Annotated in this window: 55 protein-coding genes and 2 tRNA genes (1 of these 57 running past the window's edge); 31 read left to right on the top strand and 26 right to left on the bottom strand. The window is 53.0% G+C overall.

All coding sequences use genetic code 11. The features are described from left to right. From OGX99_RS13170 to OGX99_RS13160, 3 genes are all read left to right on the top strand, one after another. A protein-coding gene (locus OGX99_RS13170) for a non-oxidative hydroxyarylic acid decarboxylases subunit C (RefSeq protein WP_187258912.1) crosses the window boundary here: on the top strand, positions 1-876 show its 3' portion. It extends 552 nt beyond the left edge of the window; only the last 876 of its 1428 coding nucleotides appear in the window; the start codon falls outside the window, past its left edge; it ends in the stop codon at positions 874-876. Positions 877-886: 10 nt separating this feature from the next. Further along, entirely contained in the window at positions 887-1123 is a 237-nt protein-coding gene (locus tag OGX99_RS13165) for a non-oxidative hydroxyarylic acid decarboxylases subunit D (protein WP_151218219.1), read from the top strand. Between the two features lie 241 nt (positions 1124-1364). Continuing rightward, entirely contained in the window at positions 1365-1517 is a 153-nt protein-coding gene (locus tag OGX99_RS13160; RefSeq protein ID WP_003034202.1) for a Hok/Gef family protein, read from the top strand. 109 nt (positions 1518-1626) lie between these two features. Here OGX99_RS13160 and mutS read toward each other — a convergent pair whose 3' ends face one another. Beyond that, positions 1627-4194 (bottom strand): DNA mismatch repair protein MutS, encoded by a 2568-nt coding sequence (gene mutS / locus OGX99_RS13155; RefSeq protein ID WP_210905311.1) that lies wholly within the window; start codon positions 4192-4194, stop codon positions 1627-1629. Positions 4195-4714: 520 nt separating this feature from the next. Here mutS and OGX99_RS13150 point away from each other — a divergent pair. The 3 genes from OGX99_RS13150 to OGX99_RS13140 are packed head-to-tail and all read left to right on the top strand — an operon-like array spanning position 4715 to position 7020. Then, positions 4715-5434: a nucleoside recognition domain-containing protein gene (locus OGX99_RS13150; protein ID WP_151218218.1), complete on the top strand. Its 720-nt coding sequence runs from the start codon at positions 4715-4717 to the stop codon at positions 5432-5434. Next, positions 5431-5895, top strand: a complete 465-nt coding sequence (locus OGX99_RS13145) for a YjiG family protein (protein ID WP_151218217.1) — start codon at positions 5431-5433, stop codon at positions 5893-5895. The genes OGX99_RS13150 and OGX99_RS13145 overlap by 4 nt, the downstream gene beginning before the upstream one ends. Before the next feature lie 12 nt (positions 5896-5907). Further along, complete coding sequence (locus OGX99_RS13140) at positions 5908-7020, top strand: M20 family metallopeptidase (RefSeq protein WP_151218216.1); 1113 nt, start codon at positions 5908-5910, stop codon at positions 7018-7020. Between the two features lie 80 nt (positions 7021-7100). Here OGX99_RS13140 and sitD read toward each other — a convergent pair whose 3' ends face one another. From sitD to OGX99_RS13110, 6 genes are all read right to left on the bottom strand, one after another. After that, the gene (gene sitD / locus OGX99_RS13135) at positions 7101-7952 is read right to left on the bottom strand and encodes an iron/manganese ABC transporter permease subunit SitD (RefSeq protein WP_252838660.1); all 852 of its coding nucleotides are present in this window, start codon (positions 7950-7952) and stop codon (positions 7101-7103) included. Beyond that, entirely contained in the window at positions 7949-8806 is an 858-nt protein-coding gene (sitC, locus tag OGX99_RS13130; protein ID WP_210905309.1) for a metal ABC transporter permease, read from the bottom strand. Before sitC ends, sitD begins: the two co-directional genes overlap by 4 nt. Before the next feature lie 2 nt (positions 8807-8808). Continuing rightward, on the bottom strand, positions 8809-9624 hold the full coding sequence (gene sitB / locus OGX99_RS13125; RefSeq protein WP_210905308.1) for a manganese/iron ABC transporter ATP-binding protein: 816 nt from the start codon (positions 9622-9624) through the stop codon (positions 8809-8811). Further along, positions 9621-10538: a metal ABC transporter substrate-binding protein gene (locus tag OGX99_RS13120; protein WP_151218214.1), complete on the bottom strand. Its 918-nt coding sequence runs from the start codon at positions 10536-10538 to the stop codon at positions 9621-9623. Before OGX99_RS13120 ends, sitB begins: the two co-directional genes overlap by 4 nt. 179 nt (positions 10539-10717) lie before the next feature. Further along, positions 10718-11491 carry an SGNH/GDSL hydrolase family protein gene (locus tag OGX99_RS13115; RefSeq protein ID WP_286543792.1) on the bottom strand — a complete coding sequence of 258 codons (774 nt, stop codon included), beginning with the start codon at positions 11489-11491 and terminating at the stop codon, positions 10718-10720. Positions 11492-11501: 10 nt separating this feature from the next. Next, entirely contained in the window at positions 11502-12542 is a 1041-nt protein-coding gene (locus tag OGX99_RS13110; RefSeq protein WP_286543977.1) for a porin, read from the bottom strand. A 407-nt stretch (positions 12543-12949) separates the two neighbouring features. Here OGX99_RS13110 and OGX99_RS13105 point away from each other — a divergent pair, with 407 nt between their 5' ends. Further along, positions 12950-14320: a class-II fumarase/aspartase family protein gene (locus OGX99_RS13105; protein WP_252838662.1), complete on the top strand. Its 1371-nt coding sequence runs from the start codon at positions 12950-12952 to the stop codon at positions 14318-14320. Between the two features lie 46 nt (positions 14321-14366). Here the strand turns inward: OGX99_RS13105 and OGX99_RS13100 are convergent, their stop codons facing one another. Beyond that, entirely contained in the window at positions 14367-15260 is an 894-nt protein-coding gene (locus OGX99_RS13100) for a MurR/RpiR family transcriptional regulator (protein WP_286543786.1), read from the bottom strand. A gap of 353 nt (positions 15261-15613) precedes the next feature. On the opposite strand from OGX99_RS13100, the gene dcuC reads away from it, so the two are divergent. The 3 genes from dcuC (at position 15614) to OGX99_RS13085 (ending at position 19156) form a co-directional block, all read left to right on the top strand. Continuing rightward, positions 15614-16981 carry a C4-dicarboxylate transporter DcuC gene (gene dcuC / locus OGX99_RS13095; protein WP_151218209.1) on the top strand — a complete coding sequence of 456 codons (1368 nt, stop codon included), beginning with the start codon at positions 15614-15616 and terminating at the stop codon, positions 16979-16981. Positions 16982-17032: 51 nt separating this feature from the next. Continuing rightward, positions 17033-18727, top strand: coding sequence for an NAD-dependent malic enzyme (locus tag OGX99_RS13090; protein WP_252838663.1), 1695 nt, complete (start codon positions 17033-17035; stop codon positions 18725-18727). An 84-nt stretch (positions 18728-18811) separates the two neighbouring features. Then, entirely contained in the window at positions 18812-19156 is a 345-nt protein-coding gene (locus OGX99_RS13085; RefSeq protein WP_286543976.1) for a nitrous oxide-stimulated promoter family protein, read from the top strand. A 39-nt stretch (positions 19157-19195) separates the two neighbouring features. Here OGX99_RS13085 and flhA read toward each other — a convergent pair whose 3' ends face one another. From flhA to hypA, 6 genes are all read right to left on the bottom strand, one after another. Further along, positions 19196-21274 (bottom strand): formate hydrogenlyase transcriptional activator FlhA, encoded by a 2079-nt coding sequence (gene flhA / locus OGX99_RS13080; protein ID WP_187253108.1) that lies wholly within the window; start codon positions 21272-21274, stop codon positions 19196-19198. A gap of 128 nt (positions 21275-21402) precedes the next feature. Continuing rightward, positions 21403-22413: a hydrogenase expression/formation protein HypE gene (gene hypE, locus OGX99_RS13075; RefSeq protein WP_151218208.1), complete on the bottom strand. Its 1011-nt coding sequence runs from the start codon at positions 22411-22413 to the stop codon at positions 21403-21405. Beyond that, positions 22410-23531, bottom strand: a complete 1122-nt coding sequence (gene hypD / locus OGX99_RS13070; RefSeq protein ID WP_151218207.1) for a hydrogenase formation protein HypD — start codon at positions 23529-23531, stop codon at positions 22410-22412. Before hypD ends, hypE begins: the two co-directional genes overlap by 4 nt. Next, on the bottom strand, positions 23531-23803 hold the full coding sequence (gene hypC, locus OGX99_RS13065) for a hydrogenase 3 maturation protein HypC (RefSeq protein WP_151218206.1): 273 nt from the start codon (positions 23801-23803) through the stop codon (positions 23531-23533). Before hypC ends, hypD begins: the two co-directional genes overlap by 1 nt. Further along, positions 23794-24666: a hydrogenase nickel incorporation protein HypB gene (gene hypB / locus OGX99_RS13060; protein ID WP_187253106.1), complete on the bottom strand. Its 873-nt coding sequence runs from the start codon at positions 24664-24666 to the stop codon at positions 23794-23796. The genes hypC and hypB overlap by 10 nt, the downstream gene beginning before the upstream one ends. A 72-nt stretch (positions 24667-24738) precedes the next feature. After that, positions 24739-25095, bottom strand: coding sequence for a hydrogenase maturation nickel metallochaperone HypA (gene hypA, locus OGX99_RS13055; RefSeq protein ID WP_042310587.1), 357 nt, complete (start codon positions 25093-25095; stop codon positions 24739-24741). Between the two features lie 198 nt (positions 25096-25293). On the opposite strand from hypA, the gene hycA reads away from it, so the two are divergent. From hycA to hycI, 9 genes are all read left to right on the top strand, one after another. Further along, a complete protein-coding gene (hycA, locus tag OGX99_RS13050) occupies positions 25294-25752 on the top strand; it encodes a formate hydrogenlyase regulator HycA (protein ID WP_151218204.1) in 459 nt (152 codons plus the stop codon). Positions 25753-25895: 143 nt separating this feature from the next. After that, the gene (gene hycB, locus OGX99_RS13045; protein WP_005130602.1) at positions 25896-26507 is read left to right on the top strand and encodes a formate hydrogenlyase subunit HycB; all 612 of its coding nucleotides are present in this window, start codon (positions 25896-25898) and stop codon (positions 26505-26507) included. Then, on the top strand, positions 26504-28330 hold the full coding sequence (gene hycC / locus OGX99_RS13040) for a formate hydrogenlyase subunit 3 (RefSeq protein WP_187258903.1): 1827 nt from the start codon (positions 26504-26506) through the stop codon (positions 28328-28330). Before hycB ends, hycC begins: the two co-directional genes overlap by 4 nt. A gap of 2 nt (positions 28331-28332) precedes the next feature. Beyond that, positions 28333-29256, top strand: coding sequence for a respiratory chain complex I subunit 1 family protein (locus OGX99_RS13035; protein ID WP_003825914.1), 924 nt, complete (start codon positions 28333-28335; stop codon positions 29254-29256). Positions 29257-29273: 17 nt separating this feature from the next. Further along, positions 29274-30983: a formate hydrogenlyase subunit HycE gene (hycE, locus tag OGX99_RS13030; protein WP_252838664.1), complete on the top strand. Its 1710-nt coding sequence runs from the start codon at positions 29274-29276 to the stop codon at positions 30981-30983. Positions 30984-30992: 9 nt separating this feature from the next. Continuing rightward, entirely contained in the window at positions 30993-31535 is a 543-nt protein-coding gene (gene hycF, locus OGX99_RS13025) for a formate hydrogenlyase subunit HycF (protein WP_003846595.1), read from the top strand. Then, positions 31535-32302 carry a formate hydrogenlyase subunit HycG gene (gene hycG / locus OGX99_RS13020; protein WP_286543776.1) on the top strand — a complete coding sequence of 256 codons (768 nt, stop codon included), beginning with the start codon at positions 31535-31537 and terminating at the stop codon, positions 32300-32302. The genes hycF and hycG overlap by 1 nt, the downstream gene beginning before the upstream one ends. After that, positions 32299-32709, top strand: a complete 411-nt coding sequence (locus tag OGX99_RS13015; RefSeq protein ID WP_005130585.1) for a formate hydrogenlyase maturation HycH family protein — start codon at positions 32299-32301, stop codon at positions 32707-32709. Before hycG ends, OGX99_RS13015 begins: the two co-directional genes overlap by 4 nt. Then, complete coding sequence (gene hycI / locus OGX99_RS13010) at positions 32702-33172, top strand: hydrogenase maturation peptidase HycI (protein ID WP_151224245.1); 471 nt, start codon at positions 32702-32704, stop codon at positions 33170-33172. Before OGX99_RS13015 ends, hycI begins: the two co-directional genes overlap by 8 nt. A gap of 55 nt (positions 33173-33227) precedes the next feature. Here the strand turns inward: hycI and OGX99_RS13005 are convergent, their stop codons facing one another. The 3 genes from OGX99_RS13005 to ascF form a co-directional block, all read right to left on the bottom strand. Then, positions 33228-33467 (bottom strand): SymE family type I addiction module toxin, encoded by a 240-nt coding sequence (locus tag OGX99_RS13005; protein ID WP_151218200.1) that lies wholly within the window; start codon positions 33465-33467, stop codon positions 33228-33230. A gap of 172 nt (positions 33468-33639) precedes the next feature. Continuing rightward, positions 33640-35064 carry a 6-phospho-beta-glucosidase gene (locus OGX99_RS13000; protein ID WP_151224243.1) on the bottom strand — a complete coding sequence of 475 codons (1425 nt, stop codon included), beginning with the start codon at positions 35062-35064 and terminating at the stop codon, positions 33640-33642. Between the two features lie 22 nt (positions 35065-35086). Further along, the gene (gene ascF, locus OGX99_RS12995; RefSeq protein ID WP_286543774.1) at positions 35087-36541 is read right to left on the bottom strand and encodes a PTS cellobiose/arbutin/salicin transporter subunit IIBC; all 1455 of its coding nucleotides are present in this window, start codon (positions 36539-36541) and stop codon (positions 35087-35089) included. A gap of 264 nt (positions 36542-36805) precedes the next feature. On the opposite strand from ascF, the gene OGX99_RS12990 reads away from it, so the two are divergent. The 3 genes from OGX99_RS12990 to hypF all read left to right on the top strand — a co-directional run bounded on the left by OGX99_RS12990 (position 36806) and on the right by hypF (position 40890). Then, positions 36806-37819: a LacI family DNA-binding transcriptional regulator gene (locus OGX99_RS12990; RefSeq protein WP_151224446.1), complete on the top strand. Its 1014-nt coding sequence runs from the start codon at positions 36806-36808 to the stop codon at positions 37817-37819. 145 nt (positions 37820-37964) lie between these two features. Next, positions 37965-38510 (top strand): electron transport protein HydN, encoded by a 546-nt coding sequence (hydN, locus tag OGX99_RS12985; protein WP_003037366.1) that lies wholly within the window; start codon positions 37965-37967, stop codon positions 38508-38510. A gap of 139 nt (positions 38511-38649) precedes the next feature. After that, the gene (hypF, locus tag OGX99_RS12980; protein WP_286543772.1) at positions 38650-40890 is read left to right on the top strand and encodes a carbamoyltransferase HypF; all 2241 of its coding nucleotides are present in this window, start codon (positions 38650-38652) and stop codon (positions 40888-40890) included. 110 nt (positions 40891-41000) lie between these two features. On the opposite strand, the gene norW is transcribed toward hypF, so the two are convergent. After that, positions 41001-42134: an NADH:flavorubredoxin reductase NorW gene (norW, locus tag OGX99_RS12975; RefSeq protein WP_286543770.1), complete on the bottom strand. Its 1134-nt coding sequence runs from the start codon at positions 42132-42134 to the stop codon at positions 41001-41003. Further along, positions 42131-43579, bottom strand: coding sequence for an anaerobic nitric oxide reductase flavorubredoxin (gene norV, locus OGX99_RS12970; RefSeq protein ID WP_278238630.1), 1449 nt, complete (start codon positions 43577-43579; stop codon positions 42131-42133). The genes norW and norV overlap by 4 nt, the downstream gene beginning before the upstream one ends. 187 nt (positions 43580-43766) lie before the next feature. Between norV and norR the strand changes: the two genes are divergently transcribed. Further along, positions 43767-45287: a nitric oxide reductase transcriptional regulator NorR gene (gene norR, locus OGX99_RS12965; RefSeq protein WP_151218194.1), complete on the top strand. Its 1521-nt coding sequence runs from the start codon at positions 43767-43769 to the stop codon at positions 45285-45287. Here the strand turns inward: norR and gutQ are convergent. From gutQ to srlA, 7 genes are all read right to left on the bottom strand, one after another. Then, on the bottom strand, positions 45284-46249 hold the full coding sequence (gene gutQ, locus OGX99_RS12960) for an arabinose-5-phosphate isomerase GutQ (RefSeq protein ID WP_187253100.1): 966 nt from the start codon (positions 46247-46249) through the stop codon (positions 45284-45286). The genes norR and gutQ overlap by 4 nt on opposite strands. Beyond that, the gene (gene srlR / locus OGX99_RS12955) at positions 46242-47015 is read right to left on the bottom strand and encodes a glucitol operon DNA-binding transcriptional repressor SrlR (protein WP_003037350.1); all 774 of its coding nucleotides are present in this window, start codon (positions 47013-47015) and stop codon (positions 46242-46244) included. The genes gutQ and srlR overlap by 8 nt, the downstream gene beginning before the upstream one ends. Positions 47016-47083: 68 nt before the next feature. Next, positions 47084-47443 (bottom strand): transcriptional regulator GutM, encoded by a 360-nt coding sequence (gene gutM / locus OGX99_RS12950; RefSeq protein WP_286543765.1) that lies wholly within the window; start codon positions 47441-47443, stop codon positions 47084-47086. A 55-nt stretch (positions 47444-47498) separates the two neighbouring features. Then, on the bottom strand, positions 47499-48278 hold the full coding sequence (gene srlD / locus OGX99_RS12945) for a sorbitol-6-phosphate dehydrogenase (protein WP_151218191.1): 780 nt from the start codon (positions 48276-48278) through the stop codon (positions 47499-47501). Positions 48279-48295: 17 nt separating this feature from the next. Continuing rightward, positions 48296-48658, bottom strand: a complete 363-nt coding sequence (gene srlB, locus OGX99_RS12940) for a PTS glucitol/sorbitol transporter subunit IIA (RefSeq protein WP_151224239.1) — start codon at positions 48656-48658, stop codon at positions 48296-48298. A 13-nt stretch (positions 48659-48671) separates the two neighbouring features. Continuing rightward, positions 48672-49643 (bottom strand): PTS glucitol/sorbitol transporter subunit IIB, encoded by a 972-nt coding sequence (gene srlE, locus OGX99_RS12935; protein WP_286538213.1) that lies wholly within the window; start codon positions 49641-49643, stop codon positions 48672-48674. Continuing rightward, complete coding sequence (srlA, locus tag OGX99_RS12930) at positions 49640-50203, bottom strand: PTS glucitol/sorbitol transporter subunit IIC (protein WP_003037339.1); 564 nt, start codon at positions 50201-50203, stop codon at positions 49640-49642. The genes srlE and srlA overlap by 4 nt, the downstream gene beginning before the upstream one ends. 265 nt (positions 50204-50468) lie before the next feature. Between srlA and mltB the strand changes: the two genes are divergently transcribed. From mltB to OGX99_RS12890, 8 genes are all read left to right on the top strand, one after another. After that, positions 50469-51548, top strand: a complete 1080-nt coding sequence (gene mltB / locus OGX99_RS12925) for a lytic murein transglycosylase B (RefSeq protein WP_032947148.1) — start codon at positions 50469-50471, stop codon at positions 51546-51548. A 192-nt stretch (positions 51549-51740) separates the two neighbouring features. Then, on the top strand, positions 51741-52238 hold the full coding sequence (gene pncC, locus OGX99_RS12920; protein WP_151218188.1) for a nicotinamide-nucleotide amidase: 498 nt from the start codon (positions 51741-51743) through the stop codon (positions 52236-52238). A gap of 92 nt (positions 52239-52330) precedes the next feature. Then, positions 52331-53395: a recombinase RecA gene (recA, locus tag OGX99_RS12915; RefSeq protein WP_003037330.1), complete on the top strand. Its 1065-nt coding sequence runs from the start codon at positions 52331-52333 to the stop codon at positions 53393-53395. 86 nt (positions 53396-53481) lie between these two features. Then, on the top strand, positions 53482-53982 hold the full coding sequence (gene recX / locus OGX99_RS12910; RefSeq protein WP_151218187.1) for a recombination regulator RecX: 501 nt from the start codon (positions 53482-53484) through the stop codon (positions 53980-53982). 128 nt (positions 53983-54110) lie between these two features. Continuing rightward, complete coding sequence (alaS, locus tag OGX99_RS12905) at positions 54111-56738, top strand: alanine--tRNA ligase (protein ID WP_286543762.1); 2628 nt, start codon at positions 54111-54113, stop codon at positions 56736-56738. A 237-nt stretch (positions 56739-56975) separates the two neighbouring features. After that, positions 56976-57161 (top strand): carbon storage regulator CsrA, encoded by a 186-nt coding sequence (gene csrA / locus OGX99_RS12900; protein WP_000906486.1) that lies wholly within the window; start codon positions 56976-56978, stop codon positions 57159-57161. 336 nt (positions 57162-57497) lie between these two features. Further along, a tRNA-Ser gene (locus tag OGX99_RS12895) sits at positions 57498-57590 on the top strand. A gap of 3 nt (positions 57591-57593) precedes the next feature. Then, positions 57594-57670 (top strand) — tRNA-Arg (locus tag OGX99_RS12890). The last annotated feature ends 1 nt before the right edge of the window (position 57671 follow it).

Genomic DNA, 57671 nt, shown 5'->3' with positions numbered 1-57671 from the left:
ATTGCGTTGCATCTGCATAAAGCTGAAGAGCGTGGTGAAGATCTGCCGATTGCCATCACGCTGGGTAACGATCCGATTATTACCCTGATGGGGGCTACGCCGCTGAAATACGATCAGTCGGAATACGAAATGGCGGGGGCGCTGCGCGAAAGCCCGTATCCGATCGCCACCGCACCGCTCACTGGCTTTGACGTGCCATGGGGTTCAGAAGTGATCCTCGAAGGGGTCATTGAAAGCCGTAAACGTGAAATCGAAGGTCCTTTTGGTGAGTTTACCGGCCACTATTCTGGTGGTCGTAACATGACCGTGGTGCGTATCGATAAAGTCTCTTATCGCAGTAAACCGATTTTTGAATCGCTGTATCTCGGGATGCCGTGGACGGAAATCGACTATCTGATGGGGCCAGCAACCTGCGTACCGCTTTATCAACAGCTGAAAGCTGAATTCCCGGAAGTACAGGCGGTGAATGCCATGTACACCCATGGTTTGCTGGCGATTATCTCCACCAAAAAACGCTACGGTGGCTTTGCCCGTGCAGTCGGGCTGCGGGCAATGACGACGCCGCATGGTCTGGGTTACGTGAAAATGGTGATTATGGTTGATGAGGATGTTGATCCGTTCAATCTGCCGCAGGTGATGTGGGCGCTGTCTTCGAAAGTTAATCCGGCGGGGGATCTGGTGCAATTGCCGAATATGTCGGTGCTGGAACTTGATCCGGGCTCCAGTCCGGCGGGGATTACCGACAAGTTAATCATAGATGCCACCACGCCGGTTGCGCCGGATAACCGTGGGCACTACAGCCAGCCGGTATGTGATTTACCGGAAACGAAAGCCTGGGCTGAAAAGCTGACCGCCATGCTGGCTAACCGTAAATAAGGAGTTGCAGATGATTTGTCCCCGTTGTGCCGATGAACATATTGAAGTGATGGCGAACTCGCCGGTGAAAGATGTCTGGACGGTATATCAGTGCCAGCATTGTCTGTACACCTGGCGTAATACCGAACCGCTTCGCCGCACCAGCCGCGAGCACTACCCGGAGGCGTTTCGGATGACGCAAAAAGATATCGATGACGCACCAATGGTGCCGAGTATTCCACCGCTGCTGGCGGAAGGTAAGCGCTAATACTGAAGGCCCGGGATTCCGGGTCTTTTTTTGCGCGCAGACTCGTAACGTATTGATAAATTAATTTGTTACAGCGGCATCGGGAATAGAATAGCGGCGGGTGCTTGAGGCTTTCTGAGCTTTGAGCATTGGCAAGGTCCCGGAAAGACAAAAGCCCCAGGAGATAGTTCTATCAACCTGAGGCTAGCGTACAAACCTGAACAATTTGGATGTTAGTCTCTTCTTTGCAGGGAGGCAAGACATGCTGACAAAATATGCCCTTGTGGCAATTGTAGTGCTGTGTTTTACGGCGCTGGGATTCACGTTAATGGTGCGAGATTCGTTGTGCGAGTTAAGTATTAAAGAACGTGGTATGGAGTTTAAAGCTGTTCTCGCTTACGAACCGAAGAAGTAGCTACAACGCGGGGGAAACCCCGCGTCTTGATGGTCCGGTACTGTCCTCTCGCACCCATTCCCGTGTAGCCCAATGCCCGATAAGCAAAGCGCCGTCGGACACTGCATTTTTACACCAGGCTCTTCAACCGATAGATCCACTCCAGCGCCTGGCGCGGCGTTAGTGAATCCGGGTCGAGGTTTTCCAGCGCTTCAACGGCGGGGGAGGTTTCTTCAGGCACTGAAAGCAGCGACATCTGCGTACCATCGACCTGGGTCGCGGCAACGTTCGGCGCAATGCTTTCCAGTTCGCGCAGTTTTTGCCGCGCGCGTTTAATAACTTCTTTCGGCACCCCTGCAAGGGCAGCTACTGCCAGACCATAGCTCTTGCTCGCCGCACCATCCTGAACGCTGTGCATGAAGGCGATGGTATCGCCGTGCTCTAACGCATCCAGATGCACATTAGCGACGCCTTCCATCTTTTCCGGTAACTGAGTCAGTTCGAAGTAGTGGGTGGCAAACAACGTTAATGCTTTGATTTTATTGGCCAGATTTTCCGCACACGCCCATGCCAGCGACAGGCCGTCGTAAGTGGAGGTTCCACGGCCAATCTCATCCATCAGCACCAGGCTGTTCTCGGTGGCGTTATGCAGAATGTTGGCAGTTTCGGTCATTTCTACCATGAAGGTGGAACGACCCGATGCCAAATCATCCGCTGCCCCCACGCGGGTAAAGATCCGATCGATAGGACCTATCTCCACTTTCTGCGCCGGAACATAGCTGCCGATGTAGGCCAGTAGCGCAATCAATGCAGTCTGGCGCATATAGGTACTTTTACCGCCCATATTCGGCCCGGTGATGATCAGCATCCGTCGCTGGGGCGAGAGGTTGAGCGGGTTGGCGATAAACGGCTCGGTCAGCACCTGCTCGACCACCGGATGACGCCCCTCGGTAATACGAATGCCGGGTTTATCGGTGAAGGTCGGACAGGTGTAATTCAGCGTATAAGCACGTTCCGCCAGGTTGACCAGTACGTCCAGCTCCGCCAGCGCGCTGGCGCTTTGCTGCAAATCCGCCAGGTGCGGGAGCAGCATGTCGAACAGCTCGTCATACAGCTGTTTTTCCAGCGCCAGCGCTTTGCCTTTTGACGTCAGAACTTTGTCTTCGTACTCTTTCAGTTCCGGAATAATGTAGCGTTCGGCGTTTTTCAACGTCTGGCGACGCACGTAGTTAATCGGAGCCAGATGACTCTGTCCACGGCTGATCTGAATGTAGTAGCCGTGTACGGCATTGAACCCGACCTTAAGCGTATCCAGGCCGGTGCGTTCGCGTTCGCGGATTTCCAGTCTGTCGAGGTAGTCGGTTGCGCCATCGGCCAGCGCTCGCCACTCGTCCAGCTCTTCATTGTAACCCGTGGCAATGACGCCACCGTCGCGAACCAGCACGGGTGGCGCTTCGACGACGGCGCGTTCAAGCAGTTCACGCAGTTCGGTAAATTCGCCCATTTTATCGCGCAGCATTTGCACGGGGGCACTGTCTACGCTTTCCAGTTGTGCACGCAGTTCCGGTAATTGCTGGAAGGCATGACGCATGCGGGCCAGATCGCGCGGACGCGCGGTACGTAAGGCCAGACGCGCCAGGATACGCTCCAGGTCGCCCACCTGTCGCAGCACGGGTTGCAATTCGCTGGTGGTATCCTGCAGCGCGCCGATGGTTTGTTGGCGCTCGGTGAGGATTTTAGTGTCGCGCACAGGCATATGCAGCCAGCGCTTGAGCATACGGCTGCCCATCGGCGTCACGGTGCAGTCGAGTACTGACGCCAGCGTGTTTTCAAAGCCACCTGCCAGGTTCTGCGTGATCTCCAGATTACGGCGCGTGGCGGCATCCATGATGATGCTGTCCTGCTGACGTTCCATGGTGATGGAACGAATATGTGGCAGCGAGGTACGTTGAGTATCTTTTACGTATTGCAGCAGACATCCGGCGGCGCATAATCCGCGTGGGGCATTTTCCACGCCAAAACCAATCAGATCTCGCGTGCCAAACTGTAGGTTTAACTGCTGGCGGGCGGTATCAATTTCAAATTCCCACAGCGGGCGACGACGCAGCCCGCGACGCCCCTCAATCAGCGAAGTTTCAGCGAAATCCTCGGCATACAGCAATTCAGCAGGGTTGGTGCGCTGAAGCTCTGCGGCCATGGTTTCGCGGTCGGCGGGTTCACTGACGCGAAAACGCCCTGAGCTGATATCCAGCGTAGCGTAACCGTAACCTTTACTGTCCTGCCAGATGGCGGCCAACAGGTTGTCCTGACGTTCCTGCAACAGCGCTTCATCACTGATGGTACCCGGCGTGACAATGCGTACCACTTTGCGCTCAACCGGACCTTTACTGGTTGCCGGATCGCCAATCTGCTCACAAATAGCGACAGATTCACCCTGATTGACCAGTTTGGCGAGGTAGTTTTCTACCGCATGGTGAGGAATGCCCGCCATCGGGATTGGCTCGCCCGCAGATGCGCCACGTTTGGTCAGGGAGATATCTAGCAGCTGAGACGCGCGTTTAGCGTCGTCATAAAACAGTTCGTAAAAGTCGCCCATGCGGTAAAACAGCAGTATTTCCGGATGCTGAGCCTTCAGCTTGAGATACTGCTGCATCATCGGCGTGTGGTTAGAGAAGTCCTTATCAAGTGACTCTTTCATATCTTCTTTGCTCTTTTTTTAATCTTTTTGGGTACCTGGGTAGTCTCATGCAAGCCCCTGGAAACTTGCATAAACCCACAAATTTGTCATTCGAAAGCCGCCTGACGGGCAGTAACGACGAGCTTTGGCTCGGCCAGAATAGTCTATCTTATCACCGACAACGACTGAGATTCACCCGTAGGTTTTGCCGCTACAAAAAATGACATTAAATACGCTTGGTATTTGTGGGAAGGAGTGGAGTTGTAAGAAAGTTTTACAGCGGCATAATTTATTATATCTGTAAATCTTTTTATTTATTTAATTTAAGGTGGCTCACCCTCCCTGTTGCATGTTTACTATTCATTACATAACTAATGATTAATTTAAATATTAACGAGATGGTTTTATTTAAAGGGCAAACTCTAATACGTCACATTTTTTAAAATTTCTGGAATGTACACGCCACAGAAATGATTTAAATCACTTTATTTATTCCTTGCGTATCCAAAATGATGCGGTGATTCTCTACATCAATAAGGAAATGGATATGAGTTTACCCTCTCAGGATAATAAGGTAGGGCCGGGAGCTTATTTTGCTCTGGCATTCGCTGCAGTATTTTTCTCCGGACTACTCGGCGGCAAAGAATGGTATGGCGTATTTGATTTCACCACCCTGAACGGTGCTTTCGGTAAAGTCGTCAGTAAAGCGAGTCTCGAGGGGGATACGCTGACGACAACGACCAGTGCGTTTCGTGGTACCGGCGGTCACGGTGCCATGGATGGTTTTCTCTTTGCACTGGGATTAATTCCTGCTGTCATGTTTGCCCTTGGCATGATCAACGTGCTTGAACACTATGGCGCTTTGCGTGCGGCACGTCGTTTATTAACTCCTCTGCTGCGTCCTCTGATGGGGATCCCCGGAAATACCGGCCTGGCGCTGATCGGCAGCCTGCAGAGCACTGACGTTGGCGCATCGTTAACGCGAAATCTGGCCGACGAAGGCGAAATTACGCAAAACGAAAAAGATATTTTCGCCATGTTCCAGTTCTCTGCTGGGGCAATGATCACCAACTTCTTTTCCTCCGGTGCCATTCTGTTCACGCTGATGGCGGTGGACGGTACTCCAGCCGTGCCAGCGTCTATTGGCGCGTGCGTGGCTGTGATGTTCATTATGAAAATTGTTGGCGCCAATGTAATGCGTCTGATCCTGACTTTTACCAGTAAGAAAACCCAGTCAACTGCTCCAGGAGAAGCATCATGAGCGCACCAACTTCTAATCCGGTTATTACTGATGTTTTTGTCGAAGGGGCCCGTAAAGGCTGGAATATTGCGACAACCAGCACTCTGCCAAACGTGGTGATGGCGTTTATCATCATCAAAGCGCTGGAGATTACCGGCGCGCTGAAAGGGCTTGGTATGGTGTTCGCACCGCTAATGGGTCTTTTTGGTCTTCCCGGCGAAGCCGCAGCGGTATTGATTGGCGGCTGGATGTCGATGGGCGGTGGGATTGGGGTAGCGATTGGTCTGTTTGATAAAGGCATTCTGACCGGCGAACATCTGGCTATTCTGGCACCGGCAATCTATCTGATGGGGTCGCAGGTACAGTATTTGGGCCGCATTCTCGGCGTTATTGGCACCAGCGCTAAACGTATTCCCCTGATGATAATTATCTCCGTTCTGAACGCTTTTTTAGCGATGCTGCTGATGCGCATTATTCTCTGATAAGGAATGACCATGGATTTGGAAAAATACATTAATGAACTGCAAACGCTGGTCAACGTTGACTGCGGAACGCAAACGGTCGCAGGCGTAGCCCATATCGCCGCGGTGATGCGTGATCTCTGGCAGCAGGAAGGCTGGCAAACGGAGCTTGTGGATTTGGGGAGTGAGGTCGGCCCGGCGTTGCTGGTAACTAATAAGCCTCATGCAACACAATACGATGTGCTGCTGGTCGGTCATCTGGATACCGTTTTTCCGCCAGGAACGGTGGCTGAACGCCCGATGAGCCGCGATGAACACCGTCTTTACGGCCCCGGCGTTTCTGACATGAAAAGCGGCCTGCTAAATATTCTCTGGGCTATGCGCTCGTTACCCGCGGAGCATCTGGCGCGTTTATCTATTGCGGTAGCAATGAACCCGGATGAAGAGACCGGCAGCGTTCACTCCAGCGAGTGGATTGCTGCGTTGGCGAAACGCGCACGTTGCGTGCTGGTCTGTGAGGCTGCCCGGGCAGATGGCTCTTTGGTGAAAGCGCGTAAAGGTGTGGGAGGCTATCAACTGACGTTTGACGGTGTGGCGTCTCATGCCGGCAATGAGCCGGAGAAAGGACGTTCTGCCATTACCGCTTTTGCTAATAGCGTACTGGCGATTAATGCATTGACCGACATGACGCGTGGCACCACGCTAAATGTGGGGGTGGTGCAGGGTGGCAGTGCGGCGAATGTGGTGGCAGCGAAACTCCGCGCAGAGTTGGACGTGCGCTTTTGGGACAATGAAGAATATGATCGTGTCCATCAGGCTTTACTGTCGCTCTGCCAGCAAGGTTTTCTTGAGGGCGTGACCACTACGCTTACCCGGGTCAGCCATAAGCCTGCGATGGCTGCGAACGAGGAGACGCAACAGCTGATGGCGCTGGTTGAACGAGCCGGACAGGAAGAAGGGATCGCCGTGACATGGCAGGCCGTTGGCGGCGGTAGCGATGCTAATCTCACTGCGTCACTGGGGATCCCGACGCTGGATGGTTTGGGACCAGTCGGCGCGGGTTTTCACGGTGTTGATGAATGGCTGAATATCTCCTCCATCGAACAGCGAATTCGTTTATTAAAACGTATCATCACGATGTTGTAATCTGCTGATAATATAGCCTCTGACCGGAGGCTATATTCATATCAAAATAAAAAATTAGCTGACATATTATAAAGTATTATTTATACATCACGTAGCTGAAGCTGATTTTCTAAACGCCGATCGCGCAGGGTTGCATAAATAAAAGTAATCACAAACAGCAGTGAAAATAATACGACGATGGTGGGAGCCGGTGCGCTGTCGATGAAAAATGACAGATATACCCCTATAAATGAAGTAACGATCGATATCGCCACCGCCAGCCACAAGGCGTTGGAAAATTTCCGCGTCAGTAAAATTGCAATCGCCCCAGGAGCAATCAGTAAAGAAATCGACAAAATAATCCCGACCGATTTTAGCGTGGCGACAATCGTCAGGGCGATCATACACAACAGGCCGTAATGCAGCAGAGTGGTGTTAAGCCCACTGGTCTTGGCCTGATGTGGGTCGAACGCATACAGCAGCAGATCTTTCCACTTCAGCCCAATGATTAGCGCGATCCCCAACGCAATCACCGTTGTTTGCATAATATCGCTCAGTGATATGCCGAGCATATCGCCGAACAGAATATGATCCAGATGCACTTCCGACTGAATGGAAACATACAGCACCAGTCCCGCACCAAACATCCCAGAGAAAACAATGCCCATGATGGTGTCGCGCTTAATGCGGCTGTTATCGTCGAGGTATCCGGTGGCTACCGCGCAGAACAGTCCAGCGACAAACGCGCCAATTGCCAGCGGGATGCCCGCGATGTAAGCCAGCACGATCCCCGGAAAAACCGCATGGCTCATGGCATCACCCATCAGCGCCCACCCCTTGAGCACTAAAAAAACCGATAACAACGCGCAGGGGATAGCCACAATAGTGGAGATGATCAGCGCATTGACCATAAAGCTAAACTGAAAGGGTTCCAGCAGCGTTGTTAAGATCATACCAGCTCCTTATTGATCCTGCGGGCGCGGCGGCGATTCGCCAGCAGACCGTGTTTGGGGGCGAAGACAAACGCCAGCAGGAACAGCAGTGTTTGCAATACGACGATAATTCCGCCGGTTGCACCATCCAGCCAGTAGCTCAGCCAGGCCCCGAAAAAGCTGGTCAGGCTACCGATAGCTACGGCAACCGCCAGCAGGCGAGGAAAACGATCGGTCAACAGCCAGGCGGTGGCTCCGGGCGTGACCACCAGGCAAATCACCAGAAATGCGCCGACGGTTTGCAGGGCGGCTACCGTTGAAACGGAGAGCAGTGTAAAAAACAGCAGCTTCAAACGCCCCGGATTCAGACCGATAGACCGGGCGTGGTTTTCATCAAAAAAGACCACCATCAAATCTTTCCACTTCAATAACAGGATGGTCAGCGATACCACACCGATGATCGCCAGCTGCAGAATATCTTCCGGCGCAATTGCCAGGATATTACCGAGAATAATGGTCTGGATGTTCACCGACATCGGATTGAGCGACACCATAAAAAGCCCGATACCGAAAAAAGACGAAAAAATCAGCCCGATAATCGCATCTTCCTTCAGGCGTGAACGCTGATTGAGAAACAGCATGCTGCCCGCTGCCAGCCCACCGGAAAGAAATGCGCCCAGTGCGAAGGGAAGCCCTAACATATAGGCTCCGGCTACACCCGGCACGATAGAGTGCGATAGCGCATCGCCAATCAGCGACCAGCCTTTGAGCATCAGATAGCAAGAGAGAAACGCGCACAGGCCGCCGACCATCGCCGAAACCCACATGGCGTTGAGCATATACTGGTAACCAAACGGCTCTGTCAGCCAGTTCATGATTATTCCCCCTCGCTTGCCGCGCGTCGCGAAATAAACGGACGTTCATCATCGGTAATCACGTGCTGTTCGCCGCCGCGCAGGGCAACGTGACGCAGGACACCGCTAAATGCCAGCTCGAGATTCTCGGGAGTAAAGGTGGTTTCGGTCGGGCCACTTGCCAGCACCGTGCCCTTAATCATCACCGTGTAATCACAAAACTCGGTGACGGAGCCCAGGTTATGGGTAGAGACCAGCATGGTCCGGCCTTCATCACGCAGTTCACGCAGCAGGTCGATGATCCGGGCCTCGGTTTTCACATCTACACCAGTAAACGGTTCATCCAGTAAAATGACCTGGCCGTCCTGTGCGATAGCGCGCGCCAGAAAGACGCGTTTTTTCTGCCCGCCAGAAAGTTCACCAATCTGGCGATGGCGATAGTCCAGCATGTCGACCCGCGCCAGCGCCGTATCTACGCAGTCGTGGTCGATCTGTTTTGGCCGACGCAGCCAGCCCATATGGCCAAATCGTCCCATCATCACCACATCTTCCACCAGCACCGGAAACGACCAGTCCACCTCCTCTGACTGGGGGACATAGGCGATCAGATTCTGTTTGAGCGCTTTATTAACCGGTTGTTGCAGAATAGAGATTTCCCCCCGCGCCAGACGGACAAACCCCATCAACGCTTTAAATAGCGTTGATTTTCCCGAACCGTTGACGCCGACCAGGGCGGCAATTGAGCCGCCCGGAACCTGAAAAGTGGCATCCCGCAGCGCAGTGTGCCCGTTGCGATACGTCACCGTAACCTGATTCACGGTAATCGCAGATTGACTCATTTTTGGCTCCTTAACCCGTCGTTGATGCCGCTGACGATGGTTTGTGTCGTCACGCGCAGTAAATCCAGATAGGTCGGTACCGGACCATCGGCAGCGCTGAGCGAATCGACATACAGCACGCCGCCGTAATGCGCGCCAGACTCACGAGCGACCTGACGTGCAGGCTTGTCGGACACGGTGCTTTCGCTAAATACGGTGGGGATTTGATGCTCTTTGATCGCGTCGATCACTTTGCGTACCTGTTTGGGCGTGCCTTGCTGATCGGCATTGATTGGCCACAGATACAGCTCTTTCAGGCCGTTATCACGTGCCAGGTAAGAGAATGCGCCTTCGCTGGTGACCAGCCAGCGTTTATCGGCAGGGAGCTTTATCAGTTCATCATGCAGCGGCGCCAGAGTCTGCTGGATTTTCGCTTTATAATTCTCCGCATTTTTCTGGTAGGTGGCAGCATTGTCTGGATCGTATTTCATCAGCGCATCGCGAATGTTATCCACGTAAATGAGCGCGTTCTCCGCTGACATCCAGGCATGCGGGTTCGGTTTGCCGTTGTACGGCCCTTCGCTGATACCCATTGGCTGCACGCCATTTGAGACCATTACCTCCGGCACGCCGGATAAATGCTGATAGAAGCGGGCAAACCAAAGCTCCAGATTGAGGCCGTTGGAGAGGATTAGCTGTGCACCCTGTGCGCGTTTAATATCCCCTGGTGTGGGCTGATATTCGTGAATTTCAGCCCCGGGTTTGGTGATAGAACTGACGTCAGCGGCGTCACCTGCCACATTACTGGCCATATCGGCAATCACCGTAAAGGTGGTTACTACCTTAAATTTTTCTTTCGCCCAGGCAGGAGACAGCGTCAGCGCCGTGATTACGCTTGCAAGGAGAAGCGATTTCAGATGGGGCAGATGCGGCATAGTATCCCTCACAATGAAGTGGTTAATTTATCATCAAATATAGCCTTTGCTATGTTATATAGCACAAGGTATGAGTAAATGAAAATAATTCTTATTTGTGTAGAGTGCTAAGGAATGGATGAGGATATGCGTTTACGCCGACACGATTGTCGGCGTGCAGGGGAGGACAAAGCCGATGATTATGATTTCTGGAACTCAGTGACGGTTTCCCAGGCTACTTGCTGCAAGGCTTTGGCGGTAGCAGGGTTCATGTCCGTATCAATGGGAAGCGCACCGCCGACCGGAGACTGATTATACAGAGTAGCGAAAAATACGCAGGCGGCGAGATATGTTCCTGAAATCGAAGGGTGTACACCATCTTGATAATACAGGTTAATTTCTGGGTGCGTTGTACGCGCTTTCTCGAAAGCCAGACCTACCGGAGCTACATATCCCCCCGTTTTTTGCGCAATCGAGATATAAGCATCTGCCAGTTTTTGGCTATCTTCGGGTTTGTCTTTTTTCGGCCAGGTCATGAAATAGACGACTTTTGCACCGGCTTTATGCGCCATTTCGGCCATTTGGGTTGCAGAGTGCACGAAATTTTGTCGGGTACTTTCTTTCTTTGAAATCGTTTCTGTAGAATTCCCCTGCAGGATGACGACATCCCATTTCTGTAGCGTGTTCTGATAGCGCATATTCTCAATTTGCCAGCCTAAATGACCGCTGGAAATCGTGATCCCCCGATATTTATAGCCTTTGGCGTGATCAGGCAGTAAGGACTGCGTCAAATCCCGCAGGCGGGTATTAATATTATTGTTATAGAAAGTGAAAGAGTTACCATAAAGCGCGACAATTTTATTCTCACCATCCATTTTCGCATATGCGGAAGGCGCTAATAACGTATCCGCTTGAACACAGATACTACTTAAGGCGAAAGTCGTCGCTGCGGCAAGTAATGTTATCTTTTTCATTTTTTATCTCTTAGAAATCATAACGGAGCCCAACGATAAGCGCATCATCATTGGTCTTTTTGTTCTTACTTGCGAACTCTTTATCGTAAGTAAATGATAACCACGTGTCTTTAGCCAATGTTAATTGCGCTTCAGCACGCCAGTCTTCTTTTTCAGCAATATCTTTACCATCTTCATTTAAAAAGCTATATCCGGTAAGAACCTTGACGGTGCCAAAGTTGTAGGAAATGAACGAATCCATCCCTTTATAATTATTATCGCTTTTGTTATCACGAGAAATAGACGTACGTAATGCGGTTACTGCGACTTCATAGGCTTTATAACTGAGTTGTAATCCTCCCATGATTTGATCGTTTTGATTACGTCCATCGGTGGTCACTACCCCGTCCTGTCGTTTATAACGGCTGGCCGCTATCGCCGGTGTAATCCTAAAATCGCCAAATTTGAAAGAATTGCGATAGCTGGCCATCGCGCCGTAATCCAGAGCTTCGTTATCACTGTTGCCGTTATCGGAAACCCATGCCAGTTGAATCTCATTGCCGGCAAATTTGGCGTTCCACTGTACGGTGCCGTCCTGTCGGTTGAACTGGTAAGAGTCATCAATGGTTGTAATGCCATAGCTGTAGATATTGGGGGTGAAGTTTTTGTACTTATCGGTCATTTTCATTACCTGATACAACGGGTTTTTGGTTCTCCCGGTGATCAGTTCACCCCATGTTTTATTCGACAGGCCGACATAGGAATAGCGGGCCTCCATATCGCTTTCGCCGGTATTATTATCATTTTTTTCGGTACGCACCTGCCATTCCAGTCGGCCTACGATTTTAGTCTCTGGCAGAAGATCCAGATCTCGCGTGAGATAAATACCTATACGACCACCTAAATCACTTCGACTTTCACTGCCAGCGAATGAATTCTGACCACTTGCAATTTTGCCCTCAACACGACCATAGATATCCAGCGTATTTCCATCCTTATTATAGACGTTTAAGGCGAACGCCGAGGAACTCATACCCATTAGTAATATTAGTGAATAATTTTTTAGTTTCATGTTATCCCTCAAATCAGCATTAGTTTCCTGACCATAAAAATAAATTTCACAGCGAGGTAATTGTTTGAGGAAAAGGAATGACAGCGACATGGGAATCATTTTTTCTCGTAATGAAATGTGATTATTCGCGCATAACTATCTCTGATTTGGCGATTGTATTAATGGTTCTTATATTTAATGAGTGTTTTTTTTAAGGTATTACGGTGACTTAAATTGTAATGCAGAAGTTACTGTGAACTACATCGCATTTTTACAGAAGGCAAAAACTGAAAATGGGAATATTACATTCTCATGGCCTATTTTGGGGTGGGAATACTATTTTCCCCTATAATTTGGCAGACAAATCCCGCAAAATTGATTAATCACATTTTCGATTATCACGCATTCACTAGCCGGAGAGGCGCTGTATGTACGGGAAGCAAACAACGGTATTTGATTCTGACCTTTATTCATCATTGTTCACTCAGGAGAAGATGCGGGAAATATGGTCTGACGACAATCTGCTGCGTTGTTGGTTGCGTTTTGAGGCGACGGTCGCTCGAGTGCAAAGTGAGCTGGGGATTATTCCTCAACAAGCAGCCGTTGAAATTGAACAAACCTGTCGGGAAATAGAGATTGACTGGCCCACCCTGGCGCAAGAAACAAAAACCGTCGGCATGGCTATAAAGCCGCTGATCGATCAGATCTCCGCCAGTGGAACACCATTGGTAAGTCAGTTTCTGCACTGGGGATGTACCACTCAGGATTTACTGGACTCAGGCATGGCGATGAGATTGCAGCAAACGCTGCAACTGTTACGTGAGCAATTGCTTGATGTTGGCGAAGCCATGAAAACGATGGCGTTACGACATGCTCGCACGGTAATGGTTGCACGAACCAATTCGGTGGATGCTTCTGCAACGACGTGGGGGCTTCATGTTTGCAGTTATCTGGCGGAGATAAACCGCCACCTGACACGTCTACAGCAGCTGTATCCGCGTGCCGTAACCGGACTTTTTGGTGGTGCGGTGGGGAATCTGGCTTCTGTAGGTAAGCAGGGAATGGAAACACGCCAGCGGCTGATGTTAGCGTTGGGTCTGAACGTGCCCTGCGGGATTAATAATGCCAGTCAGGATGCGGTCGTTGAAGTTGTGCAGTTTTTTGCTCTTGTTCACGGCACGCTGTGTCGTCTGGCCAACGATGTCGAAACAATGGGACGTACGCCGATTGCTGAAGTACTTGAGGGAGAGGGCGGTGGCGGATCCAGCACCATGCCACACAAAGTTAATCCACGCGCCAGTAATATGATGCAAACGCTGGCAAGAATGGGGTGGATGTATGCTTCCGGCGCGCCAGCAATGCTGGATCAACAGGATGTGCGAGCAGCCTCTATGCGGGTATTAAACTGGACGATCCTTCCGGAGGCCTCTAATGCGTTATCGACCAGCCTGACACGCGCAAAGAGCCTGCTTTCGCATCTCATTGTTAATGAAGATAAGATGCGCGCTAATTTTGACTGCTCAAAGCACTTTATTATGTCGGAATCGCTGACAATGAAGCTTGCCGCCAAAATTGGCAGAGAGTCCGCTTATAACCTAGTGAAAAAGCTGCTGAAGCATGCAACCGGCGAGCACAGCTTCATGGAGATCGTACTGGCTAGCCTGGAAATCCGCGCGTCATTATCTGGGGCGGAAATTGCTGCCGCCTGCGAGCCGCTGTCATATATCGGGGCTAACGACGCGCTAATCGCTGAGACTATCGCTGAGTTCGATCGCGTGAAAACCGCAGATATTGCCTGATTCGTCATGTCGCCGGGAGGGATAACACTCCTGGCGGTTGGTGGCGCTAAGTATTGTGGGCCGAAGCAGAAAATGTTTCGAAAAAGACGAATAATTCTTCCAGTTGGGCAAAATTACCCTCGCTATCTCCTTTCTCATAAGCCAGATGCAGAATGAGTTCGATAAAAAAGAAGCCAAGAATACGGCTTTGAAAAATGGAGTGTACGTCGCTTGGGAGAACAAACTGCAGATCGCAGAACTTACCGTAAGGGTTCGCCTCTGAGTTGGTCACCAACACTACGACGGCATTCTTTTTTCTGAACCATTTTGCAATATTGAGGGCGACCCGGTTAAATCGATAGTAAGAGAAAACAATCAGGACATCCCCTTCCTCAATATTGATGAGACATTTGGGGAGCTCGCTGATGTCCGTCGGTAACAGAGTGATGTTGCTGCGAAAGTACTTTAGCAGTGTACAAAAATGCGTCGCCATGGCATGAGATGATGAAGGGCCGACGACATAAATATGACGTTTATTATTCAGCACCAGATCTATAAACGCATTAAGGCTCTCAATATCAATATTATTTTTAAATTGATTAAATAACTCTGATACTTTGTGGGTGAAATCGGTAACGATAGTTTCGGTGGTAATGCTGGGATTGTTACGCAGTTTGATGTTTTTCTCAAACGGCGCAGATATTTTATTTTTTGACAGCGTGATATCTAATGCCTTACGGAAAGCAGCATAACCCGTAAACCCAATCTTATTTAAAAATCGGCCAATAGTTGCTTTGCTTACCATCGAATTTTGCGAGAGATCAACAATGCCATGATAAGGGAGTTCATTAAAGTGTTTATTAATGTACTCATTAAGTCGGCACTCAGATTCAGTTAGATCACCCATATTAAGAGTCAGTAAGTTATACTCATCCAGACTTAATGTGTTTTTATTGTACATGGATAACACCCGGTTGCTGTTGTATATCAACGTTGTTATAGGATAATACCTTTTCGACGTCAACCATTGAATGAATATCTTGGAAACCCGCATCCAGCCTTTTCTTACGGATGCTACCTTATTCAGATGAGTTGCGATCTTACTCACAAAAAGGGGTGGGAAAACACCTTTCCCGTATTTTACAACCACACAACCCATTACACTTAAATCTCAATATTTGAGTATGTAATACGATAAATTTACGTACATATTATAGCTGCTTATATATAGGTGTAATTTTTTACTATCCTACATAAGCTATGATGATATGACAGGTAACCCTACCCGATTTGTATGGCATAGGAATTGTTATTATGACAGCGTTTATTATAGCTATAGTGATAACAGCTATTGCTGCATGGTTAATTGTGAAAAATTATCAGCCGCAAACTGTTTTATTACTCGCTGGATTGGCATTATTGACCATTACCGTACTGTTTTATCCTGAAAAAAGCATTCTCTATGATAAAGCCAAATCCACGGGATCAACCTGGCTGGATATCTTTAGCTTTGCTAAAGAATCGCTGACCACACAAATTGCGGGTATTGGTCTTATCATCATGGCTGCGGGCGGATTTGCCAGCTATATGGATCACATCAAAGCGTCGAACGCGATGGTTAATATGTGCATTCGTCCGCTACAAGTGATTAAAGCGCCTTACCTTATCCTCGCGCTGGGGTACATCTGTGCGCAGCTTCTGCATGTGGCAATTTCAAGTGCGGCGGGATTGGCGATGTTGCTGCTGGTGACATTCTTCCCGGTTCTGGTCCGTCTCGGAGTCAGTAAAGCCTCTGCGGCAGCGATGATTGGTCTGTGCGCGTTTATGGATTTAGGGCCTGCGGTTGGAACAGCGAATTTGGCGGCCAAGCATGCCGGAATGGAAAGCGCTATCTACTTTGCTCATTACCAGATGCCGGTCGCGGTGGTGGTGATGCTGGCTGTTGCGGTAGTGATTTACTTCACCGCGAAATATTTTGACAAAAAGGATGGCTTCGTGCCGGGCGAGCAAAGTGTCGCGCAAGCGGAAGAAGAGGGTCGCAAGTCTCCCGTTATTTACGCGCTTCTGCCGGTTCTGCCTGTGGTTCTGGTGCTGGTCTTTAGCCCGCTGGTGATCAAATCAATTAAAATTGACGTAGTGACGGCGATGATTCTTGGCGCGGTCGTCGCATTTTTCTTTGAACTGGTGTCAACCCGAGATTTCAAAAGCTGCTGTAAAGGATTACAGGTCTTCTTCAAAGGTATGGGCAGCATGTTTACCAGCATCGTTTCCTTGCTGGTGTGTGCGGATATCTATGCGCAGGGGCTGCAGAAAATTGGCGCAGTGGACTACCTGCTGCAGTCGGTGCAAAACGCAGGTCTGGGCTTTACCAGCATGACACTAGTGATGACCGCGCTGGTGGGAGTAACCGCTGTACTGACTGGCTCTGGCGTTGCTGCCTTCTTCTCTTTCTCCGGCCTGGCCCCCTCCATTGCGGCAAAATTTGGCGAAAGCGCCGTTAATATGATCCTGCCTATGCAACTGATGGCGGGAATGGGGCGCTCAATGTCTCCTGTGGCTGGCATCATTATTGCGGTAAGCAAAGCAGGGGAATGTTCACCGTTTATGATCGTCAGAAGGACGCTGCTTCCAGCGCTGGCCGGTATCGCGGCGATGCTGGTTGCCAACTATGTCCTGATTTGAATCCCGAGAGCCTGTTAATGCAGGCTCTTATTGTTTATCTGGTTGTAATTTATGGATGGCAACGTGACAAACGATGTTTTATACGTCCCGTTTACGGGCAAGTTACTGCTTGAGTCTCCGTTATTGAACAAGGGAAGCAGCTTCACGCAACAAGAACGACATGACTTTAACCTGAGTGGGCTACTGCCTTGCGCCATTGAGAATATTGATGAACAAGCCGAGCGGGCGTATCAACAATATCTTGAGGCTGAATCCCACAACGCCCGGCATATTTATTTGCGTAATATTCAGGATACCAACGAAACGTTATTTTATTATCTGCTGAAAAAGCATCTACCTGAGATGCTGCCAATCGTTTATACCCCGGTAGTCGGGGCCGCCTGCGAAAAATTCTCCTGGATATATCGTCGTGCGCGTGGTGTATTTATTTCATGGCCCGATCGCGATCGTATTGACGATATTTTGCATGATATTCCACGGCACGATATTAAAGTCATTGTCGTCACTGATGGTGAGCGCATTCTGGGCTTGGGCGACCAGGGCGTTGGCGGTATGGGTATTCCTATCGGGAAGTTGTCGCTTTATACCGTTTGTGGAGGGGTAAATCCGGCGAATACGTTACCCATTCTTCTGGATGTCGGCACTAACAATACACGACTGCTGGACGATCCGCGCTATATCGGCTGGCGTCATCCGCGTATCACCGGTGAAGATTACTTCGCATTTATTGGCATGTTTATTGCGGCGGTTAAACGACGCTGGCCTAACGTTCTGCTGCAGTTTGAAGACTTCGCCCAGCATACAGCGATCCCTTTGTTGGCGAGTTATCGTGATGAACTATGCTGTTTTAATGATGATATTCAGGGCACGGCGTCAGTGGCTCTTGCAACAATTCTCTCGGGCTGTCGTGGTAGCGGTCGCGACCTCTGCCAGCAACCCATCGTGATTGTAGGGGCGGGCGCGGCAGGATGTGGCATCGCCCAGCATATTATTGCCTGTCGTATATCTGAAGGTATGAGCCAGACTGAAGCCCGACGGACCATTTTTATGGTGGATCGCGACGGTCTGGTGATGACCACCAATGATGCCTTAGCTGATTTCCAGCAATCGCTGGCGCAACCTCCCGAAGCCTTATCTGACTGGCAGTATGATGGGCAGGCGCCGTCATTACTGGAGGTGATTCATAATGTCAAACCCACGGTGATGCTGGGTGTGTCGGGCCAGGCCGGACTGTTCTCGCAGGAGGTGATTAGCACGATGTATCAATACTGCGATCGCCCGATTGTCATGCCGCTGTCGAATCCCACCTCGAGAATGGAAGCGCGGCCAGAAGATATCGTGCGCTGGACCGAGGGACGGGCCATCATCGCGACAGGCAGTCCCTGCGATGCGGTTGTATTTAATGGGGGTTCCATTCCCGTTGCACAGTGCAATAATGTGTATGTTTTCCCGGCCATCGGTCTGGGGGCTATCGCCAGCGGCGCGACGCGCATAACAGACACGATGCTGATGGCGGCAAGCTGCGCACTGGCCAATGCTTCTCCACTGGTGCGCAATGGTGAAGGTGCTCTGCTACCGGAGGTTAAGACAATCTGCGAAGTGACTCGCAGTGTTGCTTTTGAGGTCGGTAAGGCAGCACAGCATTCCGGTGTGGCGGAGAAGATGAGCGACGAGACGCTGTTGCAGAGTATTAAAGATAACTTTTGGCTACCGCATTATCGACCTTATAAACGCAGAGCTATTTAGTCATTTTTCCTGGAATGATTAACGGCTCTTGGTTGCCTCTATGGTTAAGGTGTATTATTTATGCAACTTAATTATGGAGGCATTATGTCCGGCAAACGTATTGCTCGTGAAAAAATGACGATCCGGAGAATGCTCTCACTCTACGAGAGCCAGTGTCCGCAGGCTTCAGACGAGCCGGGGCATTACGATGCGTTGTTTGCCTATGCGCAAAAGCGCCTCGATAAGTGCGTATTTGGTGAGGAAAAACCGGCCTGTAAACAGTGTCCGGTACACTGTTATCAACCTACTAAACGCGAAGAGATGAAACAAATTATGCGCTGGGCTGGGCCAAGAATGTTCTGGCGTCATCCGATTCTGACCGTGCGTCATCTGATTGATGACAAACGCCCTGTCCCGGAATTGCCAGAGAAATATCAGCGCAAGAAGTAATTCAGATGCCCGATAAGCGTGGCGCTATCGGGCAATCAGTTAAACCAGCGCATCCTTATCAATGCCCAGGCGTTTCATACGCGAGAGTAACGTGGTGCGCTTCAGTCCCAGGCGCTGCGCTGCACCTTTAGGACCGGCAACCACGCCGTTGGTCTCTTTCAGAACGCGCATGATCAACTGGTATTCGTCCTCGCCATCCTGCGCAACTTCGGTGGCCACTGGTGGTGCGGACGGCGTCAACGCGGCAATATCCGGCAGGGACAGCTGTAGCACGTTGCCTCGGGTAAGCAGAACTGCACGCTCCACCACATTTTCCAGTTCGCGCACGTTGCCCGGCCATTCCATGCTGCTCAGCGTACGCAGCGCTTCGGCAGGAATGCTGTCGATATTGCGCCCCATCCGGCGGGCAATTTTAAAGGTGAAAGCTTTCACCAGCAGCGGGATATCTTCCGGGCGCTCGCGCAGTGGCGGCAGATGGATTGGGAAGACGTTCAGTCGATAGTAGAGATCGTTACGAAACTCGCGATCGGCGACCATCTTTTTCAGATCGCGATTAGTGGCGGCGATCAAGCGAACGTCGGTCTGGATCAGTTTATTGCTGCCCAGACGTTCAAACTCCTGCTCCTGCAATACGCGCAGCAGTTTGGGCTGAAGCTCCAGCGGCATGTCGCCCACTTCATCGAGGAACAGCGAGCTTTTATCGGCCAGCTCGAAACGTCCAATCCGCTGCGTGCTGGCCCCGGTAAACGCGCCGCGCTCATGACCAAACAGGTCGCTTTCCAGCAACCCGGCTGGCATGGCGGCACAGTTCATTTTTACCATCCGGCGGGCATTACGCCCACTCAGGTTGTGAATTGCGCGGGCAATCAGCTCCTTACCGGTTCCGGTTTCGCCGAGAATCAGGACGGTGCTGTCGCTTTGCGCCACCATTTCGACCTGTTTGAGCACGCTGTACATTGCTTCACTGCGGCCAATGATTTCGCCGAACTCGCTCTCCACGTTGTTAAGTTGTTCTGTGAGCGCCAGGTTTTCATCGACCAGGCGCTCTTTCAGGCGATGAATTTCCTGATAGGCGAGAGCGTTATCTACGGCGATCGCCACGCGTTCGGCGATTTGGCGTAGCAGTTTGAGGTTGGCAGTGGTGAACACTTTCTCTTCGCACTGCGCCAGCTTAAGGACGCCGAGCATAGTATTGCCCGACATCAGCGGCAGCAGACACAGGGTCTGTAGCTGGTTGCCCCAGGTTTCGAACAGCATCCGTTCGTAAGGGGCGAGCGTATCGCGTTCGCTCAGATTAATCAGCAGCATCTCTTTGCTTTTGAACACGCGTTCGGAAAGCGTACCAGCTTCATCCACTTCACTTTGTTCGTGCGCCGGATGATGTTCATCCAGATAGTGGGTGGAATAAATGCTGAGTTTGTTTTTGCGATCGCTGCGTAACACGATGCTGATGGCATCGATGTCGAAGTAGTGGTGGATCTCTTTGGCGACTTCGCTGACCAGTTCGTCAATGTCCAGGCGAGAGAGCACTGCATTGGTGATGGCGACCAGGATGCGAAAGTTATCACGCTCGCGGCACAACAGATCGTAATCGACGTTGTTGCTGACCCGGCTTTGAATTTGTTCAGCTACAACGCCGACTATTTGGGTGAAGGTCTGCAGCCGGTTGTACTCTTTTTCACTCCATGGACGATCTTCATTACGGATGAATTCACAGCCGCCAAAGATGCGCCCATCCGCCGCCAGCGGCAGCAGGCAGTAGTGGCCAAATTCAGAATACAGTCCGCCAGCGGCCAGCTGTGGCCAGGTTTCAGTAAATTCGTGATAGTTGCAGTGCAGCGCATCGGGGCGGGACAAAATACGGCGTACCGGGCCATGGGCCAGTACTGTTTCGTCTTCATAATCGATGGGTTTACCATTTTCACGCGTCGCAAAATAACGCGCACGCTGCGTTTGTGCCTGCCATAAGACAATAGCCGCACAGTCGGCCAGCGCTGAACGCTTGACCAGCTGCGAAAGCGCCTCGCTGAGAGACGGGAGATCGGGCTGCTGTAATAATGTACGAGTAATATCGAACAGGCCTTGCTGTCCGAGGTCACTCATCGGTGTATACGACATATTGCTTTTCCAGGAAAAGCACCGCAGAACGGTGCGAAAACGGTAAATGAATTATAGGTATAAGTCGTAAATTATTGCCGGATAGCGATTTCAGCTTATCCGGCCTACACGTTGCCGCTAATGGGCTGTTAGCATATACGAGGTAAGGGTTCGGCGTGTGGTAAATCAAGGGTTCGTTTCACGCCGTAGAGTCCGGCAAGACGCACACCCTTGCGCTCTACCACTTCGCCAATCATTGCGGCATCGCGTCCTAACGGATGCGCGCGCAGCGCGGCAAGCGCCGTTTCAGCGGCCTGACGTTCAACGGCAATCACCAGCTTGCCTTCGTTAGCAAAGTTGAGCGCATCGAGGCCCAGCAGTTCGCAAACGCCACGTACTGCAGGCTTCACGGGCAGGGCCGCTTCTGACAGCTCAATACCAAACCCGCATGATGCGGCAAATTCATGCGTTACCGCATTCACGCCGCCACGGGTCGCGTCACGCAGCGCCTTCACGCCGGGGATATCACGTAGCGTCTGGATAAGCGGTGTCAATACCGCGCAGTCACTGACCAGTTCGCCATCAAGACCCAGTTGTTCGCGGAGGTTGAGGATAGTTGCGCCATGATCGCCAAGCGTACCGCTGACCAGCAGCACATCGCCCACGCTCAGGGTTTGTGCCCCCCAGTGAATGTTAGCCGGGATCGCGCCCATTCCGGCGGTGTTGATAAACAGTTTGTCCGCCGCGCCGCGCTGTACAACCTTGGTGTCGCCGGTGACGATGGCAATGCCCGCTTCGCGCGCGGTTGCCGCCATGCTGTTAACGACGGTTTTCAGTGTCTCCATTGGTAAACCTTCTTCGAGGATAAAACCGCAGGAGAGATAGCGCGGGAGCGCGCCGCTGACGGCCACATCGTTAGCCGTACCACAGATAGCCAGCTTGCCGATATTCCCCCCCGGGAAGAACAACGGATCAATAACATAGCTGTCGGTTGAAAACGCCAGACGGTCGCCTTCAGCGACCAGTTGCGCCAGTTCCAGACGTGCCTGATCTTCCTGTTCCGCCAGCCACGGATTCGCAAAAGCCTCCATAAACAGACTGTTGATCAACTGCTGCATAGCCTGACCGCCGCTACCGTGGGCGAGTTGTACGCTGTTCATGCTTCACACTCCTGCTGACGATATTGATACCAGGCGGCACATGCGCCTTCTGAGGAGACCATCAGGGCGCCAAATGCGGTCTCCGGATTACAGGTTTTACCAAATAGCGGGCACTGATGCGGTTTGCATCTGCCGGTCAATACCTCTCCGCAACGCGCACGCGGATCGTCATACACCTGCTGCGGTGCTGGCTGGAAATGCGCTTCGGCATCAAAGCGTTGATACTCCGGCGTCAGATGAACACCGGAAGATTCAATCACGCCCAGACCGCGCCATTCGCTGTCGCCATTGACGCAGAAAACGTCGGCAATTGCCTGTTGCGCTAGCGCGTTACCGGCGTCCGGTACCACGCGACGGTACTGGTTTTCTACCTGGCTGTGCGCGGCAATTTTCTGCTCAATCAACATCACCACGCCCTGCAGCAGATCGAGCGGTTCGAAACCGGCGACCACTAACGGACGATGGAAATCTGAGGCAATGAAATTATAGGCATCGGTACCAATCACCATGCTGACGTGGCCCGGCGCTAAAAAGGCATCAATGCCGTTGTCCGGTTGTTCCAGCAGGCTGCGCAGCGTAGGGATAAGCGTGATGTGCTGGCAGAAAAAGTAAAAATTCTGCACGTCACGCTGTTTTGCTTGTTGCAGGGTAATGGCGGTTGTTGGCATGGTGGTTTCAAAACCCAGGCCAAAGAACACAACCTTACGCGTTGGGTTTTCCTGTGCCAGCTTCAGCGCATCCATCGGTGAATAGACGATGCGGATATCCGCGCCGCGCGCCTTGGCTTGTAGCAGGGAACCTTGTTTACCCGGGACGCGCATCGCATCACCAAAGGTGCAGAAAATCACTTCCGGATGGCTGGCAATTTCTACACAGCTGTCGATTCTGCCCATCGGCAGAACGCAAACCGGGCAGCCCGGACCATGAATAAACTCGACGTTTTCAGGCAGTAATTGATCGAGACCGAACTTGAAGATTGCGTGGGTATGACCACCACAAACTTCCATGATGCGCAGCGGGTGTTCAGCAGTGTAGGGGAGGAGTGCAGCACGTTCACACAGGTGCTCTATCAACTGCATCACCTGTTCTGGTGCGCGGTATTCGTCAACAAAACGCATTATTTTTCCTCGCCATACAGCAACGCGCCGACATCCGGCTCAACGTCAAACATGTTTTGTAGCGCATCGAGCGTGTCGCGCGCTTCTGCTTCATTAATGATGCTCATGGCAAAGCCGACGTGAACCAGTACCCACTGGCCCAAACGGGGTTGACCATGCTCATCGTAGCTACCGACCAGCGTCAGATCGACGTCGCGCTGAATACCGCAAACGTCGACTTTAGCCTGGTTGCCGTCAATGGTGCGGATTTGACCCGGAACACCTATGCACATCGCTGCGTCTCCAGCCAGGAGAGCCATTGCTCCATCCCTTCGCCGCTGGTGGCAGAAATCAGGATGATCTCAATTTCCGGGTTCACTTCCCGGGCGCTGGCGATGCACTTATCTACGTCAAAATTGAGGTACGGTAGCAGATCCACTTTATTGAGCAGCATCAGCGAGGCGGCGGCAAACATATGCGGGTATTTCAGCGGTTTGTCTTCGCCTTCAGTGACGGAAAGCACGGCCACTTTATGGCGTTCGCCGAGGTCGAAACTCGCCGGGCAAACCAGGTTGCCGACGTTTTCAATGAACAAAATACCATTGTCTTCAAGCGGCAAACGCGGCGCGGCGTCAGCGATCATTTGGGCGTCGAGGTGGCAACCTTTACCGGTGTTGACCTGGATGGCTGGCGTGCCCGTGGCACGAATACGTGCAGCATCGTTAACCGTTTGCTGGTCGCCTTCAATGACGGCACACGGCACGTTGTCTTTGAGCTTCATCAGCGTTTCGGTCAGCAGCGTGGTTTTACCGGAACCCGGGCTTGAGACAAGGTTCAGTACCAGATGCTGACGAGCGGCAAAGCGGGCGCGGTTGCGTTCGGCCAGACGGTTGTTTTTATCCAGTACGTCAATTTCCACTTCCAGCATGCGGCGCTGGCTCATGCCCGGCGCATGGGTACCTGCTTCACCGTGACCATAGTGCAAATCGCCTTCTTCGGTCTGACTCGGTGTGAAACTGGAGGTTTTCACACCGGTAATATTCAGTGCCGGGCGAGCCGCCGGGGCAAATGGCGCGCTGCGAAACGCCGAGTGGGGATTATGCTCATCACCCTCTATATAAAGGTTGCCTTCAGCGCAACCACATGTCGTACACATCGCTCACTCCTGATCTATTGCTTATTACTAGCTTTTTATGCCGGAAATGACTAAGTCGATATCCGGCATTAATTAATCTTCAGCGTCGCCAATTTCAATTCGCCGAATCTGTAGACCGTCATCGGCCACAATTCTCAGCGTATCGCTGTTGCATTGCGGGCACCGACGCACGCGTTGCGTCAGTAAGGTGACGTATTGCTGACAAGATTCGCACCAACATTCGGCTTCTTGTTCTTCGAGGTGGAGTTTACAACCTTCTGCAAGGGTGCCACGGCATACCAGATCAAAACAAAAGGCGAGAGCGCTGGTTTCTACGCAAGAAAATGCGCCAATTTTGAGCCAGACCCCAGTTACTCGTTTTGCGCCGTGCTGGGTGGCCTGTTGTTCAATCAATTCCAGTGCCCGTTGGCAGAGGGTTATTTCGTGCATACCGCCTCCTGTGAAGTTGCCGTACTAAAAGCAATAAACATGCCAGCTTGGATTTTTTCCAACGTGACAATGACGACAATGACGAAATGACATGTCGTCACTCGTTTTTGATTTTTTATCTGTATGAAAATTAAGGTTTTTAATTTTGGCATGAAATGTGCTTAAAGCTGTTCATCTCTGCTAAACGGGTAACCTGACATGACTATTTGGGAAATAAGCGAAAAAGCCGATTACATCGCTGAACGGCATCGTCGCCTACAGGACCAGTGGCGTATTTACTGTAACTCGCTGGTTCAGGGGATCACCCTGTCGAAAGCGCGTTTGCATCATGCAATGAGCTGTGCGCCGGACAAAGATCTCTGCTTTGTCCTTTTTGAACACTTCACTATCTACGTCACGCTGGCGGATGGCTTTAACAGCCACACCATCGAGTACTACGTCGAAACAAAAGATGGTGATGATAAACAACTGATTGCACAGGCACAGTTGACCATCGACGGTAAAGTCGATGAGCGTATCAACGCCCGCGATCGTGAACAGGTGCTGGAGCACTATCTCGAAAAAATCGCCACCGTCTACGACAGCCTGTATACCGCGGTTGAGAACAATATGCCGGTGAATTTAAGTCAACTGGTTGAGGGACATAGCCCGGCTTAAGCCTCGGGTACTGCCCAGTTTTGTCATGATGCGCTTTCATTCTGCGTCACGACAGTTTAGGGAATGGGCATGTCGAAAAATGTCGAAATGACATTTCGCAGACATGTTTTCGTCAAAAATGACTATCACCTGAGGAATGCCTGGTGAATCGTTTTGTAATTGCTGACTCCACTCTTTGTATCGGCTGCCACACCTGTGAAGCTGCCTGCTCAGAGACACATCGCCAGCATGGCCTGCAGTCAATGCCGCGCCTGAAAGTGATGTTAAATGAAAAAGAATCCGCGCCGCAGCTTTGCCACCAGTGTGAAGATGCACCTTGCGCCACCGTTTGTCCGGTTAATGCGATTAATCGTGTTGACGGTGCTGTACAGCTGAATGAAAGCCTGTGCGTCAGTTGCAAATTGTGCGGGATTGCCTGTCCGTTCGGCGCGATTGAGTTTTCCGGTAGCCGTCCGCTACACATCCCGGCAAACGCCAATACGCCAAAAGCGCCTCCGGCTCCGCCTGCACCTGCCCGTGTGAGCACGCTGCTGGACTGGGTTCCGGGCGTTCGCGCCATTGCGGTGAAATGCGATCTGTGCAGTTTTGACGAACAGGGTCCGGCCTGCGTGCGCATGTGCCCAACCAAAGCCCTGCACCTGGTGAGCAACATGGATATCGCCCGCGCCAGCAAACGTAAGCGTGAGCTGACTTTCAATACCGATTTCGGCGATCTCACCTTGTTTCAGCAGGCTCAGAGTGGGGATGCAAAATGAGCGCAATTTCACTAATTAACAGCGGCGTGGCTTGGTTTGCGGCTGCGGCGGTTCTGGCATTTCTGTTTTCATTTCATAAACCGTTGAGCGGTTGGATTGCCGGGGTTGGCGGCGCGGTCGGCAGCTTGTGTACGGCGGCTGCGGGTTTTACCGTTCTGACTAATGCGCTGGCGGTCAGCGGCGTGATGCCGTTTATTGGTCACAGTCTGCAAATTACCCCGCTAAATGCCATCTGGCTGATTACGCTGGGCTTGTGTGGCCTGTTTGTCAGCCTGTACAACATCGACTGGCATCGTCATCCACAGGTCAAAGCTAACGGCCTGCTGATAAATTTGCTGATGGCAGCAGCGGTATGTGCGGTGGTGGCCAGCAACCTCGGGACGCTGGTGGTGATGGCGGAAATCATGGCGCTTTGTGCCGTGTTCCTCACCGGCTGCAGCAAAGAGGGGAAACTGTGGTTTGCGCTGGGGCGTATCGGTACGCTGCTGCTGGCGATTGCCTGCTACCTTGTGTGGCAACGTTACGGCACGCTGGAGCTGCGTCTGCTAGACCTGCGCACTCAGGAGCTGCCGCTCGGGTCTGACATCTGGCTGCTGGGTGTGGCAGGTTTTGGCCTGCTGGCCGGGATTATTCCGCTGCACGGATGGGTGCCGCAGGCACACGCCAACGCCAGCGCGCCGGCTGCGGCGCTGTTCTCTACCGTGGTCATGAAGGTGGGGCTGCTGGGTATTCTGTCGCTGTCGCTGCTGGGCGGTAACGCGCCGCTGTGGTGGGGAATTACGCTGCTGGTGTTGGGTATGATCACCGCATTTGTCGGCGGTCTTTATGCGCTGATGGAGCACAACATCCAGCGTCTGCTGGCGTACCACACGCTGGAAAATATCGGCATTATTCTGCTGGGTCTGGGTGCTGGCGTGACCGGCATTTCCCTGAATCAACCTGCTTTGATTGCGCTGGGTTTAACCGGTGGTCTGTATCATCTGGTCAACCACAGCCTGTTCAAAAGCGTTCTGTTCCTGGGCGCGGGCAGCATCTGGTTCCGTACCGGTCATCGCGATATCGAAAAACTGGGCGGGATCGGTAAACGTATGCCGGTTATCTCTCTGGCGATGTTGGTTGGCCTGATGGCGATGGCCGCGCTGCCGCCGCTGAACGGTTTTGCCGGTGAGTGGGTTATCTATCAATCCTTCTTCAAGCTGGGTAACAGCGGGGCGTTTGTCGGTCGTCTGTTAGGGCCGTTGCTGGCGGTTGGGCTGGCAATTACCGGCGCGCTGGCGGTGATGTGTATGGCAAAAGTCTATGGCGTAACGTTCCTTGGCGCACCGCGTACGAAGGAAGCTGAGAATGCCTGCTGCGCACCAATCCTGATGGGTGTGAGTGTCGTTGCGCTGGCTATCTGCTGTGTGATTGGCGGTGTGGCTGCGCCGTGGCTGCTGCCGATGATCTCCTCTGCTGTTCCGCTACCGCTGGAAACCGCGAACACCACCGTTTCTCAGCCGATGATCACGCTGCTGCTGATCGCGTGTCCGCTACTGCCGTTCATCATCATGGCGATTTTCAAAGGTAACCGCCTGCCGTCGCGTTCACGCGGTGCGGCATGGGTGTGTGGCTACGATCACGAGCAGTCAATGGTCATTACTGCGCATGGTTTTGCTATGCCAGTGAAAGAAGCCTTTGCTCCGGTACTCAAACTGCGTAAATGGCTGAATCCGGTATCACTGGTTCCGGGCTGGCAGAATGCGGCTGCGCCGGTGCTGTTCCGTCGCCTGGCGCTGATTGAGCTGGCGGTACTGGTGGTGATTGTGGTTTCACGAGGAGCCTGAGAATGAGTGTTTTATATCCGTTAATTCAGGCGCTGGTGCTGTTTGCCGTTGCGCCGCTGCTTTCCGGTGTTACCCGCGTGGCGCGTGCGCGTTTGCACAATCGCCGCGGTCCGGGCGTTTTGCAGGAATACCGCGACATTATCAAACTGCTGGGGCGTCAGAGCATTGCGCCTGCGGATTCCAGCTGGGTTTTCCGCCTGACGCCGTTTGTGATGGTGGGCGTGATGCTGACTATCGCCACTGCGTTGCCGGTAGTGACCGTTGGCTCACCGCTGCCGCAACTGGGCGATCTGATCACCTTAATTTATCTGTTCGCTATCGCCCGCTTCTTCTTCTCTATCGCGGGACTGGATACCGGTAGCCCGTTTACCGCCATTGGTGCCAGCCGCGAAGCGATGCTCGGCGTATTGGTTGAACCCATCCTGCTGCTGGGCCTGTGGGTTGCAGCGCAGGTTGCCGGTTCAACCCATATCAGCAACATCGCCGATACCATTTACCACTGGCCTGCTGCGCGAAGCATCCCGCTGATTCTGGCGCTGTGCGCCTGCGCTTTTGCCACTTTTATCGAAATGGGCAAACTACCGTTCGATCTGGCGGAAGCCGAGCAGGAACTGCAGGAAGGCCCATTGACCGAATACAGCGGCAGCGGTTTTGCGGTGCTGAAATGGGGCATTAGCCTTAAGCAATTGGTTGTTCTGCAAATGTTCGTTGGTGTGTTCTTGCCGTGGGGACAGATGGAAACCTTCACCGCCGGGGGGCTGCTGTTGGCGTTGGTGATTGCCGTCGTCAAACTGGTTCTCGGCGTGCTGGTTATCGCCCTGTTCGAAAACAGCATGGCGCGTCTGCGTTTTTGCGCCACTTCACGCGTGACCTGGGCCGGTTTTGGGTTTGCGTTTTTAGCGTTCGTCTCCTTGCTGGTGGCGTGATTTAAGAGAGTTTGAGCATGTCTGAAGAAAAATTAGGTCAACACTATCTCGCTGCGCTGCATCAGGCCTTTCCGGGCGTGGTGCTGGATGAAGCCTGGCAGACCAAAGATCAGCTGACGATCACCGTCAAGGTGAACTACCTGCCGGAAGTGGTGGAGTTCCTGTACTACAAACAGGGCGGCTGGTTGTCCGTGCTGTTTGGTAACGACGAACGTCAGCTGTGCGGCCATTACGCCGTTTACTACGTGATGTCGATGGAGCAGGGCACCAAGTGCTGGATAACCGTCCGCGTTGAAGTCGATGCCAATAAGCTGGAGTTCCCGTCCGTCACGCCGCGTGTTCCGGCTGCGGTCTGGGGTGAGCGCGAAGTGCGCGATATGTACGGTTTGATCCCGGTTGGTTTGCCGGATGAGCGCCGTCTGGTACTGCCTGATGACTGGCCGGACGAACTCTATCCGCTGCGTAAAGACAGCATGGATTATCGTCAGCGCCCGGCGCCGACTACCGATGCTGAAACCTACGAGTTCATCAACGAACTGGGCGACAAGAAAAATAACGTGGTGCCGATCGGCCCGCTGCACGTCACCTCTGATGAACCAGGTCACTTCCGTCTGTTCGTTGACGGCGAGAACATCATCGACGCCGACTACCGTCTGTTCTATGTCCATCGCGGCATGGAGAAACTGGCGGAAACCCGTATGGGTTACAACGAAGTGACGTTCCTGTCAGATCGCGTGTGTGGTATCTGCGGCTTTGCGCATAGCACCGCCTATACCACCTCCGTTGAGAATGCGATGGGCATCGTGGTGCCGGAGCGTGCGCAGATGATCCGCGCCATTCTGCTGGAAGTTGAGCGTCTGCACTCACATCTGCTGAACCTCGGTCTGGCCTGTCACTTCACCGGTTTTGACTCCGGCTTTATGCAGTTCTTCCGCGTGCGTGAAACGTCGATGAAGATGGCGGAGATCCTCACCGGGGCACGTAAAACTTACGGTCTGAACCTGATCGGCGGTATCCGTCGTGATCTGCTGAAAGAAGATATGATCCAGACCCGTCAACTGGCGCAGCAGATGCGTCGTGACGTGCAGGAACTGGTCGATATGCTGCTCAGCACGCCAAACATGGAACAGCGTACGGTCGGTATTGGTCGTCTGGATCCGGAAATTGCCCGCGACTTCAGTAACGTCGGCCCGATGGTTCGCGCCAGCGGCCACGCGCGCGATACCCGCGCCGATCACCCGTTTGTTGGCTATAGTCTGCTGCCGATGGAAGTTCATAGCGAGCAGGGCTGCGACGTTATTTCTCGTCTGAAAGTTCGTATTAATGAAGTCTATACCGCACTGAATATGATCGACTTTGGTCTGGATAACCTGCCGGGCGGTCCGCTGATGGTAGAAGGCTTTACTTATATTCCTCACCGTTTTGCACTGGGCTTTGCTGAAGCGCCGCGCGGAGATGATATCCACTGGAGTATGACCGGCGATAACCAGAAACTGTATCGCTGGCGTTGCCGTGCGGCGACCTACGCCAACTGGCCGACGCTGCGCTACATGCTGCGTGGCAATACCGTTTCCGATGCACCGCTGATTATCGGTAGCCTCGATCCTTGCTACTCCTGTACTGACCGTATGACCGTGGTTGATGTGCGTAAGAAGAAGAGCAAAGTCGTGCCGTACAAAGAACTTGAGCGCTACAGCATCGAGCGTAAAAACTCGCCGCTGAAATAAGGAATCGCCATGTTTACCTTTATCAAAAAAGTCATCAAAACCGGGGCGCCGACGTCGTCGTATCCGCTGGAGCCGATTGCGGTCGATAAAAACTTCCGTGGCAAACCGGAACACAATCCGCAGCAGTGTATTGGCTGCGCGGCCTGTGTGAATGCGTGCCCGTCGAACGCGCTGACGGTTGAAACCGATCTGGTCACCAATGAACTGGCGTGGCAGTTCAACCTTGGTCGCTGCATCTTCTGCGCCCGCTGCGAAGAAGTTTGCCCGACGGCGGCAATCAAGCTGTCGCAGGAGTATGAGCTGGCGGTGTGGAAGAAAGAGGATTTCCTGCAGCAGTCTCGCTTTGCGCTGTGTAATTGCCGCGTATGTAACCGCCCGTTTGCGGTACAAAAAGAGATTGATTACGCCATTGCGTTGCTGAAGCACAACGGTGATTCCCGTGCGGAAAACCACCGCGAAAGCTTTGAGACCTGCCCGGATTGTAAGCGCCAGAAATGCCTGGTGCCGTCTGACCGTATTGAACTGACTCGCCATATGAAAGAGGCCAGCTGATGAGCAATTTATTAGGCCCACGTGATGCCAACGGTATTCCGGTACCGATGACGGTGGATGAATCCATTGCCAGCATGAAAGCGTCGCTGCTAAAAAGCATCAAGCGTTCAGCGTACGTTTACCGTGTGGACTGCGGCGGCTGCAACGGTTGCGAAATCGAAATCTTCGCCACGCTCTCTCCGTTGTTTGACGCCGAACGCTTTGGCATCAAAGTGGTACCGTCCCCGCGCCATGCGGATATCCTGCTGTTTACCGGCGCGGTAACACGTGCCATGCGCTCTCCGGCGCTGCGCACCTGGCAGTCTGCGCCAGACCCGAAAATTTGTATCTCTTACGGTGCCTGCGGCAACAGCGGCGGTATCTTCCACGACTTATACTGCGTATGGGGCGGCACGGACAAAATCGTACCGGTGGATGTGTATATCCCTGGCTGCCCGCCAACGCCTGCGGCCACGCTGTACGGTTTTGCCATGGCGCTTGGTCTGCTGGAACAGAAAATTCACGCGCGTGCGCCGGGTGAACTGGATGGGCAGCCCGCCGAAATTCTGCATTCGGATATGGTTCAACCGCTGCGCGTGAAGATCGATCGCGAGGCGCGCCGTCTGGCGGGCTATCGCTATGGTCGCCAGATTGCTGATGATTATATGACGCAGTTAGGCCAGGGCGAGCACCAGGTGGCGCGCTGGCTGGAAGCGGAAAACGATCCGCGTCTGACCGAGATCGTTACGCATCTTAACCATGTTGTTGAAGAGGCACGTATCCGATGAGTGAAACGGTGGTGTTCAGCCAACTGAGCCGTAAGTTTATTGATGAGAACGATGCAACGCCCGCCGAGGCGCAGCAGGTTGTCTATTACAGCCTGGCGATTGGTCACCACCTTGGGATCATCGATTGCCTGGAAGCGGCGTTAACCTGTCCGTGGGATGACTATCTGGCGTGGATTGCCACGCTTGCCGAAGGCAGTGAAGCCCGCCGGAAAATGGAGGGCGTGCCGAAGTACGGCGAGATCGTCATCGATTTCAACCATGTACAAATGCTGGCGCGTGCGTTCGATGATGCGCGTGCCGTGCAAACCCCGCAGCAGCAGGAGTGGAGCAAACTGATGCTCAGCATGTTGCACGACATCCACCAGGAAAGCGCCATCTATCTGATGGTGAGGAGACATCGTGACTGACGTTTTATTATGTGTGGGTAACAGCATGATGGGCGACGACGGCGCGGGTCCCCTGCTGGCTGAAATGTGTGTCGCAAATCCTCAAGGCAACTGGGTTGTCATCGACGGCGGTAGCGCGCCGGAGAACGACATTGTCGCCATCCGTGAACTGCGTCCGCAACGTTTGTTGATTGTTGATGCTACCGATATGGGGCTGAACCCAGGTCAAATCCGCATTATCGATCCCGATGACATTGCCGAGATGTTCATGATGACCACTCACAACATGCCGCTGAACTACCTGGTTGATCAGCTGAAAGACGATGTTGGCGAGGTGATTTTCCTTGGTATTCAGCCGGATATTGTTGGTTTTTATTACCCAATGACACAACCAATCAAGGATGCGGTCGATACCGTCTATCAGCGGTTAGCTGGCTGGGAAGGGCACGGTGGATTCTCCGAGCTTGAAGCGCCGGAAGAGTAAACCGTATCAGTGCCGGATGGGAGTGACATCCGGCCTGTTTCCCCGCCTATCCTCGTTACTCAATGGCCTGCTCAATAATTAATTTCCCCTGGGTCACTGACACACTCACTGCTGTTCCGGTAGGAAACCCTGCTTGTTCCAGCCAGTCGCCGTTCAGTGTGAGTGAAGCGTGCCGACTGATTCGTCGCGTGTAACCCGTTTTGGGATCCTCATGGCGTTTTCTGACATATCCAACAGTTAAACGACGGACGGGTTTGGTGATAGCCACTGCTGCTGTGCCATTTTTATCAGACATGCGCGCTTCCTTATGGTGAGCGACCAGGATTAAAAACTACTGAATAAAATGCCAGTAAAAAAGCGTGGGGGCAAACCTGAAACGGGAAGGACGGTTCCACATTTTGAATGCAATAAATGAAATGAAAATACGCACGTCTGCCGGAGGGCTGTGGACCCCTCCGGCAGGCCCTTCACGCCAGATCGACGCCGTTGCTGGCGATCACTTTTTTGTACCACCAGAATGATTTCTTGCGGGTGCGCGCCAGCGTGCCGTTGCCCGTATCATCGCGGTCCACATACACAAAACCGTAGCGTTTACTCATCTCACCGGTTGAGGCAGAAACCAAATCAATACAGCCCCATGTGGTGTAACCCATCAGCGGCACACCATCTTCAATAGCGTCAGCCATCGCGCGAATGTGTTCGCGTAAATAGCTGATGCGGTAGTCGTCATTGATCTCGCCGTTAGCATCAATTTCATCTTTCGCCCCCAGCCCATTTTCCACCAGAAACAACGGTTTCTGGTAGCGGTCATACATCATATTCATGGTAATGCGCAGACCAAGCGGATCGATGCCCCAGCCCCATTCGCTGGCGGCAATGTACGGATTACGCAGCGACTTCACCACGTTGGCGGCGCTGGTATTGCCGGTGTTCATTTCCGCCGAGGCACAGCGTGATGCGTAGTAGCTAAACGAGACAAAATCGACGGTGTTTTTCAGGATATCGTCATCTTCCGGGGCTTTTTCTATCACCACGCCCTTTTCGCGAAACACGCGGGCAGAGTAAGCGGGATAAGCCCCGCGCGCCTGCACATCAATAAAGAACAGGTTTTCGCGGTCTTTTTCCAGCGCGGTCCACACATCTTCTGGTTTACAGGAATAAGGATAAAAATTACCGCCAGCCAGCATACAACCGACCTGGTTTTGCGGATTAATTTCATGGGCTATTTTCGTCGCCAGGGCGCTGGCAATAAGTTCGTGGTGAGCGGACTGATATTTCACCTGATCCTGATTTTCACCTTCTTCAAATACCAGCCCGGCGCCTGAAAAGGGGCTGTGCAACATAATGTTGATTTCGTTGAACGTCAGCCAGTATTTCACCAGCCCATCAAAAGCCTCGAAGCAGGTACGGGCGTAGCGGGTAAAGAACTCAACCATTTTGCGGTTACGCCAGGAGCCGTACTCGGTGACCAGATGCATCGGCACATCGAAGTGACACAGCGTGACCAGCGGTTCAATACTGTATTTTTTACACTCGGCAAATACCGCCCGGTAAAACGCGATACCCTCTGCATTCGGCGTCAGCTCATCGCCGTTGGGGTAGAGACGGCTCCAGGCAATGGAAGTACGAAAAACCGTAAACCCCATTTCCGCCATCAGCGCGATATCCTCTTTGTAGCGATGATAAAAATCGATCGCCTGATGGCTGGGATAAAATTCGTTATCCCGCAGCGCAAAGCGCTTTTCCTGACCCAGCTTGACGGGCATCCGATGTGTGCCGTGGGGGATCATATCGACGGTAGTCAGTCCTTTGCCGCCTTCCCGGTATGCCCCTTCAGACTGGTTGGCGGCCAGTGCGCCGCCCCATAAAAATCCTTGCGGAAAAACAGACATAATTAACCTCAGTTCATACCAGTCAAATGCTGGCTCCATTGATATTGCCCGGTTGTGCGGCCAGGTTTTTTCTGGCCTGCGCGGCTGCATCTTCGACAGGGATATCTTCAAAGCCCAGAATCAGCGTTAATACAAAGGAAAGCACTACCGCCAGCGCCATCACGCCAAACACCCAAACGATGGTCATCGGATTGGCCGGATCGAAAAACTGTACGCTGGTGAACAAGCCAGGAGCCGCCATGGAATGACTCGCCAGCCCGGCCATCCCGGCAACGGCACCGCAGATAAAACCGCTGATAAGGCTTGCAATCAGCGGTCGTTTCAGGCGGATTGCCACGCCATACAGCGCAGGTTCGGAAATGCCCGCCATGATGGCGGAGGCGGCTGCCGCTAACGCCGTCTGACGCAGTTCCGGGTTTTTGGTTTTCCATGCCACTGCCAGCGATGAACCGCCTAACGACAAGTTGGCGCCGATTTCTGACGGCATCACCATGCCTTCTTTCCCGGTTTCAGCAATGGTCTGAATAATGGTTGGGGTGAAGACGCGATGCATGCCGGTCATCACCAGCAGCGGCCACAATGCGCCCATAATGGCCACCGACAGCCAGCCGAGATAGCCGTGAATGGTATAAACCAGCGCGGAAATTGCGCTACCGATCCAGATACCGATCGGGCCAATGATGACGATGGCGAGCGGCGCGGCGATCAGCACGATTAGCATTGGTTTAAGGAAGTTTTTGGTTACCGCCGGAGTGATGCTATCCACCCAACGTTCGATGTATGACAGGCACCAGGTCATCACCAGCGCCGGGATCACCGTGTAGGTGTATTTCACCGCCGTCACCGGGATCAGGGCAAACTCAACGTGCTCACCCTGCGCAGCCTTCGCCATCAGATCGATGAAGCTGGGGTGCACCAGTACGCCTGCGATGGCGATTGCCAGCGACATGTTGGTTTTGAATTTGATAGCGGCCGACGCGGCGACCATCAGCGGCAGGAAGAAAAATGCGCCGTCACCGATAACGGTCAGAATGGTGAGCGTGGACGATCCTTTCTCCAGCACGCCGGTCATTTCGAGGATCATTGCCAGCAGCTTGAGCATTGATCCGCCGATAATAGCCGGGATCAACGGCGACATGGTGCCGATCAGCGCGTCGAGGATCCCCGCGCCAATCCGCTTCAGTGTCAGTCGGGGTTTGGTTTGCGGCTCAGCAGGCTGCATATTGGCAGGCAACAGGCTGACCACTTCGCGATACGCCTGCGAAACGGTGTTGCCGATGATCACCTGGCACTGGTTATCGCTACGCACCACGCCAAGTACGCCAGAGAGCGTCTTCAGCGTCGCGCTGTCGACCTGCGAGTCATCTTTGATAACGAAACGCAAACGGGTCATACAGTGGGTCACTGCTGTGATGTTGTCAACGCCTCCCAGAGCCGTCACAACGGAGCGCGCCAGCGCTGCATAATTCTTGGACATCGGATTTAATCCTGTTTTATCAGTAGGGTACGTTATTTTTTATCCGTTTACGTTGGGTCGCTTTTCTGGGTTATGAAACGCAGACAGGAAACCGGTTCCACAAAATAATGTTTAAATTATGAATAATGAGCAAGATTTAATTTTGATCATTTTTTGTAATTGTGACTCCGATCACCAGATGTCAGCGTCTGCGATTTAGCAGCGAGGACAGCGGCGAAACGGTGCAGTACACTGCGTCACATTGAGAAATAAGGGATGAGTAATATGACCACTATGCTGGAGGTGGCGAAGCGTGCCGGCGTGTCGAAAGCGACGGTTTCCCGGGTGCTTTCTGGGAACGGCTACGTCAGCCAGGAGACCAAAGACCGCGTGTTTCAGGCCATTGAAGAGAGTGGTTATCGCCCTAACTTGCTGGCGCGCAGTCTGGCGGCGAAAACCACGCAGACGCTGGGACTGGTGGTGACGAACACCCTTTATCACGGTGTCTATTTCAGCGAGCTGCTGTTTCATACCGCACGTATGGCGGAGGATAAGGGACGTCAGCTGTTGTTGGCTGATGGTAAGCACAGCGCTGAGGAAGAGCGCCAGGCGATCCAGTACTTGCTCGACTTACGCTGCGATGCGATTATGATTTATCCGCGTTTTCTCAGCGTGGATGAGATAGACGATATCATCGACGCCCATAGTCAGCCGATTATGGTGCTTAATCGACGTCTGCGGAAAAACACCAGCCACTGCGTGTGGTGCGATCAAAAACAGACCAGCTTTAACGCCGTCACTCAGCTCATTGCCGCCGGACACAAAGAGATTGGATTTATTACCGGCTCGATGGATTCACCTACCGGCGTGGAGCGACTTTCAGGCTATAAAGACGCGCTGGCACATCATGGAATTGCGCTTAATAATGAATTGATTGTTAAAGGAAAGTGGACGCCAGCCTGCGGTGCTGCGGGTGTGGATACTTTGCTTTCGCGTAAGGTCAATTTTACCGCGCTGGTGGCCAGCAATGACGATATGGCGATCGGCGCGATGAAGCAGTTGCACGCCCGTGGTGTGTGCGTGCCTTTACAGGTCTCGGTGATTGGCTTCGATGATATCGCCCTCGCGCCATATACGATTCCTGCGCTTTCCAGTGTCAAAATCCCCGTGACGGAAATGATCCAGGAAACGATTGGACGGCTGATCTTTATGCTGGGGGACGGGGTATTTACCCCGCCAAAAACCTTCACCGGTGAACTCATTCACCGCGACTCTGTTGCGCCGCCCGTTTCGTCCTGACGGCTGTCATTTGTCATCGTCACTAGTGACGATGACACGCTTTCCTTGTAGACATCAAAATAAAAAACCTTTAAGAACAGTAGATTAAAATCTGGCACGATTTGTGAATGCTTCGGCAGATATTCTGTCATTGCTGGAGAAATTGATGAACCGTTTCATCATTGCAGACGCCAATAAATGCATTGGTTGCCGTACCTGTGAAGTGGCCTGCGTGGTATCCCATCAGGATAACCAGGACTGCGCATCGCTGACCCCTGAAACTTTTTTACCCCGCATTCACGTCATCAAAGGCGTTAATGTCTCCACGGCGACATTGTGCCGCCAGTGTGAAGATGCGCCGTGCGCTAACGTCTGTCCGAACGGTGCAATCAGCCGTGATAAAGGCTTTGTCCACGTAATGCAGGAACGCTGTATTGGCTGTAAAACCTGCGTTGTGGCTTGTCCTTATGGCGCAATGGAAGTGGTTGTGCGCCCGGTTGTACGTAACAGTGGGGCTGGCCTGAACGTCCGTGCAGAAAAAGCCGAAGCCAATAAGTGCGACCTGTGCCACCATCGCGAGGCCGGTCCTGCCTGTATGGAAGTCTGCCCGACTCACGCGCTGATTTATGTGGATCGCAATAAGCTTGAACAACTGAGCGCTGAAAAACGCCGTCGCGCGGCGCTGGATTCCACCGCATCTTTGCTGTTCTGATATCTGAAAATCCGCGTAAAATACGTGCCTGATGGCGCTGTGCTTGTCAGGTCTACAAAGGAGTAACGTAGGCCGGATAAGGCGAAGCTGCCATCCGGCAAACGGACATTTCAGGGATACATTACCGCGGGAATTCATCATGACAATAAACACCCACACCGGCGTACAGTTGCGTATTCGCGGCAAGGTACAGGGCGTTGGATTTCGCCCCTACGTCTGGCAACTGGCGCAGCGGTTACAGCTGCATGGCGACGTGTGTAACGACGGTGACGGTGTGGTTGTGCGCTTGCAGGAAGATCCGGCGGAATTTATTGCGCAGTTGCACCAACACTGCCCGCCACTGGCGCGCATTGATAGCGTTGAGCGCGAATCGTTCGCCTGGACGCAACAGCCTGCCGATTTCACTATTCGGCAAAGCGCTGGCGGTTCGATGAATACGCAGATCGTTCCGGACGCCGCGACCTGTCCCGAATGTCTGATTGAAATGAGCACCCCCGGCGAACGCCGTTATCGTTATCCTTTTATCAACTGTACCCACTGCGGTCCGCGCTTCACCATTATTCGTGCAATGCCGTATGACCGTCCCTTTACCGTCATGACCTCATTCCCACTGTGTTCACAATGCGAAGCGGAATACCGCGATCCATATGATCGTCGTTTTCATGCGCAGCCTGTCGCTTGCCCAGCGTGTGGCCCGCATCTTGAGTGGATAAGTGCAGATCTGCGGGCGGAAAAAGAAGCAGCGTTGCAGGCGGCGGTATCGCGACTCAAAGCGGGCGGAATTGTGGCCGTTAAAGGCATTGGCGGGTTTCATCTGGTGTGCGATGCGCGCAATGATGACGTCGTCGCGCTGCTCAGGCTGCGCAAACACCGCCCGGCGAAACCGTTGGCGGTAATGCTACCAACTGATGACGGACTACCTGAACCCGCGCGTCGTTTGCTCACAACCCCCGCTGCGCCGATCGTGCTGGTGCAAAAACGCTATGTCGCTGCATTGAGCGAGGGCATTGCGCCAGGGTTAACGGAAGTGGGCGTCATGCTGCCCGCGAATCCGTTACAGCATTTGCTCTTGCAAGAGATGAATTGCCCGCTGGTGATGACCTCCGGCAATCTTAGCGGCAGGCCGCCTGCTATTACCAATGCGCAGGCGCTGGAAGATTTAAGTGAGATTGCCGATGGTTTTTTGCTGCATAACCGCGAAATTGTGCAGCGGATGGATGACTCCGTGGTGCGCGACAGCGGGGAAATGCTGCGTCGTTCCCGGGGTTACGTGCCGGATGCGGTCGCGCTGCCGCCGGGATTTCGCGACGTGCCGCCGATGCTGTGCTTAGGTGCGGATCTGAAAAATACTTTCTGCCTGGTGCGCGGCGAACAGGCGGTTATCAGCCAGCATTTAGGCGATCTCAGCGATGACGGCATTCAGCAACAGTGGCGTGATGCGCTGCGTCTGATCCAGAACATTTATGATTTTACGCCACAGCGTATCGTGCATGATGCACACCCTGGCTATGTTTCCAGCCAGTGGGCCAGTGAAATGAATCTGCCAACCGAAACAGTACTGCATCACCATGCGCATGCTGCAGCATGTCTGGCCGAGCACGGCTGGCCGCTCGACGGAGGTGACGTGATTGCTCTGACGCTGGACGGCATCGGCATGGGGGAAAATGGTGCGCTGTGGGGAGGTGAGTGTTTGCGGATCAACTATCGTGAATGCGAGCACCTTGGCGGCTTACCGGCGGTAGCGCTGGCGGGCGGCGATTTAGCGGCAAAACAGCCATGGCGCAATCTGCTCGCGCAATGCCTGCGTTTTGTTCCTGACTGGCAGCGTTACCCGGAAACATCGGGGCTACAGCATCAAAACTGGAACGTACTGGCGCGCGCCATTGAGCGGGGAATCAATGCCCCGCTGGCATCGTCGTGCGGGCGCTTGTTTGATGCGGTTGCCGCCGCGTTGCATTGTGCGCCGGAATCGTTGAGTTATGAAGGTGAGGCGGCCTGCACGCTGGAGGCGCTGGCATCGCGGTGTGCAGGTGTTGATCACCCTGTTACGGTGCCGCTTAATGGCAATCAACTGGACTTAGCGATTTTTTGGCAGCAATGGCTCACCTGGCAGACCGACCCTGCAGAAAGAGCGTGGACGTTTCACGACGCGCTGGCGCGTGGTTTTGCCACGCTGATGCGTGAGCAGGCCGAAGCGCGCGGAATTAAAACGTTAGTATTCAGCGGTGGCGTGATGCATAACCGCTTATTGTCGGCCCGTCTGGCGTTTTATCTGCGTGATTTTACCTTACTGTTCCCGCAGCGTTTACCGGCGGGCGACGGCGGGTTGTCATTGGGGCAGGGCGTGATTGCCGCGGCGCGGGTGTTGACGCAAAAATAAAAAAAGCCCCGGGACTGGCGGGGCAAGAAAAACATGTCGGGGCATACCGACAAGTGGCAACGCACATCCGTGCGCGTGAGGTTAATAAATCAAGCAACGGTACTCTGGACTTACACGGGCAGCGTTTTCAGCAGCGCAAAGGCCTCTTTCATTCGGTCTTCACTGACGACAAACGCACACAGCTGGCCTTCAGCGTTCATCCCTCTGGCCACCATACCCTGCGCTTCGGCGGCAATATGCCAGTTTAGATCGCGGCTCTGGGTTTCCCCGGCCAGATGCAATGGCAACTCCGGGGTTTTGACTTTTACTAACATCGCTGGCAGCTTCAATTGGGCATTGCCGCCGAGCAGGTTCTTCGCCAGATACATGGCGCTCAGTTGAATCGGCTGCAGGAACGGCAGAACCTGACCATTAATTTCCGCACAGTCGCCGAGGGCATAAATGTCCGGGTGGCTGGTTTGCAGATAGCTGTCGACGCAGACGCCACGATTGATGTCCAATCCGGCGCGACGCGCCAGCGCGGTTTCAGGGCGCAGGCCGGTGGCGGCAATCACCGCATCGACTTCTACGTTGCGGCTACGATCGAGCGTGGCGCGAATACCCGAGGCCGTTTTTTCCAGCCCCTGAAGCTGGGATTTCAGCAGCAGATGGACACCCATATCGGTCAGACGATGCTGTAAGCGACTGCTGACTTCCGGCGGCATCAGCGAGGCCAGAATGCTGGCGGCGTTGTCGATAAGCGTTACCGCTTTACCGGCACGACAAAAATCCATCGCCAGTTCGCTACCAATCAGTCCGCCGCCAACAATCAGCACCCGCCGGGCGTCACGCAGCAGCGTTTCACAGGCGCGATACTCTTGTTGGCTGTTCAGTGTGAGCATTAACTCACGTCCGGTAACCGGAGGCACAAAGGCTGAAGCCCCCGTAGCCAGAACCAGCTTGTCATACTGCCACTGTTGGTCCTGACTTTTCACTATGTGGGCATCGGCGTCGATGTCGGTTACCCAGGTATGTGGGAACAGGCGCAAATTAAACTGCTCGGCAAACTCCCCCGCCGACTGGCGGGTGAGGTCGTCTGCACGCTGTGACTGACTGATAACGTGGCTGAGATCGGGCTTGTTGTACTCATCCATGCTGTCCGCGGCAATCAGGGTCAGCGGGACAGTCACATCCTGTTTACGGATATTTTTGACTAACTGGCGGGCGGCGAAGCCCGAACCAATGATGACAATTTCGTGGCTCATTTTGCCTCCGTTGCCAGTACGTCGAAGACGTCTTTACCTAATGAACATTCCGGGCACAGGAAGTTGTCCGGTACGTCGCTCCACGGTGTACCCGGTGCAACGTCCTGCAGCGGTTCACCTTTTGCTGGGTCGTAAATCCACTGGCACACGCTGCACTGCATGCCTGGGCCAAGGTCAGCTGCAGCCGCAGCGGCACAGGCGCACTCTTCTTCTTTGGACAAGGCTTTAACGGGGGTCTCCGGCAGTGGAGCAAGCGCCCACTGACGTGCAATTTCGCGGCCATGCTGGCGGCACAGTTCCAGTGCACCGAGGTCCGGACGCCATTTCGCCTTCAGGCTCAGCGACATCTCGAAACCGGCATCCTGCAAACGCGTGGACAAACGGTCTACCGCACCGCCGCTCCAGCCGTGTGAACCAAAGGCGCTGGCACGCTTGTTACGAAAACGCAGGCCGGTCATCTCTTCCACCAGACCGGCGATTTTCGGCATCATCACGTTGTTCATTGTGGAAGTCCCGACCAGCACGCCTTTAGAGCGGAAGACGTTAGTCAGGACTTCGTTTTTGTCGCTACGGGCGACGTTAAAGATTTTTACCGCCACGTTCGGGTCGACTTCGTTGATGCCCTGGGCAATCGCGTCCGCCATCATGCGGGTGTTATTGGACATGGTGTCGTAGAAAATGGTGATGCGGTCTTCCTGATAATCCGCTGCCCATTTCAGGTACAGCTCAACGATTTGTGTCGGGTTGTCGCGCCATACCACGCCGTGGGAAGTGGCAATCATATCGACCGGCAGGTTGAAGCTGAGGATCTCAGTAATTTTCGGCGTCACCAGACGGCTGAACGGCGTCAGGATATTGGCATAGTAGCGCTGGCACTGTTCGAACAGTTCGGCCTGGTCAACTTCGTCGTTGAACAGGCGTTCGTCGCAGTAGTGCTGGCCGAAGGCATCGTTACTGAACAGCACCGCATCGCCGGTCATGTAGGTCATCATACTGTCCGGCCAGTGCAGCATGGGTGTTTCAACGAAGATCAGCTGTTTGCCGTTGCCGATGTCAAGGCTGTCGCCGGTTTTGACCACATTGAAGTTCCACTCCGGGTGATGGTGGTGTCCGTTAATAGAGTCAATGGCATTAGCGGTGCAGTAGATTGGCGTGTCCGGGATGCAGGACATCAGCTCGGTCAGCGCACCGGCATGGTCTTCTTCCGCGTGGTTAATAATGATGTAGTCGATATCGGCAAGGTCGATTTCACTGCGCAGGTTCTGCACGAATTCACGGCTGAATTTGTGGTCTACGGTATCGATCAGGACATTTTTTTCTTCACGGATGAGATAGCTGTTATAGCTGCTGCCGCGCAGCGTTTTGTATTCAGTTCCGTGGAAATCACGCACTTCCCAGTCACGTTGGCCAACCCAATGAATGTTATTTTTAACCAGAATAGACATAACAACCTCAATTAATTCAGCGTTTTTCAAAAAAGATGTTTTGCTAATTGCAGGTTGCATGCCAACTTTTTATTTCTTTGATTTTAAAGATTTTATTTTTTATTACTCATAAGGTGGTAGTCAAAATGACTATGTTTCTTATTGTCAATATGACAATATGAATTGTCAAAATGACAATGAGGTAGCCATGAGCTTTTCCGTAGATGTGCTGGCGGGCATCGCCATTGAATTACAAAGCGGTATTGGACATCAGGATCGCTTTCAACGCCTGATAACCACCTTGCGTCAGGTACTGGAGTGCGACGCGTCGGCATTGCTGCGCTACGAGTCGCGACAGTTTATTCCACTGGCAATCGATGGGCTGGCCCAGGATGTTCTCGGCAGGCGCTTTACGCTGGAAGGGCATCCGCGTCTGGAAGCGATTGCCCGTGCCGGAGACGTGGTACGTTTTCCTGCCGACAGTGATTTGCCCGATCCTTACGACGGGCTGATCCCAGGCCAGGAGAGTCTGAAAGTGCATGCCTGTATTGGCTTACCACTGTTCGCCGGTCAAAATTTGATTGGCGCGTTAACGCTGGATGGCATGGAGCCGGATCAGTTTGATGTGTTCAGTGATGAAGAACTCAGGCTGATTGCCGCGCTGGCGGCTGGCGCGTTGAGCAATGCGCTACTGATTGAACAGCTGGAAAGCCAGAATATGCTGCCGGGTTCGTCGACGGCTTTCGAGCAGGTGACGGAAACCCAGATGATTGGCCTGTCGCCCAATATGATGCAGCTGAAAAAAGAGATTGAGATTGTGGCGGGGTCCGATCTCAACGTACTGATTAGCGGCGAAACGGGGACCGGGAAGGAGCTGGTAGCGAAAGCGATTCATGAAGGTTCACCCCGCGCGGTGAACCCGCTGGTGTATCTGAACTGTGCGGCCTTGCCAGAAAGCGTAGCGGAAAGCGAGCTGTTTGGTCACGTAAAAGGGGCCTTTACCGGGGCTATCAGTAATCGGAGCGGTAAGTTTGAAATGGCCGATAACGGGACGCTGTTTCTCGATGAAATTGGCGAACTCTCGCTGGCGCTACAGGCTAAGCTGCTACGCGTGCTGCAATACGGTGATATTCAACGCGTGGGTGACGATCGCAGCCTGCGTGTCGACGTGCGCGTACTCGCGGCAACGAACCGTGATTTACGCGAAGAGGTGCTGGCCGGGAATTTCCGTGCGGATTTATTCCACCGGCTGAGCGTCTTTCCCCTTTCCGTACCGCCTCTTCGTGAGCGTGGCGAAGATGTGGTGCTGCTGGCAGGCTATTTTTGCGAGCAATGTCGACTGCGACTGGGACTTTCCCGTGTGGTGTTAAGCCCCGGTGCGCGTAGTCATCTGTTGAGCTACGCCTGGCCTGGTAACGTACGCGAGCTGGAACATGCCATTCACCGTGCGGTTGTTCTGGCAAGGGCCACCAGAGCAGGGGATGAAGTGGTGCTAGAGACGCAGCATTTTGCCTTGCAGGATGAAGCGCCTGTAACACCAGCGGCGGAAGGTGTTGCAGAGATCCCGCAACAGCATAATCTGCGTGAAGCAACGGAGTCATTCCAGCGAGAGATGATCCGCCGGGCGCTGGCGCAAAATAATCACAGTTGGGCAGCAAGTGCGCGGGCGCTGGAAACAGACGTCGCCAACCTGCACCGGCTGGCGAAACGTCTGGGGCTGAAGGATTAGATAATACCGGCCTGATAGAAATCCTGCAGGTTGATAGCACCGGTAAGTTTACCGTTTTCATCGACCACCGGTGCTGCAGTGATTTTGCGTTTCATCAGGATCTCTTTGGCGTCAATGGCGCGGCTCTGTGCCTGCAACGTAACGCCGTTGTGGGTCATCGCCTCGCTAACCTGAGTGGTGAGCGCTCCACCGCCAACCAGCCAGCGGCGCAGGTCGCCGTCGGTAAAGACGCCTTTCACCAACGAGTCATCATCGCAGACTGCCACCAGGCCAAGACCCGTACGGCTAAGTTCCAGCATCGCGTCCATGACGCTGGTGGTGAGCGTCACCTGCGGTATGGCATCGTCACGACGCATCAGATGATGCACTTTATTTAACAGACGAGCGCCCAGCGCACCCGCCGGATGCGAGCGCGCAAAATCTTCTTCGTTGAAGCCGCGCGCCTGCATTACGGCGATGGCCAGCGCGTCGCCCATCATCAGCGTGTTAACGGTGCTGGAGGTCGGTGCCAGGCGCATCGGACAGGCTTCACGCTCAACGGAAATATCCAGCACCGCTTTGGCCGCCAGACCCAGCGGTGAGGTCGGTTTTCCGGTCATGGCCAGCAGAGCGACGGATTTGTCTTCCAGGCGTGGAATGATGAGATCCAACTCTTTCGCGCCGCCGGAGTAGGAGATAAACAGCATGACATCGCGGCTTTCAATCATGCCTAAGTCGCCGTGCAATGCTTCCGCCGGATGTACAAAAAAGGCGGGGGTGCCGGTACTGGCGAGGGTTGCCGCGATTTTTTTGCCAATATGGCCGGATTTGCCAATCCCGGAGACAATCACTTTGCCTTCGCAGTGGATGATCGTATTGGCAGCGCGGACAAAATCATCACCCAGTCGTTCTGGCAGTCGGCTGGCTTCCTGTAGCTCCAGCATTAACGTCTGGCGGCCCGCGTTCAGTAGTGCATCACTCATTGGTTTCTCCGGTTATGATTACTTCAATCCCTTTTGCTTCCAGCGCCTGACGAAACGCAGGGTCGATACCCGCATCGGTAATCAGCTTGTCGACGCTTTCCAGACTGCAGACAACATTGGGGCTTTTGCGCCCAAATTTTGATGAGTCAGCCATCAGAATTACTTCGCGAGCGGCATTGCACATCGCTTTGCTGACGCTAAACACTTCATTAAAGGTGGTCACGCCAGCATTGAGGTCAATGCCGTCGGTGCCCATGAAGAGTTTATCAAAGCTGAACTGCTCAAAGGCGTTTTCAGCCAGCTGACCGTGAAATGACGCAGATTTTTTGCGAAAGGTCCCGCCGGGCATCAGGATGGTTTGCTCGTTGTCCAGCTCCGAAAGGGCGTTAACAATGTGCAGGCTGTTGGTCATGACTGTGATGTTGCTAAAGCGCGTGAGCATTGGCACCATCTGCAGTACGGTGCTGCCCGCATCCAGAATAATGGAGTCGCCATCGTGAATAAAACGGACGGCGGCTTCGGCAATCTGCTCTTTTTTATGCGTGTTGATTAGCGTTTTGTGATCGATTGGCGGGTCGGATTCGTCTTTATTTAATACTACGCCGCCATAGGTACGAATGACGGTACCGGCATTCTCCAGAATAACAAGGTCTTTACGAATGGTCGTGCCGGTCGTGTCAAAGTAGTGGGCCAGTTCTTCAACCGAGCATTTTCCCTGCTTTTGCAGATGCTCCAGTATGGCAGCCTGACGCTGACGAGGTTTCATAGGCGTGATTACCCTGACTATAGGTTGCAAAATGATAATTTCGCAAGCTATTAGCATTCACAACGAAATTATCCATGTTTCAGTTTAAGCGCCAATGATAGTGCATTCTGCGATAGCGGATCATGGGGAAAGATCACATCAGGCTGTAAATCATCAAGATGTTTGCCCATTATTGTGGTAATTTTGCCGGGTCTGGCGAATACCGTAAGACCTTTCATAAATAACGTATCAGTTACTCGCTGCTGCTCATCTAGCGCAATGGCGACCACCACTCGGGGTTTAAAACGTCCGCCGGAGCGCCCCACGCCAACCCGACCCTGTTGGCAAAGCCTATCAAACGCCCGATTAAAGCGGGATATTTGCCAGCCCCCTAATGCCAGCTGCAGACACCACGCAATGGCGGCGACGGTAATCAGTGCGGAAACCATTATGTACTCCTTTAATTTTGCCGGATAAGCGTAGCCGCTATCCGGCAATTCAATATTAAAACATCACCTGACCGCCGGTCACGTTGATGGACTGCCCTGTGCAGTAAGAGGCTTTCGGGCTGGCGTAAAACAGCAGCATGTTCAGCACGTCCTGATAATCGCAGCCGCGTTTGAGCGGAACCTTATCAATGTAGTACTGCTCAACTTCGTCTGGCTTAAGTCCAAGTTTGGTTGCATATTGCGGCAATAACGACTGGAACATCGGTGATTTCAGCAGATTGCCAAGCATCAGTGAATGCACGGTGATCCCGTATTCCGCCAGATCCAGCGCCAGTGACTGGGTTAAGCCCACGCCGCCAAATTTTGCCGCGCTATAGCCTGAATTGTGTTTACTGCCCACTTTCCCGGATTTGGAATTGATCTGGATAATGCGTCCCTGAATACCATCGCGGATCATCAGGCGTGAGAACTCACGTGCGCAGAGGAAGTAGCCGACCAGATTCACCTGCAGCGAACGGTCGAAATCACCGAGCTGAAAGTCGCTGATAAAAGCGGCTTTAGCGATACCCGCGCTGTAAACCAGCAGATCGACGCGGCCGAATATTTCATCCACTCCGCGCGATAGCGCCATCACACTCTGTTCGCTGGTGGCATCTGCGCCAAAACCGTAGGCGGTGCCTTCGCCAAACTCGGCGTTAATTTCCTGCGCCACGTTGGCGGCTTTATCGCTTTGAATATCCACCACCGCGACGCGGTATCCTTCTGTCGCAAGCCCACGGCAAAGGAATGCGCCAAGGGTCTGGCCTCCACCAATGACAACGGCAACCTGATTCATCTTTATCTCCTTCAATCTTAAGCAACAAACTTCAAAATACAGCCCGGCGCGATACCGTCTGGCACGGGGCCTGAAACGTGTACGGTGCCGGGGAATTCCGCTTCACTCAGTCCGTCAAAACGCAGGGTGATATGTCCCAGTTCACGTAAGTTTTGTTCTGCCACGCTGCCAACGGCGGTGACCGGGTACTGATGCTGGCCTAGTTCAAACTGGATCCCCGCTTGTAACGAACCGTTCAGCTCGCCGTGGCAATGAATGAAGCAAAACTCCTCGATATCCGCGGGCGCACCTTCACGAAAGGTAATCAACATCTGGTCGCTGAGTGCATCCGGGGCGCTCTGGCCGATGCGGGTGATGGTGGTCTGATAAATCACGGTCATTTTTGAGTGCCTCTTATTGGTAAATAAAGCCGGAAATAAACCAGGCGATGAGAACGGTTGGCGCGCCGGTCAGAAAACGACTCACCAGAACGGATGGCACGCCGACGCGGACCGTGTCCTGACGTGCTTCGGCCAGCGACAGCCCGACAGGGATAAAGTCGCATGCAGCCTGGGCGTTAATGGCGAACAGAGCAGGTAACGCCAGATGCGGGGGAATATTCCCCAAACCAATCTGTACGCCGATCAGAACGCCGATAACCTGGGCGATGACCGCACCGGGGCCGAGGAAAGGCGACAGCAGTGGGAAAGAACAAATCAGCGCCAGCGTCACCAGCCCCAGCGGATGGCTGGCCAGCGGTGCGAGTCCATGGGCGATCCAGTCTCCCAGACCAGAAGCCATAATGATGCCGATCAGCGCCGAGACGAATGCCATAAACGGCAGAATGGTTTTCAGCACGGTATCAATAGTGTCGCGCCCGGCCTGGAACAGAACCGCAACGGCTGAGCCCATGCCCATCCCGACTTTTGCCAACAGACCGTCGCTTTGCTCGGTAATTTTCTTGCTGGTGTCGTAATCGCGGCCCATGCTGCTGTTTGCGGGCGTTGGTGTAGCGGACGCTTCACCGACAACGGTAATGTTTTCTTCTTTTACGCCAGAGACATAGATATCTTCAACAATGAACTGGGCCAGCGGACCGGATTTTCCCGTGGCGTGAATGTTCACCGTCGGGATACGACGTTTTGGATAGATCCCGCAGCGCAGTGTGCCGCCGCAGTCGATGATCGCCACGCCAATTTCATTCTCCGGCGGTTCGCCTTCTTTGAAGCCATCAACGGCCTGCCAACCGGTCAGATTCGCCAGCTTGTCGACAATCGCCGGGCGCGTTCCTGCAGTGATATAGACAATTTTCTTGCCCGGAACGGCATCCAGTTCAAGCGGGCCGCCCCAGCCGCCGGTGCCTTTTTCAATACGAATACGCGTCATGATGTTGCTCCCGCCAGATGTACTTTCTGCTCAAGTTGAATGCCCATTTTTTTCTCAAAGATGGTGGTGGTGAAATCGGTCACCCAGCCACGGAAGAAGTTGGTCACCAGACCGACCAGCAAATAGCTCACCGCGAGCGGACCGAGCGGCAGACCCAGCGTAGTCAGTCCGCTGGCGATCCCCAGATAGACAAACAGCTCGCCAGGGTTGATGTGCGGGAACAAGCCGTTCATTGAATGGCAACTGTAAGAGGCGGCGGCGTAGTAGCTGGGCTTGTATTTTTCCGGCATAAAGCGACCCAGGCTCAGTGTCATAGGGTTACAAAACACAAATGTGCCGATGCACGGCAGTAGCAGGTAGCGGGACAGCGGGTTTCCAGCGCAACGCTGGGCAAAACGTTCAATACGCTGCTGACCGATAAAGTTAATCAGCGCATTCATGATGACCAGCAAGCTGATCAGCAGAGGAAGAATACCGGTCACCATGCCGGTAAAGACCTCTCCGCCTTTCTGGAACAAGCCGATAAACCACTCAGCCCCGAGTGTGATGGTGTCGATCATTATTCTCTCCTGTAGGGGTTTTTAGTTATCTTGCCAAACGGTAATTTATTTTAATCACATTGAAAGGTTTGAAAGTGTTATTTTGATCTCAAAATGAAAGATAAATATTTTAATTTGAAAGAAGGTGCGTGAAGGCTCGCAATTGTGCCGGGCGGAAGTGCAAGAGGGGGGAAATTCTGTGAAGGAGAGCGACAACTGCTTCCTTGTGTGACGGAGGATGCTTTACCATACTTCCCCCAGGCTGAATTTGTTTAATGGATGTCTCATGTTCAAGCGTCGTTATGTAGCGTTACTTCCCCTTTTCGTATTGCTCGCTGCCTGTAGCAGCAAACCTAAACCTTCAGAGACTCAAACGACTACGGGTACGCCATCCGGCGGATTCCTGCTTGAGCCGCAGCACAATGTCATGCAAACGGGCGGTGATTTTGCCAATAATCCGAACGCCCAGCAGTTCATCGAGAAAATGGTGAATAAGCACGGTTTTGACCGCCAGCAGTTGCAGGAGATCTTGTCGCAGGCTAAGCGTCTGGACTCGGTATTGCGTCTGATGGACCGCCAGGCGCCGACGACACAACCGCCAGCCGGACCTAACGGCGCATGGTTACGGTATCGTAAACAGTTCATCACACCGGATAACGTGCAAAACGGCGTGGCTTTCTGGAACCAATATGAAGATGCCCTGAACCGCGCCTGGCAGGTCTACGGCGTACCGCCGGAAATTATCGTTGGCATTATTGGCGTAGAAACTCGCTGGGGCCGCGTGATGGGTAAAACGCGGATTCTGGATGCGCTGGCGACGCTGTCCTTTAACTATCCTCGTCGTGCGGAATACTTCTCTGGCGAACTGGAAACCTTCCTGCTGATGGCGCGAGATGAAAGCGACGATCCGCTCGATTTGAAAGGTTCTTTCGCGGGGGCAATGGGCTACGGCCAGTTTATGCCGTCTTCCTATAAACAATATGCCGTTGATTTCAATGGTGATGGGCACATTAACCTGTGGGATCCGGTTGATGCCATCGGTAGCGTGGCGAACTACTTCAAAGGCCACGGCTGGGTGAAAGGCGATACAGTAGCGGTTCCGGCAAATGGTCAGGCGCCTGGGTTGGCTAACGGCTTTAAAACGCAGTACAGCATTTCTCAGCTTGCCGCCGCAGGTCTGACGCCGCAGCAGTCATTGGGGAATCATCAGCAGGCCAGCCTGCTACGCCTGGATATCGGTACCGGCTACCAGTACTGGTATGGGTTGCCGAACTTCTACACCATCACCCGCTATAACCACAGTACCCATTACGCGATGGCCGTGTGGCAATTGGGTCAGGCGGTGGCGCTGGCGCGTGTGCAGTAATCACTCCCCCGGCCTACTGGAGGATATCTCTTGTAGGCCGGAGAAGATGCCCTGACATCACCATCCGGCAGGTCTTATTTATGTAACGGAGCAATTTTTGGAATCCCCCTCGTAAAACGTTCTCGCCATCCCCACATTGGTTATGAAAGTGCTATCTTGTCCGGCATATTTTTTTAACTGACAGAGGCTGAAATGACCGACAGTGAACTGATGCAGTTAAGCGAGCAGGTTGGCCTGGCGCTGAAAGCGCGCGGGGCAACCGTGACGACGGCGGAATCCTGCACCGGCGGCTGGGTAGCCAAAGCGATTACGGATATTGCCGGAAGCTCCACCTGGTTTGAACGCGGGTTTGTGACTTACAGCAATGAAGCCAAAGCGCAGATGATTGGCGTGCGTGAAGAGACGCTGGCCCAGCATGGCGCGGTGAGTGAGCCAGTGGTGGTGGAGATGGCGATAGGCGCGCTAAAAGCCGCCCGCGCACATTTCGCTGTTTCGATAAGCGGTATTGCGGGGCCGGATGGTGGCAGCAAAGAAAAGCCCGTGGGGACGGTATGGTTTGCTTTTGCCAGCGCAAGCGGCGAGGGGATTACCCGCCGGGAATGCTTTAGCGGCGATCGCGATGCAGTACGTCGACAGGCGACCGCCTACGCGTTACAAACCCTGTGGCAACAATTTCTACAAAATACTTGATACTGTATGAGCATACAGTATAATTGCTTCAACAGAACATTATCTATCACGTTTCGCGGTTTAACCCGAAAGCGGCATGACAGGAGTAATTAATGGCTATCGACGAAAACAAACAGAAAGCGTTGGCGGCAGCGCTGGGTCAGATCGAAAAGCAATTCGGTAAAGGCTCCATCATGCGCCTCGGTGAAGACCGTTCCATGGATGTGGAAACCATCTCCACCGGTTCGCTTTCTCTGGATATCGCATTGGGCGCGGGCGGTTTGCCTATGGGTCGTATCGTCGAAATCTACGGGCCAGAATCCTCCGGTAAAACAACGCTGACACTGCAGGTTATTGCCGCCGCACAGCGCGAAGGTAAAACCTGTGCGTTCATCGATGCGGAACACGCGTTGGATCCCGTTTATGCGCGTAAACTTGGCGTTGATATCGATAACCTGCTGTGTTCTCAGCCGGATACCGGTGAGCAAGCGCTGGAAATCTGTGATGCGCTGGCGCGTTCCGGTGCGGTTGACGTTATCGTTGTCGACTCCGTTGCCGCATTGACGCCGAAGGCAGAAATCGAAGGCGAAATTGGTGACTCTCACATGGGCCTTGCGGCACGTATGATGAGCCAGGCAATGCGTAAACTGGCCGGTAACCTGAAGCAGTCCAACACGCTGCTGATTTTCATCAACCAGATCCGTATGAAGATTGGCGTTATGTTCGGTAACCCGGAAACCACCACCGGTGGCAACGCCCTGAAATTCTATGCTTCTGTTCGTCTGGATATCCGTCGTATTGGTGCGGTGAAAGAAGGCGACAACGTGGTGGGTAGTGAAACCCGCGTTAAGGTCGTGAAAAACAAAATTGCAGCACCGTTTAAACAGGCCGAATTCCAGATTCTTTACGGTGAAGGTATCAACTTCTACGGCGAACTGGTTGACCTGGGCGTGAAAGAGAAGCTGATTGAAAAAGCTGGTGCATGGTACAGCTACAACGGTGAGAAGATCGGTCAGGGTAAAGCGAACGCAACCAACTGGCTGAAAGAAAACCCGGCAACTGCGAAAGAAATTGAGAAGAAATTACGTGAGTTACTGCTCAATAACCAGGATTCAACGCCTGATTTCTCCGTTGATGATAGCGGCGAAGACGTAAAAGAAACGAACGAAGATTTCTGATAATCTGTTTTGAATCGCATGTTTTGAATCGCATATAGTAAAGGGCTGCATATCATGCAGCCCTTTTTCATTTCTGAAGGCTCACTATGACAGACGCAACTTCCCGCCGTTCCGCTTATTCCCGACTGCTTGACCGCGCCGTACGTATTCTGGCGATGCGCGATCACAGCGAGCAGGAACTGCGACGTAAGCTGGCCGCTCCGGTGATGGGGAAAAATGGACCAGAAGAAATTGATGCCACGCCAGAGGATTACGACAAGGTCATCGCCTGGTGTATTGAAAGTCGTTATCTGGATGATGATCGCTTCGTGCAGCAGTTTATCGCCAGCCGCAGTCGTAAGGGCTACGGACCTGCCCGCGTGCGTCAGGAATTAAATCAGAAAGGGATCGCGCGTGAGGCTATTGAGCGAGCCATGCGTGAGTGCGAAATTGACTGGGCAGTGCTTGCACGTGAGCAGGCCGTCCGGAAATATGGAGAACCTTTACCTGTGGAATTTTCAGATAAGGTAAAGGTCCAGCGTTTTTTGCTCTATCGCGGCTATCTGATGGAAGATATTCAGGCAATATGGCGAAATTTTGACGATTGACCGCATACGGGATTTTACTTCCCAGTAAAGAAAACTTATCTTATTCCCACTTTTCGATTGCCAGAGGCGCAGTTTACGTGCCGATGCTGGTAATGACATTTCGTTAGCTTGATTTCTTCAGGATAATTATGAGCAAGAGCACCGCTGAGATCCGTCAGGCGTTTCTCGATTTTTTCCATAGTAAAGGACATCAGGTAGTTGCCAGCAGCTCCCTGGTACCGAACAATGACCCTACTTTGTTGTTTACCAACGCCGGGATGAACCAGTTCAAGGATGTTTTCCTTGGCCTCGACAAGCGTAATTATTCCCGCGCAACCACCTCGCAGCGTTGCGTACGTGCGGGCGGTAAGCACAACGACCTGGAAAACGTCGGTTACACTGCACGTCACCATACCTTTTTCGAAATGCTGGGCAACTTCAGCTTCGGCGATTACTTCAAACACGACGCCATTCAATACGCATGGGAACTGTTGACCGGTGAAAACTGGTTTGCCCTGCCAAAAGAGCGTCTGTGGGTCACCGTCTATGAAACTGACGATGAAGCCTATGAAATCTGGGAAAAAGAAGTCGGTATTCCGCGCGAACGTATCATCCGTATCGGTGATAACAAAGGCGCGGCTTATGCTTCCGACAACTTCTGGCAGATGGGTGATACCGGTCCTTGCGGTCCGTGCACCGAAATTTTCTACGACCACGGCGACCACATTTGGGGGGGGCCTCCGGGAAGCGCGGAAGAAGATGGCGATCGCTACATTGAGATCTGGAACATCGTCTTCATGCAGTTCAACCGTCAGGCTGACGGCACCATGGAACCGCTGCCGAAACCGTCCGTGGATACTGGTATGGGTCTGGAGCGTATTGCGGCCGTGCTGCAACACGTTAACTCCAACTATGAAATTGACCTGTTCCGTTCACTGATTGAGTCCGTGGCGAAAGTTACCGGCGCGACCGATCTGAGCAACAAGTCGCTGCGCGTTATTGCCGACCATATCCGTTCCTGTGCGTTCCTGATTGCCGATGGCGTTGTTCCGTCGAATGAAAACCGTGGCTATGTGCTGCGTCGTATCATTCGTCGCGCAGTTCGTCATGGCAACATGCTGGGCGCGAAGGACACTTTCTTCTACAAGCTGGTTGGTCCGCTGGTAGACGTAATGGGTTCCGCGGGCGAAGAGCTGAAGCGTCAACAGGCTATGGTTGAGCAGGTTCTTAAAACCGAAGAAGAGCAGTTTGCGCGTACGCTGGAGCGTGGCCTGGCGCTGCTGGATGAAGAACTGGCAAAACTGTCCGGCGATACGCTGGACGGCGAAACCGCATTCCGTCTGTATGACACCTACGGTTTCCCGGTTGACCTGACGGCAGACGTTTGCCGCGAGCGTAACATCAAGGTTGACGAAGCGGGCTTTGAAGCCGCAATGGAAGAGCAACGCCGTCGTGCGCGTGAAGCCAGCGGCTTTGGTACAGACTACAATGCGATGATTCGCGTTGAAGGTGCTTCTGAATTTAAAGGCTACGAGTACCTGGAACTGAACGGCAAAGTCACCGCACTGTTTGTTGATGGTAAAGCGGTAGACGCCATTAACGCAGGTCAGGATGCCGTTGTCGTTCTTGACCAGACGCCGTTCTATGCGGAATCCGGTGGTCAGATTGGTGATAAAGGCGAACTGAAAGGTGCGGGCTTCGCGTTTGCCGTTAGCGATACGCAGAAATATGGTCAGGCGATTGGTCACATCGGCAAACTGTCTGCGGGTTCTCTGAAAGTTGGCGATGCCGTGCAGGCTGACGTAGATGAAGCTCGTCGTGCGCGTATCCGCTTGAACCACTCCGCAACGCACCTGATGCATGCGGCGCTGCGCGAGGTTCTGGGCACGCACGTGGCGCAGAAAGGCTCGCTGGTTAACGATAAAATTCTGCGCTTTGACTTCTCTCATACCGAAGCGATGAAACCTGCTGAAATCCGTGCCGTTGAAGATCTGGTGAATGCACAAATTCGTCGCAACCTGCCGATTGAAACGAACATCATGGATCTTGAAGCGGCGAAAGCCAAAGGTGCAATGGCGCTGTTTGGCGAGAAATATGACGACCACGTGCGCGTTCTGAGCATGGGTGATTTCTCTACCGAACTGTGTGGTGGTACTCATGCCAGCCGTACGGGTGATATCGGTCTGTTCCGCATTGTGTCCGAGTCAGGTACTGCTGCAGGCGTTCGTCGTATCGAAGCCGTAACCGGTGAAGGCGCTATCCAAACAGTGCATGCTGAGAGCGATCGCTTAAGCGATATTGCGCAGCTGCTGAAAGGCGATAGCCAGAATATCGGTGACAAAATTCGTTCCGTACTGGAGCGTACGCGTCAGCTCGAAAAAGAATTGCAGCAATTGAAGGAACAGGCTGCGGCGCAGGAGAGTGCAAATCTTTCCAGCAAAGCGGTTGATATCAATGGCGTGAAGCTGTTGGTCAGCGAACTCGCGGACGTTGAGCCGAAAATGCTGCGTACCATGGTTGATGATCTGAAAAATCAACTGGGGTCTACCATTATCGTTCTGGCAACGGTGGTGGAAGGTAAGGTTTCTCTGATTGCGGGTGTGTCTAAGGACGTGACAGATCGCGTGAAAGCAGGGGAGCTGGTTGGTATGGTCGCTCAGCAGGTAGGCGGTAAGGGTGGCGGTCGTCCGGATATGGCGCAAGCCGGTGGTACGGATGCGGCGGCTCTGCCTGCAGCGTTAGCCAGTGTGAAAGGCTGGGTCAGCGCAAAACTGTAATAACTATAAGCGTTAGCGCATGCCGAAACCCCAAGTTACGGCATGCGAATCAACGCTATCGACAACGATAAAGTCAGGTTGAAGTTGTGTATATCGGCTAAACTTAGGTTTAACAGAATGTGATGCCGTGACTGCTTACACTTAGGTGTTTGTCATCGCTTACTTTTTGGCGTTATATGATGGATAATGCCGGGATACAGAGAGACCCGACTCTTTTAATCTTTCAAGGAGCAAAGAATGCTGATTCTGACTCGTCGAGTTGGTGAGACCCTCATGATAGGCGATGAGGTCACCGTGACAGTTTTAGGGGTGAAGGGCAACCAGGTGCGCATCGGCGTAAACGCCCCGAAAGAAGTTTCTGTCCATCGGGAAGAGATCTACCAGCGGATCCAGGCTGAAAAATCCCAGCAGTCCAGTTACTAAGGTTTTCGCGTCTCACCTTTCTGGTGAGGCGCAACCTGATTGAGTTGTCCTTTTTCTTTACTTTTCTTCTTTGCCTTCCTTGTTTTCTCGATTCCCTTACACGTATTGCCGTTCCCTGCGAATTTTCCGTTTGTTAATTGCTTCAGAGAATTGCCAATTTATCTGTTGATAAAACACTCTTTTTGCCGTTTTTGCAGACTAATTGCGCGTGAAATGTGCAAACGATAAAAGCGCTGGAAAAATTGTTTGACTTATAAGTCCCAGAAAGTAATATGTGCGCCACGCAGCGACGATGAGCAGAAACAAGTTCTTCGAAGCACTCGTAAGAGGCGTGTTGGTGAGGTGGCCGAGAGGCTGAAGGCGCTCCCCTGCTAAGGGAGTATGCGGTCAAAAGCTGCATCCGGGGTTCGAATCCCCGCCTCACCGCCATTTGCATCCGTAGCTCAGCTGGATAGAGTACTCGGCTACGAACCGAGCGGTCGGAGGTTCGAATCCTCCCGGATGCACCAT

The sequence above is a fragment of the Citrobacter sp. Cu096 genome, assembly GCF_030332285.1.
In the GTDB taxonomy this organism is placed as follows: Bacteria; Pseudomonadota; Gammaproteobacteria; order Enterobacterales; family Enterobacteriaceae; genus Citrobacter; species Citrobacter meridianamericanus.
This window is presented reverse-complemented; position numbering and strand designations above follow the sequence as displayed.

Bases quoted from the DNA above. Each gene is read 5' to 3' on its own strand.
- OGX99_RS13165 (WP_151218219.1), top strand. From the start codon at position 887: ATGATTTGTCCCCGTTGTGCCGATGAACATATTGAAGTGATGGCGAAC.
- OGX99_RS13160 (WP_003034202.1), top strand. From the start codon at position 1,365: ATGCTGACAAAATATGCCCTTGTGGCAATTGTAGTGCTGTGTTTTACG.
- mutS (WP_210905311.1), bottom strand. From the start codon at position 4,194: ATGAAAGAGTCACTTGATAAGGACTTCTCTAACCACACGCCGATGATG.
- OGX99_RS13150 (WP_151218218.1), top strand. From the start codon at position 4,715: ATGGATATGAGTTTACCCTCTCAGGATAATAAGGTAGGGCCGGGAGCT.
- OGX99_RS13145 (WP_151218217.1), top strand. From the start codon at position 5,431: ATGAGCGCACCAACTTCTAATCCGGTTATTACTGATGTTTTTGTCGAA.
- OGX99_RS13140 (WP_151218216.1), top strand. From the start codon at position 5,908: ATGGATTTGGAAAAATACATTAATGAACTGCAAACGCTGGTCAACGTT.
- sitD (WP_252838660.1), bottom strand. From the start codon at position 7,952: ATGATCTTAACAACGCTGCTGGAACCCTTTCAGTTTAGCTTTATGGTC.
- sitC (WP_210905309.1), bottom strand. From the start codon at position 8,806: ATGAACTGGCTGACAGAGCCGTTTGGTTACCAGTATATGCTCAACGCC.
- sitB (WP_210905308.1), bottom strand. From the start codon at position 9,624: ATGAGTCAATCTGCGATTACCGTGAATCAGGTTACGGTGACGTATCGC.
- OGX99_RS13120 (WP_151218214.1), bottom strand. From the start codon at position 10,538: ATGCCGCATCTGCCCCATCTGAAATCGCTTCTCCTTGCAAGCGTAATC.
- OGX99_RS13115 (WP_286543792.1), bottom strand. From the start codon at position 11,491: ATGAAAAAGATAACATTACTTGCCGCAGCGACGACTTTCGCCTTAAGT.
- OGX99_RS13110 (WP_286543977.1), bottom strand. From the start codon at position 12,542: ATGAAACTAAAAAATTATTCACTAATATTACTAATGGGTATGAGTTCC.
- OGX99_RS13105 (WP_252838662.1), top strand. From the start codon at position 12,950: ATGTACGGGAAGCAAACAACGGTATTTGATTCTGACCTTTATTCATCA.
- OGX99_RS13100 (WP_286543786.1), bottom strand. From the start codon at position 15,260: ATGTACAATAAAAACACATTAAGTCTGGATGAGTATAACTTACTGACT.
- dcuC (WP_151218209.1), top strand. From the start codon at position 15,614: ATGACAGCGTTTATTATAGCTATAGTGATAACAGCTATTGCTGCATGG.
- OGX99_RS13090 (WP_252838663.1), top strand. From the start codon at position 17,033: ATGGATGGCAACGTGACAAACGATGTTTTATACGTCCCGTTTACGGGC.
- OGX99_RS13085 (WP_286543976.1), top strand. From the start codon at position 18,812: ATGTCCGGCAAACGTATTGCTCGTGAAAAAATGACGATCCGGAGAATG.
- flhA (WP_187253108.1), bottom strand. From the start codon at position 21,274: ATGTCGTATACACCGATGAGTGACCTCGGACAGCAAGGCCTGTTCGAT.
- hypE (WP_151218208.1), bottom strand. From the start codon at position 22,413: ATGAACAGCGTACAACTCGCCCACGGTAGCGGCGGTCAGGCTATGCAG.
- hypD (WP_151218207.1), bottom strand. From the start codon at position 23,531: ATGCGTTTTGTTGACGAATACCGCGCACCAGAACAGGTGATGCAGTTG.
- hypC (WP_151218206.1), bottom strand. From the start codon at position 23,803: ATGTGCATAGGTGTTCCGGGTCAAATCCGCACCATTGACGGCAACCAG.
- hypB (WP_187253106.1), bottom strand. From the start codon at position 24,666: ATGTGTACGACATGTGGTTGCGCTGAAGGCAACCTTTATATAGAGGGT.
- hypA (WP_042310587.1), bottom strand. From the start codon at position 25,095: ATGCACGAAATAACCCTCTGCCAACGGGCACTGGAATTGATTGAACAA.
- hycA (WP_151218204.1), top strand. From the start codon at position 25,294: ATGACTATTTGGGAAATAAGCGAAAAAGCCGATTACATCGCTGAACGG.
- hycC (WP_187258903.1), top strand. From the start codon at position 26,504: ATGAGCGCAATTTCACTAATTAACAGCGGCGTGGCTTGGTTTGCGGCT.
- OGX99_RS13035 (WP_003825914.1), top strand. From the start codon at position 28,333: ATGAGTGTTTTATATCCGTTAATTCAGGCGCTGGTGCTGTTTGCCGTT.
- hycE (WP_252838664.1), top strand. From the start codon at position 29,274: ATGTCTGAAGAAAAATTAGGTCAACACTATCTCGCTGCGCTGCATCAG.
- hycF (WP_003846595.1), top strand. From the start codon at position 30,993: ATGTTTACCTTTATCAAAAAAGTCATCAAAACCGGGGCGCCGACGTCG.
- hycG (WP_286543776.1), top strand. From the start codon at position 31,535: ATGAGCAATTTATTAGGCCCACGTGATGCCAACGGTATTCCGGTACCG.
- OGX99_RS13015 (WP_005130585.1), top strand. From the start codon at position 32,299: ATGAGTGAAACGGTGGTGTTCAGCCAACTGAGCCGTAAGTTTATTGAT.
- OGX99_RS13005 (WP_151218200.1), bottom strand. From the start codon at position 33,467: ATGTCTGATAAAAATGGCACAGCAGCAGTGGCTATCACCAAACCCGTC.
- OGX99_RS13000 (WP_151224243.1), bottom strand. From the start codon at position 35,064: ATGTCTGTTTTTCCGCAAGGATTTTTATGGGGCGGCGCACTGGCCGCC.
- ascF (WP_286543774.1), bottom strand. From the start codon at position 36,541: ATGTCCAAGAATTATGCAGCGCTGGCGCGCTCCGTTGTGACGGCTCTG.
- OGX99_RS12990 (WP_151224446.1), top strand. From the start codon at position 36,806: ATGACCACTATGCTGGAGGTGGCGAAGCGTGCCGGCGTGTCGAAAGCG.
- hydN (WP_003037366.1), top strand. From the start codon at position 37,965: ATGAACCGTTTCATCATTGCAGACGCCAATAAATGCATTGGTTGCCGT.
- hypF (WP_286543772.1), top strand. From the start codon at position 38,650: ATGACAATAAACACCCACACCGGCGTACAGTTGCGTATTCGCGGCAAG.
- norW (WP_286543770.1), bottom strand. From the start codon at position 42,134: ATGAGCCACGAAATTGTCATCATTGGTTCGGGCTTCGCCGCCCGCCAG.
- norV (WP_278238630.1), bottom strand. From the start codon at position 43,579: ATGTCTATTCTGGTTAAAAATAACATTCATTGGGTTGGCCAACGTGAC.
- norR (WP_151218194.1), top strand. From the start codon at position 43,767: ATGAGCTTTTCCGTAGATGTGCTGGCGGGCATCGCCATTGAATTACAA.
- gutQ (WP_187253100.1), bottom strand. From the start codon at position 46,249: ATGAGTGATGCACTACTGAACGCGGGCCGCCAGACGTTAATGCTGGAG.
- srlR (WP_003037350.1), bottom strand. From the start codon at position 47,015: ATGAAACCTCGTCAGCGTCAGGCTGCCATACTGGAGCATCTGCAAAAG.
- gutM (WP_286543765.1), bottom strand. From the start codon at position 47,443: ATGGTTTCCGCACTGATTACCGTCGCCGCCATTGCGTGGTGTCTGCAG.
- srlD (WP_151218191.1), bottom strand. From the start codon at position 48,278: ATGAATCAGGTTGCCGTTGTCATTGGTGGAGGCCAGACCCTTGGCGCA.
- srlB (WP_151224239.1), bottom strand. From the start codon at position 48,658: ATGACCGTGATTTATCAGACCACCATCACCCGCATCGGCCAGAGCGCC.
- srlE (WP_286538213.1), bottom strand. From the start codon at position 49,643: ATGACGCGTATTCGTATTGAAAAAGGCACCGGCGGCTGGGGCGGCCCG.
- srlA (WP_003037339.1), bottom strand. From the start codon at position 50,203: ATGATCGACACCATCACACTCGGGGCTGAGTGGTTTATCGGCTTGTTC.
- mltB (WP_032947148.1), top strand. From the start codon at position 50,469: ATGTTCAAGCGTCGTTATGTAGCGTTACTTCCCCTTTTCGTATTGCTC.
- pncC (WP_151218188.1), top strand. From the start codon at position 51,741: ATGACCGACAGTGAACTGATGCAGTTAAGCGAGCAGGTTGGCCTGGCG.
- recA (WP_003037330.1), top strand. From the start codon at position 52,331: ATGGCTATCGACGAAAACAAACAGAAAGCGTTGGCGGCAGCGCTGGGT.
- recX (WP_151218187.1), top strand. From the start codon at position 53,482: ATGACAGACGCAACTTCCCGCCGTTCCGCTTATTCCCGACTGCTTGAC.
- alaS (WP_286543762.1), top strand. From the start codon at position 54,111: ATGAGCAAGAGCACCGCTGAGATCCGTCAGGCGTTTCTCGATTTTTTC.
- csrA (WP_000906486.1), top strand. From the start codon at position 56,976: ATGCTGATTCTGACTCGTCGAGTTGGTGAGACCCTCATGATAGGCGAT.